We start from the raw sequence: 56,160 nt of genomic DNA, 5'->3' as shown, positions 1-56,160 counted from the left end.
CCAGCAGATCCTCGACTGGCCGGGTGACACCTTCGCCAACATGATCCTGGACGACGGCGGCGACGCCACCCTCCTGGTCCACCTCGGCGTGGAGATGGAGAAGACCGGCACCGCGCCCGACCCCGCCACCGCCACCTCGGGCGAGCAGCGGATCATCTTCGAGGCCCTGCAGGAGTCGCTCAAGCACAGCGACGACCGCTGGACCCGGATCGCCGGCGAGATCAAGGGCGTCACGGAGGAGACCACCACGGGTGTGCTCCGCCTGTACGACATGATGAAGGAGGGCTCGCTCCTCTTCCCCGCGATCAACGTCAACGACTCGGTCACCAAGTCCAAGTTCGACAACAAGTACGGCTGCCGCCACTCCCTGATCGACGGCATCAACCGCGCCACCGACGTCCTCATCGGCGGCAAGGTGGCCGTGGTCTGCGGCTACGGCGACGTGGGCAAGGGCTGCGCCGAGTCGCTCCGCGGCCAGGGTGCCAGGGTCATCGTGACCGAGATCGACCCGATCTGCGCGCTGCAGGCGGCGATGGACGGCTACCAGGTCGACACCCTCGACAACGTGCTCGACGTCGCCGACATCGTCATCACCGCGACCGGCAACAAGGACGTCGTCACCGTCGACCAGATGCGCCGGATGAAGCACAACGCGATCCTCGGCAACATCGGCCACTTCGACAACGAGATCGACATGGCGGGCCTCGAGGCCGACGGCGTCGCGAGCCGCAAGAACGTCAAGCCCCAGGTCGACGTCTGGACCTTCCCCGAGGGCAACGCGATCATCGTCCTCTCCGAGGGTCGCCTGATGAACCTGGGCAACGCGACCGGCCACCCGTCGTTCGTGATGTCCAACTCGTTCACCAACCAGGTGCTGGCGCAGATCGAGATCTTCACCAAGCCCGAGGAGTACCCGGTCGGCGTCTACGTGCTGCCCAAGCACCTCGACGAGGAGGTGGCGCGCCTGCACCTCGACTCCCTCGGCGTCCGGCTCACCGAGCTCAGCCAGTCGCAGGCCGACTACCTGGGCATCCCGGTCGAGGGCCCCTACAAGTCGGACCAGTACCGCTACTGAGCACCGGTCGACCGCTCGATCCCGCCGAGGGCGTCCCGTCAGGGGCGCCCTCGGCGGCGTCCCGGGGGAGTGCGGCCTCCCCGGCTGGCACAATGGGGCGCATGAGCCACATGGTCGTCGACCCGCCTGCCCGCGGCCGGGTCCTGGTCGTCGACGACGACGCCTCCCTCGCGGAGATGCTCACCATCGTGCTGCGCCAGGAGGGCTTCGACAGCCAGATGGTGACGCGCGGCGACGAGGCGCTGGCCGCCTTTCGCAGCTACCGGCCCGACGTCGTCCTGCTCGACCTGATGCTGCCGGGGCGCGACGGCATCGACGTCTGCAAGGAGATCCGGGGCGAGTCCGGGGTGCCCATCGTCATGCTCACCGCCAAGAGCGACACGATCGACGTCGTCCTCGGACTGGAGTCCGGGGCCGACGACTACGTCATCAAGCCGTTCAAGCCCAAGGAGCTGGTCGCCCGGATCCGCGCCCGGGTGCGTCGCTTCGACGACCCCTCGTCGGAGACCCTGTCGGTCGGCGACCTCACGATCGACGTCGCGGGCCACGCGGTCACCCGCGGCGGCCAGCCGGTCAACCTGACGCCGCTGGAGTTCGACCTCCTGGTCTGCCTCGCCCGCAAGCCGTGGCAGGTCTTCACCCGGGAGGTGCTGCTCGAGCAGGTCTGGGGCTACCGGCACGCCGCCGACACGCGGCTGGTCAACGTCCACGTGCAGCGCCTGCGGTCCAAGGTCGAGCACGACCCGGAGAACCCCGAGATCGTGCTGACGGTCCGCGGAGTGGGCTACAAGGCCGGCAAGTCCTGACGGGCCCGTCGATGCCAGCGGACCGCCCCTTCCGGAGGCTCCCGACGGCCCTGGGGCGGGCGCTCACGGTGTGGCGCCGCTCGATCCAGGCGCGGGTCGTGGCCAGCACCCTCGTGCTCACCACCCTCGTCGTCGGGGTCGTCGGGTGGTTCCTGCTCCAGCAGGTCCGTGACGGGCTCCTGGCGCAGCGCGTGGAGCGGGTGGTCGCGGAGGCCGGCAACGAGACCGCCGAGGCCCGCAACCGGCTCTCGTTCGCCACCGGCACCGACGTGGACGCCTCGGGCCAGCGCCAGGACCTCATCGACCCGATCATCGCCCGGGGCGCGAGCCGCGGGTTCGCCGTGCTGCTCTCGGCGCCGCTCGACTCGGGCAGCAGCCTGGCCGCCGGCGGCGTCCAGTTCACCCAGAACCTCGACAAGGCGAGCGTCCCGCGGGCGTTGGAGCAGCGCTTCTCCGAGCGGAGCGCGGCCGCCTGGACCCACACGACCATCCGCACGACCGGACCCGTCCAGGGCGTGGAGCCCGGGCCCGGCATCGTCGTCGGCTCGCAGGTCACGCTCCCCGCCGACGGCGAGACCTACACGCTCTACTACGTCTTCCCGCTCTCGGAGCAGGCCGAGACGCTCGCGCTGGTGACCCGGGCGCTGCTCACCGCGGCGGCGCTGCTCGTCGTCCTGGTGGCGGGCGTGGCCTGGCTGGTCACCCGGCAGGTCGTCACCCCCGTCCGGATGGCCCGCCAGGTGGCCGAGCGGCTGGCCGCGGGGCAGCTGCAGGAACGGCTCCGGGTCACGGGCGAGGACGACCTCGCCCGTCTGGCCACCTCGTTCAACCAGATGGCCTCCAACCTGCAGCGCCAGATCCGTCAGCTGGAGGAGCTGAGCCGGCTGCAGCGGCGCTTCGTCAGCGACGTCTCCCACGAGCTGCGCACCCCGCTCACCACCGTGCGGATGGCCGGTGACGTGCTGCACGACGGGCGGGACCAGTTCGACCCCACCACCGCCCGCGCCGCCGAGCTGCTCCAGACCGAGCTGGACCGCTTCGAGGTGCTCCTCGCCGACCTCCTGGAGATCAGCCGGTTCGACGCCGGTGCGGCGGTGCTCGACGTCGACGACGTCAACCTCGTCGACGTCGCCCACCGGGTGGCCGAGGCCACCGAGGCCCTCGCGGTCCAGCGCAGCACCCGGGTCGTCGTGGTCGACCCCGAGCACCCGTGCCTCGCCGAGGCCGACGTGCGCCGGGTCGAGCGGATCGTGCGCAACCTCGTCACCAACGCGATCGACCACGCCGAGGGCCGGGAGATCCTGCTGACGGTGGGGGCCGACGACGAGGCCGCGGCGATCACGGTGCGCGACTACGGCGTGGGACTCGGCCCGGGGGAGGCCGCGATGGTCTTCAACCGCTTCTGGCGCTCGGACCCGGCCCGGGCCCGGACCAGCGGCGGCACGGGTCTCGGTCTCTCCATCTCCCTCGAGGACACCCACCTCCACGGTGGCTGGCTGCAGGCCTGGGGCCGGCTCGGCGAGGGGTCGCAGTTCCGGCTCACGCTGCCCCGCCGCCTCGGCTCGTCGCTGCGGCACAGCCCCCTGCCCCTGGTCCCCACCGACGACGAGGTGACCGCGTGACGCGCCGCCCCCAGCCCCGCCCCGGTCCCCGCCCCGTCGCCCGCGCAGCGGGCCCGCTGCCGGTCCTGCTGGCCCTGCTGGCCCTGCTGGCCGGGTGCGTCTCCATGCCCGACTCCGGCCCCGTGGTCGAGGTCGAGAACCCCGACGCCGGGGAGCTCGAGCCCGGGACCTTCTACGACCCGCGCCCGCCCGAGCCCGGCGCGTCCGCCCGCGAGGTGGTCGCCGGGTTCCTCGAGGCGATGAAGGCCACCCCGATCAAGACGACGGTGGCCGCCCAGTACCTGACGGGCCGGGCCCAGGAGCAGTGGACCCCCGAGGCCGGCACCCTCACCTACGCCGACCTGGGCGTCGCCCGCGGCGACCGGACCGTGACCGTCCCGCTGCTCGGCGCCGAGGCCTACGACTCCCGGGGCGCGTGGACCGCCTCGCCCACCGGTGCCGGCGCCCGCCTGGAGCTCCCGATGACGCTCGAGGGCGGGGAGTGGCGCATCGACGCCGCCCCCGACGCGATGGTGGTGCCCGACTCGTGGTTCGAGGACCGGTTCGAGCGCGCCTCGCTGCACTTCCTCGACCCCACCGGCCGGATCCTGGTGCCGGAGCCCGTCCACGCACCCCAGGGCGACCAGTTCGCGACCGCGCTGGTCCGCGGCCTGCTGGCGGGGCCGCCGCCCGGGATGTCCCGGGTCGTGCGGAGCGCGGTCCCGGCGGGCGTGAGCCTCGCCCTGTCGGTGCCCATCGACGCCGCCGGCCTCGCGGAGGTCTCCCTCGAGGCGCCTCCGGGGGTCCGGCCCGAGGACCTGGCCTCGGAGGAGATGGTGGCCCAGCTGGCGTGGACGCTGCGCCAGGAGCCGCGGATCCGCGCCGTCCGGCTGACCCTCAACGGGCGGCCGGTCCCGCTGCCCGACGGGCAGCCCGAGCTCGACCCGGCCGCCGGCACCAGGTTCGACCCCGTGGGCCACGGCTCCAGCTCGGACCTCTTCGCGCTGCGCGGGGGGCTGCTGGTCCGCGGCGACCTGGACGACCTCGAGGCCACCGCCGGACCCTTCGGGACCCAGGACTTCTCCCTGCGCTCCGTGGGCCTCAGCCTCGCCGCGCAGCAGGCGGCCGCCGTCACCACGTCGGGCTCCTCGCTGCTGCTCGCGCCGGTCGAGGAGGTCGGCGCGGTCCCGGAGGAGGTCGTCTCCGGCGCCACCGACCTGCTGCCTCCCGCGTGGGACTTCGCCGACCGGCTCTGGTGGGTGGACCGGACCGCGGCCGGTGCCCGGGTGGAGATCCTGTACGACGGGGAGCGGCGCGAGCTCGACGTGCCGGGCCTCTCGGGGCGGGTCGTGAAGTCGTTCCTGGTCTCCCGGGACGGCACCCGCCTGGTCGCCGTGGTGCGGGGTCGCGACACCGACCGCCTGGTCGTCGGACGGGTGCTGCACGACGAGACCGGTCGGGTGGCCCGGGTCGCCCGGGTCCGCGAGATCGACCTCGGCCTGGAGAGCGGGCGCCGGATCCGCGACCTCGGCTGGCGCTCGCCGTCCTCGGTCACGCTCGTCAGCGGGATCACCGGGGTGCTGGCCCATGTCCGCACGGTGGGGGTCGACGGCGCACCGGGCGACCTCGACACCGGCGGGGCCTCGCGGGTGCGCGGGCGGGCCAGTGCGCTGGTGAGCTCGCCCGAGAGGGGGCTGGGCGTCTACGTGGTGGGGACGGACGGGGTGACCGACCTCGCCGACCCGGTGCGGCAGGTGCCGCCGCTCGACCAGGCGGTGGCCTGGCTGGGGTACGTCGGCTGACGGGTCGCCGCGGCGTCCGCAGGTCTCGCGCCGTCCGCCGTCCGCCGTCCGTCGTACGCCGTCCCGGGGCCGCCCCCGTCGTCCGTTCGCGGTCCACAGGCGACGCCACGCCGCGTGAGGTCCCGCCGTCCTCCCCAGGCGGGCGTCGTGCCGCTGCGGCCGCGTCGTCCGACTGGTGGGGTGGCCGGGTGGGCACCGCCTCGGACCTCCTCGACCACGCCCTGGACCTCGTCGTGGGCAGCTCCTGCGTGGGCTGCGGGCGCCCCGGCCGGCTGCTCTGCCCGTCGTGCCGGCGGACGCTGCCCGGGGTGGCGGTGCCCGTCCGCCCCGACCCCGCTCCTCCCGGGCTGGCGCCCGCCTGGGCGGCGGGGGAGCACGACGGGCTGCTGCGCCGGCTCGTCATCGACCACAAGGAGGAGTCGCGCTTCGGGCTGGGTGTCGCGCTGGGGCGGCTCCTCGCGCTGGCCGTGCTGGCCGCGGCGGCGGACGGCGCCGGAGTGGAGGGCGCCGGGGTGGAGGGGGCCGGGGTGGAGGGCGCCGGGGCGGACGACGTGCTCCTGGTGCCGGTGCCGTCCAGGCCCGGGGTGGCGCGGAGCCGCGGCGACGACCCCACCGGACGGCTGGTCCGGGTGGCCGCCCGCGCGGTGGCCGGTGCAGCGGGTCGTCGTGCGGTGGTGCTGCCGGTGCTGCGCTCCCACCCCGGGGTGCGCGACCAGGCCGGGCTGGACGCCGGGTCCCGGGCCCGCAACCTGGCGGGGACGATGTGGGTGCCCGACGGGGCGCTGCGCCGGGCGTCGCGACGGACCGCGGGCGGTCGGGTGGTGCTCTGCGACGACGTCCTCACGACCGGCGCGACCGCGCGGGAGGCCCAGCGAGCCCTCGAGCAGGTGGGCGTGCGGGTGACGGGGATCGCCGCCGTGGGGGCGGTCCGACGTCGCCGTCCGCGGGTGTGACGGACGGATCGTCCCCCTTCCTGACGCCGTGACCAGGGACGGGATAGCGTCAGGTCATGGAGTCCGTCCGGGTCCGTGGTTGCGTTGCCGGGGAGCTCGACGTGCCCCGGCGGCAAGCCGATGCCAGTCGCAGGCGAAACGGCCCACGTAAGGCGCTCCCGGTCCGTCCGGGACGCCGATCACGGTGCGGCTTAGAAGTAAGTCCTGCCTCGGTGCCGTCGTCAGATGCGACGCCCACCGGGAGAAGGCCAGTAGTGGCGGAGAAGCTGCGACCGTCTCAGCAGGCGATTGTGGGGACGAAGACCAGGTCGGCCGGGCGGACTCCATGCCAGGCACCGGGCAGGGCGCGAGCCGTCGCTGCCCCGGTGGTCAACGAGGTGCAGCAACCCAGGAATCGGAGGTTCTCATGGACGTAGTGGTGACGGGACGGCACGTGGAGGTCTCGGACAGGTTCAGGGAGCACGTGGCCGAGAAGCTGTCGCGGCTCGAGAAGCACGACCAGAGGATCATCCGGGTGGAGGCCGAGGTCTCCGCCGAGCGCAACCCGCGGCTGCAGGACCGGGCCGTCCGCGTCGAGCTCACCGCCCGGACGAAGGGCCCGGTGGTCCGCGCCGAGGCCGCCGCCGAGGACAAGATGGCCGCCCTCGACCTGGCTCTCGACAAGATGGCCGCGCAGATGCGCAAGGCCTCCGACCGCCGCCGCATCCACCGCGGCCGGCACACCCCGGTCTCGGTGGGGGAGGCGCTGGCCCCCAGCGCCGAGGCCCTGGCCGCCGAGGAGCAGGACCGGGAGGAGTCGCTGGAGCGGCAGGTGGGACCCATCACGGTCACGGGCGACGGCCCCTTGGTGGTCCGCGAGAAGAGCCACGATGCCACGCCCATGACGCTCGACCAGGCGCTCTACGAGATGGAGCTGGTCGGGCACGACTTCTACCTCTTCGTCGACAAGGAGAGCGAGAAGCCGGCGGTGGTCTACCGCCGTCGCGGCTACGACTACGGAGTGATCAGCCTCAACGTCGCCGACTGATCGACGACCCTGCCCCGTCCCCACGTGCCGCGATGCCCGTGGGGCGGGGCATCTGACATGATGCGACGTGTGACGCAGTCAACAGAAGCAGCCGAGCCGGTCCGGGTCATCGTGGCCGACGACCAGGAGCTCTTCCGCCGTGGACTGACCATGCTCCTCACCCAGGAGCCCGACATCGAGGTCGTGGCCGAGGCGGGCGACGGGGTGGCCGCGACCGAGCTGGCCGCCTCCATGGCGCCCGACGTGGTGCTGCTCGACGTCCGGATGCCGCGGCGCAGCGGCATCGAGGCGTGCAAGGCGATCAAGGAGGACAACCCGTCGGCGAAGGTCATCATGCTGACCGTCTCCGACGAGGAGGCCGACCTCTACGAGGCGGTCAAGAGCGGCGCCGCCGGCTACCTCCTCAAGGACTCCTCCATCGAGGAGGTCGCCCAGGGGATCCGCGTCGTCGCCGACGGCCAGTCCCTCATCTCCCCGTCGATGGCGGTCAAGCTGATCGACGAGTTCAAGCAGATGTCCAAGCCCGAGCGCAACCAGGTCAACGGGCTGCGGCTCACCGAGCGCGAGCTCGAGGTGCTCCGGCTGGTGGCCAAGGGGCTCAACAACCGCGAGATCGCCAAGCAGCTCTTCATCTCCGAGAACACCGTGAAGAACCACGTCCGCAACATGCTCGAGAAGCTGCAGCTGCACTCGCGGATGGAGGCCGTGATGTACGCGGTGAAGGAGAAGCTGCTCGAGCTGCCCTGATGGCCGCCGACCTCTCGCGCGCCCAGGCGCGCCGGATCGCGCTGGCCGCCCAGGGCTTCGCCGACGCGGCGCACGCGGCGCCCACGATGCGCACGCTCGAGCGGGCCGTGACCCGCACCGGCGTCCTCCAGGTGGACTCCGTCAACGTCCTCGAGCGGGCGCACCGGATGCCGCTCTACTCCCGGATGGGGCCGTACGACGTCGACCTGCTCCGGCGTGCCGCCGAGCGGCGGCCGCGGCGCCTCGTCGAGTACTGGGCCCACGTGCAGGCGCTGATGCCGGTCTCGCTCTGGCCCCTGATGCGTCACCGCATGGAGGACTACCGGGCCGAGGGCAAGTGGGGGATGGACGTCGACCCGCGACTGGTGCCCCGCGTGCTGGAGCTGGTGGCGGAGCGGGGTCCGGTGACGGCCCGTGAGCTCGAGGCCGACCTCGGCGGCAGCCGGACCACGGAGCACTGGGGCTGGAACTGGTCGCAGGCGCGCAAGGTGCTGGACCGGCTCTACCTGGTCGGGGAGGTCGCGATCGCCGGCCGCACCCCGTCGTTCGAGGTCCGGTACGACCTCCCGGAGCGCGTGCTGCCCGCCGACGTGCTCGCCGTCCCGGTCCCGACCCGGGCGCAGGCCTGCACCGAGCTGGTCCGCCGGGCCGCCGCGTCGCACGGCGTGGCCAGCGAGGCGTGCCTGCGCGACTACTACCGGATGACGGTGGCCGACACCCGGTCCGCCGTCGCCACGCTGGTCGAGACCGGGGAGCTGGAGCCGGTGACGGTCGAGGGGTGGGCCCGGCCCGCCTACCGGCTCGCGGGCGCCAGGCTGCCCCGGAGGATCGCCGCCCGGACGCTGCTGAGCCCCTTCGACCCGGTGGTCTGGGAGCGGGCCCGCACGGAGGCGCTCTTCGGCTTCCGCTACCGGATCGAGATCTACACGCCCGCCCACCGACGGGTGCACGGCTACTACGTGCTGCCCTTCCTGCTCGGGGACAGGCTGGTCGCCCGCGTCGACCTCAAGGCCGACCGCCGCGACCGGCGGCTGCTCGTCCTCTCCGCCCACCGGGAGCCGTCGGCGCCGGCGGAGGTCGCCGAGGAGCTCGGCCACGAGCTGGTGCGGCTGGCCGGGTGGCTCGGCCTGGACGACGTGGAGATCCGGGGCGGCGGGGACCTCGTCCCGCGCCTCCCGGGATGACGGGACGGTCCCGTTCCGGTCACGCGTTGCCTGCGTGCCACAGCCCGTTACGATGGCCAGCGAGGTCGGCGCCCGCGTCTGCCCCGCGCCCCGCGCCGGTCGCGCCGACCACGCGTCTCTTCCGTCGAACCCAGGAGTTCCTGCACGTGCCTGCCATCATCGACAAGCTCCTCCGCATCGGCGAAGGCAAGATCGTCCGCCAGCTCCAGGGGGTCGCCAAGGCCGTCAACGCCATCGAGGACGACTTCGTCGCGATGACGGACGACGAGCTGCGCGGCATGACCACCGAGCTCAAGGAGCGGCTCGCCAACGGCGAGCCCCTCGACGACCTCATGCCCGAGGCGTTCGCCACGGTGCGCGAGGCGGCCAAGCGGGTGATGGGCCAGCGGCACTACGACGTCCAGCTCATGGGCGGCGCGGCCCTCCACCTGGGCAACATCGCCGAGATGAAGACCGGTGAGGGCAAGACGCTGGTCGCGACCCTGCCGGCGTACCTCAACGCGCTCACCGGCAAGGGCGTCCACGTGGTCACCGTCAACGACTACCTCGCCCGCTACCAGTCCGAGATGATGGGCCGCATCTTCGGCTTCCTCGGCCTGACGACCGGCGTGATCCTGCCCTCGATGCGCCCGGCGGAGCGGCGCGAGGCCTACCGCTGCGACATCACCTACGCCACCAACAACGAGCTGGGCTTCGACTACCTGCGCGACAACATGGCCGACGCCCTGGAGGACTGCGTCCAGCGCGGCCACCACTTCGCCATCGTCGACGAGGTCGACTCCATCCTCATCGACGAGGCCCGGACCCCGCTGATCATCAGCGGCCCGACCCAGGACGAGGTGCAGTGGTACGCCGAGTTCGCGCGGATCGCGGCCCGGCTCGAGCGCGACGTCGACTACGAGGTCGACGAGAAGAAGCGGACCATCTCCGTCCTCGAGCCGGGCATCACCAAGGTCGAGGACCACCTGGGGATCGACAACCTGTACGACTCGGTCAACACCCCGCTCATCTCGTTCATGAACAACTCCATCAAGGCCAAGGAGCTGTTCCGCAACGACAAGGAGTACGTCGTCATCGACGGCGAGGTCCTGATCGTCGACGAGCACACCGGTCGCATGCTGGCCGGGCGGCGCTACAACGACGGCCTGCACCAGGCGATCGAGGCCAAGGAGGGCGTCACCGTCCGCGAGGAGTACCAGACCCTCGCGACCGTGACCCTGCAGAACTACTTCCGCCTCTACGACAAGCTCTCCGGCATGACCGGCACGGCGATGACCGAGGCCAGCGAGTTCGACAAGATCTACAAGCTCGGCGTGGTCCCGATCGAGACCAACAAGCCGATGTCCCGGATCGACCAGGCCGACCTCGTCTACCGCACCGAGGAGGCGAAGTTCGACGCCGTCGTCGAGGACATCACCGAGCGGCACGCCAAGGGCCAGCCGATCCTGGTGGGCACGGTCTCGGTCGAGAAGTCCGAGAAGCTCTCCCGCGCCCTGCGCGCCAAGGGCGTGCCGCACACGGTGCTCAACGCCAAGGTCCACGCCGACGAGGCCAAGATCGTCGCGCTGGCGGGCCACAAGGGCGCCGTCACGGTGGCCACCAACATGGCCGGCCGCGGCACCGACATCATGCTCGGCGGCTCGGTGGAGTTCCTCGCCGACCAGGAGCTGCGCGCCAAGGGCCTCGAGCCGACGGGGGAGACTGCCGAGGCCTACGAGGCCGAGTGGCCCGCCGCCGTCGAGCGCACGAAGGCGCAGGTCGCCGCCGAGCACGAGGAGGTCAAGGCCCTCGGCGGCCTCTACGTCATCGGCACCGAGCGCCACGAGTCCCGCCGCATCGACAACCAGCTGCGCGGCCGCTCGGGCCGTCAGGGCGACCCCGGCGAGAGCCGCTTCTACCTCTCCCTCGAGGACGAGCTCATGCGGCTCTTCAAGTCCGACTGGGTCGACCGGGTGCTCCAGGTCCTCAAGGTGCCCGACGACGTCCCGATCGAGAACAAGCGGGTCACGGGTGCCATCGCCAGCGCCCAGGGCCAGGTCGAGGCGCAGAACTTCGAGTCCCGCAAGAACGTCCTCAAGTACGACGACGTGATGAACCGCCAGCGCGAGGTCATCTACGCCGAGCGTCGCCGGGTGCTCGAGGGGGCCGACCTCGAGGAGCAGATCCGCACGTTCATCGACGACGTCGTGACGGCGTACGTCAACGCGGCCACGGCGGAGTACGCCGAGGAGTGGGACCTCGCCGCGCTGGGCACGGCGCTCGGCCAGCTCTACCCCATGTCCGTCACCCTGGAGGAGCTCGAGACCAGGGCCGGCGGACGGGCCAACCTCACCCGCGAGATGCTCCTGGAGGAGCTCCGGGCCGACGCCCAGGCCGCCTACGACCGCCGCGAGGACGAGGTGGGCGACGAGGTCATGCGCGAGCTCGAGCGGCGCGTGGTGCTCTCCGTGCTCGACCGCAAGTGGCGCGAGCACCTCTACGAGATGGACTACCTCCGCGAGGGCATCTACCTGCGGGCCTACTCGCAGCGCGACCCCCTGGTGGAGTACCAGCGCGAGGGCTTCGACATGTTCGCGGTCATGATGGATGCCATCAAGGAGGAGTCGGTCGGCTTCCTGTTCAACCTCGAGGTCGAGGTCGAGGAGGACGACGGCTCCGACGTCGACGTGACTCCCGACGCCCCGGAGGGCGAGCCGGTCGAGCCGGCCGTCGCCCCGGCGGGACCGATCGACATGGAGGCGGCCGCGGCGCACGCGCCGAGCGTCCGGGCCAAGGGCCTGGAGAAGCCGTCGCGCCCGCAGCGCCTCACCTACTCCGCCCCCTCGGAGGACGGGGACGTCGAGGTCTCGGCCGACCCCGCGTCCGAGGACCCCTTCGCCGGGGTGGGCCGCAACGCGGACTGCCCCTGCGGGTCCGGCAAGAAGTTCAAGAAGTGCCACGGGGCGCCGGGCGGGCCGACCGGCCTGACCGCGCGCGCCAACGGCTGAGCCGGCCGACGGGTCGTCAGCAGAACTCGAGGGCAGTGCAGACCCACCGCCCCCGGAAGGTCTCGAACCGGGCCGCCACGGCGCGCGAGCGCTCGCCGTGGCGGACCCGGGCCGAGGCCTCGACCACGCCGGCGTCGAGGAAGCTGAGACGCACGGCCGCGACCTGCGACTGGGCCAGCCCGCGACGGCGGCCCTGCCCCGGCACGTGGCCGCCCGCACGGGCGACCAGGTCTGCCCGGCGCGCCAGGTCCTGGTGGACGTCCCGCCTCGTCCACCGGTGCAGCTGGGCCGCGGGACGGTCTCCCGCCACGACCTCGACCGCCGCCTGCACGTAGCCGCTGACCCACCGGTGGATCCCACGACGCGCCGCCGGGTCGACCTCGACCAGGTCGGCGCCGGGCAGCCCCGGTCGGGCGCCGGGCACCGGCGGGTCCAGCAGGGGGACCAGCTCGAGCGCCAGGGTCCCCTGGACCGTCGCGATCGGGGTGCGGGCGGGCAGGCGCGTGAGGGTCGCGCCGGTGGCGCTGGGTCGGCTGCTCATGACGGGTCTCCCTGGCTGGATCGGTGCGGGCTGGACTGGCTGAGGCGGGACTGGCTGGGGCGGGACTGGCCCGGCGTGGGCCCGGCATCGGGCAGCACGAGTCGTTGACCCGGACGGATGAGGTGCGGGTCGTCGCCGACCACCGCGAGGTTGAGCCGGTGGATCTCCCGCCAGCGGACGTCGACGAGGTCCACCGGGGCCCCGGGCGCGAGCGTGGCGGTGGCGATGCCCCAGAGGGTCTCGCCCGGGGCGACGACGTGGGTGCCGGCCCGGCCGCCCGCCCGGTCGGGCGGAGCCAACGCGACAGGCTTCGCCGTGGCGCCGGCGACAGGTCGAGCGGTCGCCTCGGGACGTGCGTCGGCATCCGCGCCGGGGTCCGTGGTGGTCGGTGCGCCCGGGTGTGCGGCGCCGCCGGTCGTGGCGGCGACCGACGGGCGGTCGGGGTAGGGGAGACCCGACAGGTCCTGGCCGTCGGTCGCGTGGGCCTGCCCCGCCAGCGTCGTGGTGAGGGCCACGCCGCACAGCACCAGGACGGCACGGCGGAGGGTGCCGACGCGGTCCGGCGTGGGGAGGCGGCCCCGGAGCGCGGCGAGCACGGTGCCGGTCGCGACCAGCCAGAGCCAGGCCAGCGCGACCACGCCGGCCGCGGCGCCGAGGACGACGACGAGGTCCTCGAAGCGCCCCGGGGCCAACAGCTCGCGGGCTCGCCCCGGAAGGTCGACCAGCGGTCGGGCGCAGAGGCGGCCGCCGCCTCCCACCGCGGCGGTCGCGGCCAGCCAGACCACCAGGCACCTGGCGGCGGCCGGACGGGATCCCGAGTCCGTCATCACGAACCTTTCGTTTGCGTGCGTTTGCCTAACGTAGCGGCTTGAACAGCAGGTTCGCGTGGTCGTCCACAGGGGTGGGACGACAATCTCCGGGCAACTTTCCTGGCGTGGCACGACTCCCACGAGACGAAGAACCCCGTCGACCCGGAGGTCCCGATGAACCCTCGACCCCTTTCCGCCCTGGCCCTGACCACGCTGACCGCGCTGGTCGTCGCCGCGCCCGTGAGCCTGCCGCCAGCGGGTGCCGCGCTGCCCGCCACCTGCCAGGGCGAGCCCGCCACGATCGTCTCCGCCGCACAGGAGGTGGTCGGCACCGAGGGCCGCGACGTCGTCGTGGCCGGCTCGGACGCCCGGGTGCGCACCCTCGGCGGGGACGACCTCGTCTGCATGGTCAAGGCCGCCGGCAGCAACATGTTCACGGTCGACGCCGGGGCCGGTGACGACGTCGTCGACACGACACAGGTACCGGGGAGCCACTACGGCACGATCGACCTGGGCGCCGGCAGCGACCGCTTCGTCGGAGGCTCGTCGCACGACGGGGTGGTCGCCGACGCCCCCGGCTCGGCGGAGGACGACGTCGTCGACACCGGCCGCGGCGACGACCACGTCACCACCGGGACGCACGGTCTTCCCAACGGCGACACGGTGCTCCTCGGTCGGGGAGACGACGGTGTCCGGCTGCAGGGGAGCGTGCTCACCGGAACCCCGGTCGACGGTGGTCCCGGTGACAACCTGCTCTCGTTCGAGGAGGAAGGGGTCGCGCTCGACCTCGACGCCGCCGCCGGGACGGCGCTGCGCGGGGGCAGCCCCTGGGCGCGGTGGGCCGGCTTCGACACCTTCGAGCTCTGGAAGTCGCCGTCGGCCTTCGCCTTCCGCGGGAGCGACCGACCGGAGCGCGTGGTCTTCTACCGTGAGTACGACGGCGCTCCGCGCTCGATCGACCTGGCCGGCGGCGACGACGCCCTGCACCTGTACGAGGCGACGGTCGGGGACGACTACCGAGGCGGGGCGGGCCAGGACTTCGCCTTCGTCGTCTCCCCGACGGACGACCTCGCGATCGACCTCGCCGCCGGCACCGTCCACTTCGACCAGGAGGAAGGGGCCGTCGAGGGAACGATCGGTGGCTTCGAGGGCGTCCAGGCGGTCGCCCAGCGGGCCACGCTGAAGGGGACCGTCGGGGCGGACAACCTCGTGCTGACCGGGTGCGAGCTGCGGGCCAGCGGTCGCCGGGGGGCCGACAGCATCACCCGGATCTCGGACTGGCTCTTCGAGGTGTTCACGTTCAGCGACTGCAAGCGGACGGCGCGGGCCGTCTTCCACGGCGGTCGCGGCCACGACGTCATCCGTGGCAGCCTCGGGGACGACGTGCTCCGCGGCGGTCGGGGCCGCGACGAGGCCGACGGCTGGGCCGGGAGCGACCTGTGCCGGGCCGAGAAGAAGCAGAAGTGCGAGCGCTGACGAGGCCGGCCGGCCCGGCCGGCCGGCGCCCGGCGCCGCACGGAGTAGTCTGCGGCGCTGTGACGGGGGACGAGGAGCTCTTCGAGGTGCTCGAGGACCTGGAGGCGCAGGCCGAGGCCCTCCAGCACCGCGAGCGCGCCGCCGAGGTGGCCGACCGGGCGCGGACGGAGTACGCCGCGGTCACCCTCGACGCGCGCCTGATGGCCACGGTCGGCGGGGTGGTCGAGGTCGACGTGCTCGCCGTCGGCCACCTGCGCGGCGAGGTCGCGCGGGTCGGACCCGGCTGGTGCGAGCTGGGATCGCTCCAGGGCACCTGGTGGCTGCGGACCGCCGCGATCACCTCGGTGCGGGGCGTCTCCGACCGGGCCCTGCCCGAGGTCGCGTGGTCACCGGTCGACCGGCTGGGCCTCGCCTCGGTCCTGCGCCGGCTCTCCGACGAGTCCGAGACCGTCGTCGTCGTGACGGCCGACGGTTCGCGGCACGAGGGGACGGTGCGGCGGGTGGGCGCCGACTTCCTCGAGCTGGACGGAGCCGGGAGCCGGCTGGTCGCGCTCGCCCATCTGGTGGGCGTGCGGCCGGTCGTGGCGGGAGAGGTGGGAACCGCCCGGTGGTGACCTCGAGCCCCCTTCTGCCGTCCCGTCCCCGCCGGCCCGGTCCGGGCTCGGGTCAGGTGGCCTCGTCGTCGTAGGGCGGCCGCTCGCCGGCGGCCAGGACGCCTCGTCCGGCCGGCCCGGTCGGCTCGTCCTCCATCGCCTCGAGGATGTGCTTGCGGACGATCGCGCGCGGGTCGAGGTCGCGCAGCTCGAGGTCGGCGAACTCCGGACCCAGCTCCTGGCGCAGGTCGTCACGCGCGGAGTCGGCCAGCGCCCGGCCCTTGCGGACGAGCGCCCCGGCCTGGCGGGCGAGCTCGGGGAGCCGGTCGGGGCCGAGGACCAGGACCGCGACGAACGCGATCACCGCCATCTCTGGCAGGCCGACTCCGAACACGGGGAGAACCTACACGGCTCAGAACTTGCTGGTGGGCGTGAGCCCCAGCTGCATCCCGGCGAGCCCGCGCCCGCGACCGCCCAGCTTCTCGGCCACCTGGCGCAGCACCACGGCGGCCGGCGACGTCGGGTCGGCCTCCACGATCGGCTTGCCCACGTCGCCGCCCTCGCGCAGGGAGAGGTCGAGCGGGATCGAGCCGAGCAGCGGGACGTCGTACCCGAACCGCTCGCCGAGGGTGCGGGCCACCCGCTCGCCGCCGCCCGAGCCGAAGACCTCCAGGCGGTGCTCCTTGCCCTCCTCCGCGCAGTGCGGGCAGGCGAGGTAGGCCATGTTCTCGACGACCCCGACGACGCGCTGGTGCATCATCGACGCCATCGTGCCGGCGCGCTCGGCGACCTCGGCCGCCGCCTCCTGCGGGGTGGTGACGACGACCACCTCGGCGTTGGGCAGGTGCTGGCCGAGCGAGATGGCGACGTCGCCGGTGCCGGGCGGCAGGTCGAGCAGGAGCGCGTCGAGGTCGCCCCAGTAGACGTCGGCGAGCATCTGCACGAGCGCCCGGTCGAGCATCGGGCCGCGCCAGGCGACGACCTGGTCGCGGCGCGGCTTCAGCATGCCGATCGAGATGACCGAGACGCCGGAGGCGGTGGGCACGGGCATGATCAGGTCGTCGACCTGGGTCGGGCGGGTGTCGGCGACGCCCAGCATCGCCGGCACCGAGTGGCCGTAGATGTCGGCGTCGACGACGCCCACCTTGAGCCCCTGCTGCGCCAGCGAGAGGGCGAGGTTGACCGTGACCGAGGACTTGCCCACGCCGCCCTTGCCGCTGGCGATCGCGTAGACCTTGGTGAGCGAACCGGGCTGGGCGAAGGGGATCTCGCGCTGCGCCTGGCCGCCGCGCAGCGTGTCGCCCAGGGCGCTGCGCTGCTCCGGGCTCATCACGCCCAGGGTGAGGTCCACGCCGGTCACGCCGGGGACCGCCGAGACGGCCGCGGTCACGTCCCGGTTGATGGTGTCCTTGAGGGGGCAGCCGGCGACGGTGAGCAGCACCGTCACGGCCACGGAGCCGTCGGCGCCGAGCTCGACGCTGTCCACCATCCCGAGGTCGGTGATGGGCCGCTTGATCTCCGGGTCCTGGACGGTCGCCAGCGCGGCGTTGACCTGCTCGAGGCTGATGGTGCTCATGGAGGTCAAGCCTAGTTCGTCGCTGGTGGGACCCCGTCGTCGGCCGTCCGCCCCTCGTCGCCGCGCTGCCGCTCGTCGCGCTCCCGGTCGTCCCGCTCCCGGTCGTCCCGCTCGTCGCGTTCCTGCAGCTCGCCGAGCAGCTGGCGCAGCTCGGAGCGCATGAAGTCACGGGTGGCGACCTCGCCCACCGACATCCGCAGCCAGGCGATCTCCCTGGACAGGAACTCCATGTCGGCCTGCGACTGGGCGTTGACCCGGCGGTCCTGCTCCGCGAGCACCTTGTCGCGGTTCTCCTGGCGGTTCTGCGCCAGCAGGATGAGGGGGGCCGCGTAGGAGGCCTGCAGGCTGAGCATCAGCGTCAGGAAGATGAAGGGGTAGTCGTCCCAGCGCAGCTCGGGCGGCGCGAGCCAGTTCCAGCCGATCCAGACCACGACGAAGGCGGTCATGTAGAGCAGGAACCGGGCCGTGCCCATGAACCGGGCGAACTGCTCGGCGAAGACGCCGAACGAGTCGGAGTCGTAGCCGCGGCGCGGTCGCAGCCCCCGCCGTCCCTCGAGGGGAGTGTCCAGCCGGTACTGGGGGCCCCGGGTGTCGCTCATCGCCGCACCGCCCTGTCGCGCCAGTTCTCCGGGAGCAGGTGGTCGAGCAGGTCGTCGACCGTGACGACGCCGAGGAGGCGCCCCTCGTCGTCGACGACGGGCGCCGCGACCAGGTTGTAGAGCGCCAGGTGGGCGGCGACGTCCTCGATCCGGGCCCCCGGGCGCAGCGGGTCGAGGGAGTCGTCGATCGCCGCGGCGACCAGGGTCGAGGGCGGTTCCCGCAGCAGCCGCTGGATGTGGGCCGCGCCGAGCAGGCGTCCGGTCGGGGTCTCCAGCGGCGGCCGGCAGACGAAGACCAGGGCGGCCAGCGAGGGCGTGAGGTCGGGGTTGCGCACGTGGGCCAGCGCGTCGGCGATCGTCGCGCTCGGCGGGAGGATGACGGGCTCCGGGGTCATCATGCCGCCGGCGGTCTGCTCGGCGTAGGAGAGCATCCGCTTGACGTCCTCGGCCTCGTCGGGCTCCATCAGCGCCAGCAGGGTGGCGGCGGTCTCCGGGGGGAGGTCGGCGATGAGGTCGGCCGCGTCGTCGGCCGACATCTCCTCGAGGACGTCGGCGGCCCGCTGGGAGCTCAGCCGCTCGACGATCTGCACCTGGTCCTCGTCGGGCATCTCCTCGAGGACGTCGGCGAGCCGCTCGTCGTCCATGGCCGCGACCACGGCGCTGCGCCGCTCCTCGGGCAGGTCGTGGATGACGTGGGCCGCGTCGGCGGGCCGCATCTCCGAGATCGCCGCGATCAGCTGGGTCGCGGGCTGGGTGTCCTGGCGCCGGGTGAGCCCCTCGACGTCCCGCCAGTCGACGATGTAGGTCTGGCCGCGGCGACGGAAGCTGCGCGACGGCTCACGCACGGCCACGCGGCTCACCAGCCAGTCCCGGGTGCGCGCCTGCTCCATCGCGACGTCGTAGACCACGCCCTCGACCCCGGTCGGCACGACCCGCACGGTCTTGTCGAGCATCTCCGCCATCACCAGCGTCTCGGTGGCCCGCTGCTCGAAGCGGCGCATGTTGAGCAGGCCCGTCGTGTGCACCCGCCCCGGGTCGATGTGGGTGACCCGGGTCATCGGGACGAAGATCCGCCGGCGGCCGAAGACCTCCGCGACGAGGCCCAGCACCCGCGGGGGACTGCTCTCGGTCCGCACCGCGACCACGACGTCGCGCACCTTGCCGACCTGGTCCCCCTGGGGGTCGAAGATCGGCAGCCCGACGAGTCGGGCCACGTAGACGCGGGTCTGGGCGGTGCTCACGGGCGTCACGGTACCGGCGCCGGACCGCCGTGGCGCTGAAGCGCGGGGGAGGGTCGGCCACGGGCTAGGCTGGCGGCATGCGACTCGGGGACCCCAGCACCTGCCCACCCACCCGCCGCCTCCGCGCGGCGGCAGGCGTCGCCGCGCTCGCGCTGGCGCTCCTGGCGGGCTGCGGCGAGGACGAGGGCGGGACCGCCACGGCGACCCCCTCGCCGTCCGCGAGCGACCCGGGCAGCGCGTCCGCGTCCCCGTCCGCCTCCCCGTCGGCCGACCCGGACGCCCCCGCCTGCGCCGAGGTGTGGGTCCGCGGCGCGACGATCCCGCGCGGCTACGACGGGTGCACCGGCGAGGAGGGCTTCGTCGCCAAGGACGCCCTGGACTGCTCCTCCGGGCAGACGCTGCTGCGCCACGACGACCGCTTCTTCGGCGTCGCGGGCGGGAAGGTCCGGGTCGCGAAGTCGCCGCTGGACGAGGACGCCCGGTACCGTTCGTCGGTCGCGAAGTGCCGGGGCTGATCCCCCGGTGGGCCGGACGACCGGCCCGTGACACCCCGCACCACGCCCCTCCCGAGAGGAACCTGATGCTGCACCGGCGGATGACCGCGGCCCTCACCCTGGCCGTGGCACTGAGCCTGACCCCGGCCGCTCCCGGCTCCGCGCTCCCGGGGACCGTCCAGTCGTCCCCGGTGGTCGCCGCGTCCGCGCAGACGGCCGCGTCGGTCCAGGCCGGAGCCCTGGCCCTGCCCGCGCGCAAGCTGCGCAAGAAGGACAAGAAGAAGTGGCGCCGCACGTTCAAGCCGAGCAGCGGGGTCACCTTCAACACCGCCATCGGCAAGGGGCGCGACCAGCACGCGATCAACCGCAAGATCATCAAGATGATGGACGCCTCGCGCAGCGGCACGCGGATCCGCGTGATGAGCTGGAACGTCATGTCGCGCCCGGTGGTGCGGGCGCTCCTCAGGGCACAGCGCCGCGGCGCCGTGCTCCGCGTCCTCATGGCCGACGAGAACGCGGCCGCCATCGAGAACGAGGTCTGGAACGAGCTGCTGGCCGGGATGGCCGCCGTCAACGCCCAGAAGCCCGCGCACCGGCAGAGCTGGGCGAAGACCTGCATCGCCTCGTGCCGGGGCGAGAGCGGCCAGGCGCACAGCAAGTTCTTCCTGTTCAGCAAGATCGGCCGGGCCAAGCACGTCCTCATCCAGGGGTCCGCCAACATCACCCACGCCGCCGCCGTGAACCAGTGGAACGACATCTACACCACGGTGAACCGCCGAGCGCCCTACATGTTCGCGAAGCAGATCTTCGACGAGATGGCCAACGACGTCCCGGTCCCCGAGCCTTACCAGGAGTGGAAGGGCGGCAACAGCCACCTGATCTTCCACCCGCTCATCGGCACGGCCGCCAAGGACCCGGTGCTCCGGCTGCTGCGGATGACCAAGTGCCGCGGGGCCAAGAACACCGCCAACGGCCGCACCCAGATCCGGATCGCCCCCGACGTGATCCGCAACGCGCGCGGCCTGCGCATCGCCAACAAGCTCCGCAACCTCTGGGAGCAGGGCTGCGACATCCGGATCGGCTACACGATCAAGGGCGTCGACGTGGGTCAGGTCCTGCGCGCCAAGAACGGCCGCGGCCCGGTGCCCATGAAGCACCTCGTGATCGACCGCAACGGCGACGGCGAGTTCGACAAGTACTTCCACCTCAAGGCGATGTCGATCATCGGCAACGTCAAGAAGAAGAAGGCCAACGCCGTCGTCCTCAACGGCTCCGCCAACTGGTCCGGCATGGGTGCCAGCTCCGACGAGAACGTCGGCATCTACTGGGACAAGAAGCTCGCCAAGCAGTACGCCGAGCACATCGACTACTGGTTCGAGAACTTCCCGACGAGCGCCAGGCGGCGGGACGCCCTGGCAGGCGACGGCGCGGACGCCGTGATCGGCACGGGCCCGATCCACACCCCCGACATGCTCCTCGACGAGGACGACGAGCTGGTCCCCGGCGTCGACCCCTACGCCAAGATGGACCTGGACTGAGCCTCCCGATGGACGAGCCGCAGCGGGCGGACGACGCCCCGCGCGTCCTCGCCGTCGACGAGACCGGGATCACCCTGACCGCACCCGACGACCGGGCCGTGGACGTGCTCTTCGGCGAGCAGCGCGTCTGGTCGTTCTGGGTGCGCCGGGACACCGAGGCCGCCGGGTCCCGGGGCCGGCGACGGTCGGTGGGGTGGCCGGTGCCGCTCCAGAAGTTCCTCGACGGCCGTACCCTGCTCACGGTGCGCGACTCCGCCACCGCCGAGGTGCTCTGGAGCCAGGAGGTGGCGTTCGGCACCTCCGAGGAGCCCGTCCGGGTCGTCAACCGCAAGGGCTTCGCCGTCGGCCTCGACAAGTCGGGCCGGCTGGTCCCCACCTTCGACAGCCGCAGCGGCGAGGACATCGGAGCCCTGGTGGACGCCACCGAGGAGGTCCTCGGGGTCCTGCGCACGGCCGGTGCCGAGCCGTTCCTCGCCTACGGCACGCTGCTGGGGGCGGTCCGGGAAGGGCGCGTGCTGGGTCACGACTCCGACGCGGACGTCGCCTACGTGAGCCGGTGCACCGACCCGGTGGACGTCTGCCGCGAGTCGTTCCGCCTGCAGCGCGAGGTGGTGGCCCTCGGCTACGCCACCCAGCGCTACAGCGGGGCGGCGTTCAAGATCGAGGTGCCCGAGGGCGACGTCGTCCGGGGTCTCGACGTCTTCGGCGGCTTCTTCTCCGGCGGCCGCCTCTACCTCATGGGCGAGGTGGGGGTGGAGTTCGAGGAGGAGTGGATCCACCCGCTCGGCACCGCGACGCTGGAAGGGCGGCCCCTGCCCGTCCCGGCGCGCCCCGAGAAGCTCCTCGAGGCCATGTACGGCCCCTCCTGGCAGGTTCCCGACCCTGCCTTCCAGTTCACCACCCCGGAGCGGACCTCGAGGGCGCTCAACGACTGGTTCCGCGGCCTGCGGGTCAACGAGAAGCAGTGGCAGCGCCGCTACCTGCGCCGGTTCGACGAGACGCTCTCGCCCCGTGCCTCCAAGCTGGCCCGGCTCGGCGTGCAGGAGGCCCGCGCGCGTGGCGCGCAGGTCCTCGACGTCGGGGCCGGGGCCGGCCGCGACGCCCTGCACGTCGCCCACGAGGGGGTCGACGTCGTCGCCTACGACTACGTGCCCGAGCTGCTCGAGCAGGCCCAGGAGCTGGCGGCGACCTACCCGGGCTCGTTCGAGGGCAGGTACCTCAACCTCGCGGAGCTGCGCTCGGTGCTCTCCGAGGGCGCCGCGCTCGCCCGCGACCCGCGACCGCGGGTGGTGCTGGCGCGCAACCTGCTCGACGCGGTGGACGCCTTCGCGCGGGAGTCCTTCGCCCGCTTCTGCTCGATGTCGCTGCGCTCGGGCGGTCTGGTCCTCGCCGAGTTCCACGCCGGCGACTCCAGCGCCGAGCGCGAGTGGCGGATCGGCGCCGTCGACCCCGTGGCCGTGGAGGCGCAGTGGCGGCGGTGGGGCGCGACCAGCGTCACCCTCGAGGAGGACGTGCGCGGCGGGGAGGACGGCCGGGTCGACCGGCTCGTGGCAGAGTGGGGGCCGTGAACGTGATGGACGCGGTGCGCGGCACCAGGATCGCCGAGCTGGAGCGCCGGGTGGCCGACCTCGAGGCCGACCTCGCCGAGGCGCGCCAGCACCACGTGCGGCTGGCCGAGCTGACCGACCTGGTGCAGGAGCTGCTCATCCCGATGGCCGACCGCGACGAGGAGCGGGTCCGCCAGGCGATCGCCCGGTTCACCGAGAGCCTGTAGTGGTCGACCGGGTCCTCCTCCACATCGGGCTGCCCAAGACTGCGACGTCCTACCTGCAGACCATCGTCTGGAGCAACCGCGAGGCGCTGCGCGAGGCAGGCGTCGTGGTGCCGGGTCGGGAGCGGCGGGACCACCTCTGGGCCTCGCGCGTCGTCCGGGAGGACCCGCACCTGCACCGTCATCCCGAGCACCACGCCACCGCGTGGCGCCGCCTGGTCGACGAGCTGGCCGAGGCACCGGGCACGGGCCTGGTCAGCCACGAGTTCTTCGCCGCGGCGTCCGGCAGGCAGGCCCGGGAGGCCGTCGCGGCCCTCGCGCCGGCCGAGGTGCACGTCGTCCTGACGGCCCGCGAGCCGCTGGGCCTCTTCACCGCGAGCTGGCAGGAGAGCCTCAAGAACGGCGGCACGAGGCCGATGGCCGACTACGGCCGCTCGGAGTCGCGGAGCCCCGAGGCGATCTGGGACTGGCGCACCCTCGACCTCTCCCTGGTCCTCGGTCGCTGGGCCAAGGCCGTGCCGCCGGAGCGGATCCACGTGCTGCCCCTGGACCCGTCCGCGGCCCGCGAGGAGATCTGGCACCGGTTCGCGGCCCTGCTCGGGGTCGACCCGCGGGCCTTCGACCTCTCGCGCTCCTTCCCGAACGCCTCGATGGGCGTGGTGGAAGCGGAGACGCTGCGCCGGGTCAACCTGTCGCTGCAGGGCTCCGACCACCCGTTCGAGCGGGCCTTCGACAAGGGCGTGTACCTGCGCACCTTCCTCGCCGACGAGCGCCTGGTCCCGCGAGCGGGGGAGAAGTTCTGGCCCGAGCCCGACCAGGTCGAGGACTGCCGGGCCAGGGGGCGCCGCGCCGTCGACCTGCTCGACCGCGGCGGCTTCGTCGTGCACGGCGACGCCCGACACCTGCTGGTCCCCGACGAGCTGGAGCCCCGGCGCGTGCCGGCCTCGGTGACCGACAGCGAGGTCGCCCGCGTCGCCGTCGACCTGGTCGGCACGCTCCTCGACGACGTGCGCACGTTGCGCAGCGAGCCGCAGGGGTCGGGTCCGGCCTCCGAGGCCGGTTCCGCGAGGGGGGTGCGGGCCGGTGCCCGGCACCTGTGGCGACGCTCCCGGCTCAGCCGTCGTCGCGCCGGCGGCTGACGGCGCGCGCCCAGCGCGACGGGCGACCCTCCGACGCGGGGGCACCGGATCGGGTCCTGCGCTTCTGGGCGTCGAGGCCGCGCTTGGGCTCGGCCGCGACCCGGGCGAGGCCTGCCTCCAGCGCGGCCCGCTGCGCCTCGTCGAGGGGGGCGGGCCGGTGCCCGCCGCGGGCCGGGTCGACCTCGACGAGCAGCCCGAGCTCGTCGAGCGTCGTCACGTCGTCGCGCGTCGTGGCGTCGTAGATGCGGCGCAGGTGCCGCTCGGCGACCTCGGGCGGCAGGTCCCGGCCGACCAGGGCCCGCAGGGCCTCCGCCACCGGGGCACGGTCGGGGCGGAACCGGGCCGGGCCGGCGCCCAGCATGGCGGTCCACTTCCGCACGAACTCGGCTCCGGAGACCGCGTCGTAGTGGAGGACCCGGAGCGCGGGGTCCTCGGCCCGGGGGGCGAGCCCGCCCTCGGCGTCCACCGCCTCGTGCAGGGTCAGGCGGAGCCCGGAGGCGGGGCGCACGCCCGACTTGCCGAGCACGTGGCCGTGGAAGTAGGCCCCGTTGGTGGGCGCGCCGATCACGCCCAGCACGTGCAGCAGGTTGAGGTCGGCGTCGTCCAGCAGCCGCTTGAAGCGGACGGGTCGTCGCGGCGGGTCGGGCTCGCTGACGGCCTCGAGGGGGGTCAACCACGCGGCGGCGGTCGTGGCGGGCAGCGCGTCGAGCACCCTCCGGTCGCCGGCGAAGACCTCGTCGCCGTCGAGGTGGAAGACCCACGAGGCCCACGGCTGGTCGGCCAGCGCCCGCACCACGGCGTTCGCGTTGATCCGCTGACGGACGTTCAGGCCGGCGGGCCGCTCGCCACGCCACCAGTCCCGCCCGGCCGGGACGGCGGTGACCTGCGGCACCGAGTCCAGCCACGCGCGGACCTCGTCCTGGCCCTCCGCCCGGGGGGAGTCCAGGAAGACCACCATGTGGTCGACCCCCAGGGCCAGGTTGGAGCGGACGAAGTGCTCCACGTTGGCGGGCCTGTCGAGGACGGTGGAGGCCGTGAGCAGCATGGCTGGAGGGTAGCCAAGGGGACGTCGTCGCCGACTCGGTGGCGGGCGCGCGGCTGTGTAAACTCCCGCGCATGCCCGATCCGAGCCACAGGGGTCGAGGGGGCAGGAGCCCGGTCAGCCGGGCGGTGGTGGCCGGCCTCGCTGCCGTGTGCCTCCTGGCCGTCGTCGTCCTCGCCGCCGTCCTCGTCGAGGACCGCGGGAGCTCGACGACCGCCGACCCCGGTCTCGTCGGCGCCAGGACCGGGGAGGGGGCGGCCGACGAGGCCCCGTCGTACCGCTCCGTCCGGGCGGACGGGACCCTGCGCCCGCGGGCGGCGAAGCGGGTCGCCCGCGCCCGCGAGACCTACCGGCGGACCGCGGACATGCTGCGGTTCGAGACCGGGCCGCGCCCCTGGCGCAAGGAGTGGACGCCGGCCCAGCTGGCCGAGCGCAAGGCCGCCCGCCAGGCGAGGTGGGAGCGGATCCGGGCGCGCAAGCTCGCGGAGAAGATGCAGGGCGAGCCCTTCACCATGGTGGTGGGCTCCTTCAACGTGCTGGGCAGCCAGCACACCGCCCCCGGCGGGGAACGGCGCCGGTTCCCGCCCGCCTCGGTCCGCAACGGCCAGGCGGTGGGCTACATCCGCGGCCACGGCGTCGACGTCCTGGGCACCCAGGAGCTCCAGGACGACCAGCTGCGGGCGCTGCAGGCGATGACGGGGATGGCGGCCTACCCGGGCTTCGCGTGGGGTGCGGCGGAGACCGACAACTCCATCCTGTGGGACCCGGCGAAGTTCGAGATGCTCTCGGGCGAGAGCTACACCATCACCTTCGTGGGGCGACCCCGGCCGCAGCCGATCGTCAAGCTCCGGCACAAGCTCACGGGCCAGCAGTTCTACGTCGTCAACACGCACCCGTCCCCGGGGCAGGGCCGTGCGCTGGCCGAGCGGCGCAGCGCCCAGGCCACGACCGTCGGGGTGGTCAACCGGCTCAAGGCCGAGGGGATCCCCGTGCTCCTCACCGGCGACATGAACGACCGCCAGGAGTTCTACTGCCAGGTCGTGGGTCCCGCGGGCATGACGACCCCGCAGGGCGGCTCCTACGGCAACGGCTGCCAGCCCCCGGGCGGCCACCTCGCGGTGGACTGGGTCGCGGGCACCGGGATGACCTGGAGCAACTACCGCATGGACACCTCGCCGGTGGCCCGCCGCGTCAGCGACCACTTCTTCATCAGCGCGACCGCCCACGTGGAGTGAGCGTGCGACGCACGTCACTGCCGGTCCCCGGCCGCCGCGAATTCCACCGGTGGAATTCGCGGGAAGGGGTTCCCTGTGGCTGTTGTGACTGATGTGATGTCTGTGGTTCGGGGGCCCGACGCTCCCGCCAGCCGTCTTCCGAGCACCGAGGAGCACCCGTGATCCCCGCCCCGCCCGCCAGTCCGCCCCGCCGCCGAGCCCGCGGCCTCTCGGCCGCCGTCGGGGTGGTCGCGCTCACCGCGGGGGTCCTCGGGGCGTCCGCCGGCCTGGTCGCGACCGGTGCGGGTGCGGCGACCGGCTCACCGCTGGCCGCCGCCTCGCTGCCCACCAGCACGGCGCCGACCTCGCCGGTCCCGTCGCCCACCGACACGGTCTCGCCCACGCCGTCCGTCGACCCGACGCCCACCGGGACCCCGGTCCCGACGGAGTCCCCGTCGCCGACGGTCCCGCCCGTCCCGACCCCCGAGCCGACGCTGCCTCCGTCGGTCACCGGCAGCGACGTGACGATCGTCCAGGCCAACCTGCAGTCGCCCCAGTCGGTCGTCGGCTTCCAGGGCGACGTCGTCACGGTCCGCGCCCAGGCGCCCGACGTGATCACCTACAACGAGGTCGCCTTCCGCCAGGACGTCAACCTGGCCCCGCCGCCGGGCTACGCGATGTTCCGCACTCCGGGCCAGTACACCGGCGCCACCCCGGTCGCCTGGCGCACCGACCGGTGGACGGCGCTGCAGGCCGGCACCCACACGCTGTCCGACCACCGCGGCATCCCGCGCGGCAAGCAGACCGAGCTCGGCCGGCGCGCCGCCAACTGGGTCACCCTCCAGTCGCCGGAGGGGCGGGTCATCTCGGTCGTCTCGGCCCACCTGGCGCCGCTCACCAAGGGGATGCCCGACGTGCGCCGTCCCGGGGTCCAGGCGCTCTCCGTGCTCGTCGACCAGCTCGACGACCACGGCCCGGTGCTGGTCGGCGGCGACTTCAACATGCACCACCTCGGCAGCGACTACGCCGGCGACCTGTTCACGCAGGCGGGGCTGGTGCCGACGTACGACCTGCTCGGCACGCGGTTCCCGACCTACGACGGTAAGGGCGCGATCATCGACTACGTCTTCCTCAAGGGCACCGACCAGCTGAGGGCCGACGTCCACTACCCGGTGGAGCTCAACTCCGACCACAAGGCGGTCGTCGCCGGCTTCTCCTGGACCGTCGACGCGGCGAGCCTCGTCACCACGGTGCAGAACGACCTGACCGGCTACGCCTCCCAGCGCCGGGCCGTGCTGCGCGCCCTCCAGCAACCCCTGGCGGACGCCGAGCGCGGCGACAAGGTGCAGCTGGCGACCACCCGGCTGGCCCTCCCGGCCTTCTACCGGGAGCTGGTCAAGGCGGGGGAGCGCGGCGTGAAGGTCCAGCTCACCACCCGGTCCGGCAAGCTGACCGCCCACGAGCGGAAGATCAAGAAGGCCCTCGCCGGGAAGAAGGGCTCCTGGGTCCGCCGCTGCGGCAAGGCGTGCAGCAAGAAGTGGGCGCGCGAGGCCCGGCCCACGACGCTCATGCTGGTCCGCGACGGCAACAAGCCGGCGCTGCGCCTCGACGTGAACCGCCAGGTGCGCAAGTCGATCATCACCCGCGAGACCCGGCTCACCGAGAGCCGCGGCCCGCTCAACCTCAAGCAGGCCGGCGAGATCTTCCGCACCCTGCGCTGACCCGACCGGGGGACGCGGCGCCCCGGCCACGACGGGCACGGCCCCCGCCCGGGGGCGTGCCCGTCGTGCGTGCACCCTGCGGGCGCGCTCGCGGGGGTCGGTTAGCATCTGCGCGACGCACCCCCGACGAACGGAGTCACCCGCATGCCTCGCCTCTGCCAGACCGAGGACCTCACCGAGGACCAGTCCGAGATCCTGAAGGCAGTGCGGACGTTCGTGGAGGAGAAGATCCTCCCGGTCGCCACCGAGCTCGAGCACGCGGACGAGTACCCCACCGAGATCGTCGAGGGCCTCAAGGAGCTCGGCATCTTCGGCCTGATGATCCCTGAGGAGTACGACGGCCTCGGCGAGTCGCTGCTGACCTACGCCCTGTGCGTGGAGGAGATCGCGCGCGGCTGGATGAGCGTCTCCGGCGTCATCAACACCCACTTCATCGTCGCCTACATGCTGATGAAGCACGGCACCGAGGAGCAGAAGCGCAAGTACCTGCCCCGGATGGCGACCGGCGAGGTCCGCGGCGCCTTCTCGATGTCCGAGCCCGCGCTCGGCTCCGACGTCTCGGCCATCACGACGAAGGCCACGAAGACGGACGAGGGCTACGAGATCACCGGCCAGAAGATGTGGCTGACCAACGGCGGCTCCTCCACCCTGGTGGCCGTGCTGGTCAAGACCGACGAGGGTGCCGACTCGGTCTACAAGAACATGACGACCTTCCTGGTGGAGAAGGAGCCCGGTTTCGGCGAGACCGCGCAGGGCGTCACCGTCCCCGGCAAGATCGACAAGATGGGCTACAAGGGGATCGACACCACGGAGATGATCTTCGAGGGTCACAGGATCTCCGCCGACCAGATCCTCGGCGGCGAGCCGGGCCAGGGCTTCTACCAGATGATGGACGGCGTCGAGGTCGGCCGCGTCAACGTCGCCGCCCGTGCCTGCGGCATCGCCAACCGGGCCTTCGAGCTCGGTGCGGCCTACGCCCAGCAGCGCGAGACCTTCGGCAAGCCGATCGCCGAGCACCAGGCGATCCTCTTCCGCCTCGCCGAGATGGCGACCAAGGTCGAGACGGCCCACACGATGATGGTCAAGGCCGCGCGCAAGAAGGACTCCGGCCAGCGCAACGACGTCGAGGCCGGGATGGCCAAGATGCTCGCCAGCGAGTACTGCAACGAGGTCGTCGAGGCGTCGTTCCGGATCCACGGCGGCTACGGCTACTCCAAGGAGTACGAGATCGAGCGCCTGTACCGCGAGGCCGCCTTCATGCTGATCGGCGAGGGCACCTCCGACATCCAGAAGATGATCATCGGCCGGAGCATGCTCAAGGAGTACAAGCTCCGCTGAGCCTAGGATCACCACCATGCCGGGCCGTCTCGTCCTCCACGTCGGAGCCATGAAGTCCGGCACGACGTTCATCCAGTCGCGCCTCTTCGCCAACAAGGCGATGCTGCGCGAGCGGGGTGTCCTCGTGCCGGGCCGTGAGTGGCTCAGCCAGGTCTACGCCGCCAAGCACCTCCTCGAGGGGGAGGGGCGGATGTGGGACAAGCACGCCGCGAAGGTGTCGGCGCACCCCGGCACCTCGGTGATCTCGATGGAGTACCTCGGCCCGGCCCGACCGGCCGCCGCGGCCCGGGTGCGGGAGACGGTCGCGGGTGAGATCGAGGTGGTGATCACGGCCCGCGACCTCAACCGCTCCATCGCCGCCATGTGGCAGGAGACCTTGCAGAACGGCCGCACCTGGGGGTGGCAGGAGTACCTCGACGGGATCGTGGCCTTCCGTCCCGGGCACCGGGCCCCCGACGCCCCGGTGCCCGAGACGGGTCGCACGTTCTGGCGCCAGCAGAACCTGGTCCGGATGGCGCGCACCTGGGGGGAGGCCGTGGGCCCCGAGAACGTCACGGTGCTCACCGTGCCGCACCCCGGGGCACCCCGGAACCTCCTGTGGGAGCGGTTCGCCTCCGTGCTCGGCACCGACCCCGACGGCTTCGCGCCGGCACCCACCCAGAACGAGTCGCTGGGGGCGGCGTCGGCCCAGGTGATGCGGCGGGTCAACGCGCTGCTCGACGAGCACGGCCTGCCGTTCCCCACCGGGACCCCGTTCCGCAAGGGCCTGCTCTCCAAGACGATCCTGGCGGGCCGCAAGTCCGACGAGCCCTCGATCGGGCTGCCGGTCGCCCCCTGGGTGCGCGAGCACGCGACCGAGATGGTCTCGGGCCTCCAGGAGCTGGGCGTGCGGCTGGTGGGTGACTGGGCCGAGCTGGAGCCGGTCGAGGTGCCGGGGATCGACCCCGGGACGGTCGCGGAGGCCGAGGTCACCGAGGCGGCGCTCGTCGGCCTCGCGGGCCTGCTCGCCGACGTGATCCGGCGCGACGAGGAGGAGCGCGCCGCCGCTCGCGCGGCCGAGGCCGCCGCCTCCGCCTGAGCCCCGCCCCTCGGGTGGGGCGACGAAACCCGGCTGACAGTGCGTGTGCACCGTGTCACAGTGGGGTGTCCGATCGACACCGCACCACGGAACGGAGCCGACATGACGAACGACGACCTCAAGGCCAGGATGCGCGAGGCGCTGGACAAGAAGAACAGCCAGAAGCGCGGCGTCCACCAGGACGGACCCGTCCACGAGAAGGCCCACGGCCCCGAGGTGGCCGGGGGTGCGGCCCCCAAGATGCACCGCCGGAAGGCGGGCGGCGGCGGCTCCTGACGCCTCCTTCCACGACCGGCCCGCCCGCCCTCTCCCGCACGCTGACCACGGGGGAGGGCGGCGCGTCGTCGGCGCGTGCCCATGCGGCAGGATGTGCCGCATGAGCGACAGCAAGACCAACCCCGGCAACTTCTTCGAGGACTTCACCCTCGGCCAGGTCATCGAGCACGCGACGCCGCGCACCGTGACCGAGGGCGACCGCGCGCTGTACGGAGCGATCTACCCGACCCGGTTCGCGATCCCCTCGTCGGCCGAGTTCGCGGCCTCGGTGGGTCTCGCGGCGCACCCGGTGGAGGAGCTCGTCGCCTTCCACGTGGCCTTCGGCAAGACCGTGCCCGACGTGTCGCTCAACGCGGTGGCCAACCTCGGTTACGCCGAGTGCCGGTTCAAGCGTCCCGTCGTCCCCGGCGACACCCTGAGCACCTCCTCGGAGGTGATCGGCCTCAAGGAGAACTCCAACGGCCGGACCGGGGTGGTCTGGGTCCGCTCGACCGCGACCAACCAGCGCGACGAGATCGCCCTCGAGTGGTGCCGCTGGGTGATGGTGCACAAGCGCGACCCCGAGGCCCCGGCCCCCGAGACGGTCGTGCCCGACCTCGCCGCGTCCGTGGCCCCCGAGGACCTGATCGTCCCCGACGGGCTCGACTTCTCCGACTACGACTTCGCCGCCGCCGGCGAGCCGCACCGGTTCGACGACTACGCGGTGGGGGAGCGGATCGACCACGTCGACGGCGTCACCCTCACCGACGCCGAGCACATGATGGCGACCCGGCTCTGGCAGAACACCGCCAAGGTCCACTTCAACACCGACGCCCGTCCCGACGGCCGGCGCCTGGTCTACGGCGGCCACGTGATCTCGCTGGCCCGCGCCCTCTCCTTCAACGGGCTGGCCAACGCGCAGCTGGTGGCCGCGGTCAACGCCGGGTCGCACGTCTCCCCGGCCTTCGCGGGCGACACCGTCCACGCATGGTCCGAGGTGCTCGACAAGGCCGAGACCTCCGCGCCCGGCGTGGGCGCGCTCCGGCTGCGCCTGGTCGCGACGAAGGGTCGCGACGAGTCGATGACCCTGCGCGGCGACGACGGCAAGTACGCCGAGTGCGTGCTTCTCGACCTCGACGTCTGGGCGTTCGTCCCCCGCTGACACGCGCGCAGGAGAGATAGTCCCCTACGTCCTGACCATCCCGGCCGGCGAGTCGTGGTCAGAATGTGGGGGACTATCTCCTGCTCGCGGGCTCCTACTTGCGGCCGAGCGTCTGCAGGGGCTGGACCAGGCGGTTCGGGACGAGGCGGGTGGCGGCGATGATCACCTTGTACTGCTTGCCCGGGATCGAGAAGACCTTGCCGCGGGCGTGGTCCTTCAGCGCCTGGCGGACGAGGTCGTCGGCCTCGAGCCACATGAAGTCGGGGGCGGAGCCACGGCTCACGTCCATCCGCTCGTGGAACTCGGTCTTCGTGAACCCGGGGCAGAGCGTCGTCACCGTGAGGCCACGGGGGCGGTACTCCGCAGCCGCCCACTCGCCGAACTGGTTCACCCAGGCCTTCGCGGCCGAGTAGGTCCCGCGCGGCAGGAACGCCGCGACGCTCGAGACGTTGATGATCCCGCCGCTGCGCCGCGCGGCCATCGCGCCCAGCGCGGCGTGGCTCAGGCGCATGACGGCGGTGACGAGCACGTCGAGCATCTCGGTCTCGGCGTCGACCGGGTTGTCGAGGAAGCGTCCCTTGAGGCCGAAGCCGGCGTTGTTGACCAGCAGGTCCACCGGGCGGTCGGGGTCGGCGAGGCGCGCCTCCACCCGGCGCAGCTGGTCGCGGTCGGCCAGGTCGGCCTGCAGGACCTCGACCGTGACCCCGTGCCGGGCGGAGAGCTCCGAGGCCTCGTCCTCCAACCGGGCCCGGTCGCGCGCGACCAGCACCAGGTCGTGGCCCGCCTCGGCGAGCTGGTGGGCGAAGGAGCGGCCGATCCCGGCGGTGGCGCCCGTGACGAGCGCGGTCGGAGAAGTCATGGGCGACAGCATTGCGGTGTGGCGCGCTTGCAGCAAGCGGCCCCGCGCAGCATGGTCGTCCCATGACGACGACAGTGGCGCTGGCCAACCAGAAGGGCGGGGTCGCCAAGACCACGTCGGTCGCCTCGATCGGTGCGGCGCTCGTCGAGGAGGGGCAGTCCGTGCTCCTCGTCGACCTGGACCCCCAGGCGTGCCTGACGTTCTCGCTCGGGATCGACCCCGAGGACCTCGAGCTCTCCCTGCACCACGTGCTGGCCAAGGGGTTCTCGCCCTCGGAGGTGCTGATCGAGACCCCGGACGGCCCCGACCTGCTCCCCGCCACGATCGAGCTGGCCCGTGCGGAGGCCGACCTGCTCACCCGGACGGGACGCGAGCACGTCCTCCGCGCCGCCCTCGAGCAGCTCGCTGAGGAGGGGAGGGCCCACGACTGGGTGCTGCTGGACTGCCCGCCGTCCCTGGGGGTCCTCACGGTCGCCGCGCTCACCGCCGCCGACGCCGTCGTCGTGCCGCTGCAGTGCGAGACGCTCTCGCACCGCGGCGTGGGCCAGCTGCTCGACACCGTCCACGACGTACGTCGGTTCACCAACCGCGGGCTGGAGGTGTGGGGCGTGCTGCCGACCATGTACGACGGCCGGACCAACCACGCGCGCACGGTCCTGGAGACGATCAGCGAGACCTACGACCTGGCCGTGATCGAGCCGCCGGTGCCCAAGACGATCAAGTTCGCCGAGGCACCCGCGGCGGGTCGCTCGATCCTCGCGACGGCCCGCACCAGCAAGGGCGCGAAGGCCTACCGCGAGGTGGCGAGGAACCTGCTCAGTCGGCGCTGACGGTGGCCGGCGCCTCGCCCTGACCGCCCTCGCCCGACGGACGACGGCGACGACGGCGGTTGCGCGCCGGGCGGTCGCCCGCCGCGGCGCCGCCGGAGTCGGGGCCGTTGCCGGTGCCGGCTGCGGCCGGGGCCGTCCCGGTCGCCCCGCCCTGGGCAGCGTCAGCCTCGACCGGCTGGCCGTTGCGGGTCCGGGTCCGGCTGCGGTTCCGGCTGCGGGAGCCGCCCTCGCGCGAGCCCCCGTCGCGGGAGCCGCCGTCGCGGGAGCCGCTGCGACCGCCGTCGCGGCGTCCGTCCCGACCGCCCTGGCGCGGCGCCCGCTCCACGGGGGCGGGGTCGACGACGCGGCCCTTGGTGCCGGGGGCGATGCCCTGGTCGTGGAAGAGGTGCTCGGAGGTCGAGTAGGTCTCCAGCGGCTCCTCGAACGGCAGGTCGAGGGTCTTGTTGATCATCTTCCAGCGGTGCACGTCGGCCCAGTCGACGAGCGTGATCGCGGTGCCGGTGGCACCCGCGCGGCCGGTCCGGCCGATGCGGTGGACGTAGGTCTTGTCGTCCTCGGGGCAGGTGTAGTTGACGACGTGCGAGACGCCGCGCACGTCGATGCCGCGTGCGGCCACGTCGGTGCAGACCAGCACCTTGACCTTGTCCTCGCGGAACTTGGCCAGCGCCTTCTCGCGCGCCACCTGCGCCATGTCGCCGTGCAGGGGGCTCGCGGCGAAGCCGCGCTCCTGCAGGTCGTCGGCGACCCGCTGCGCCTGCCGCTTGGTGCGGGTGAAGACGATCATCTTCTCCGCGCCCTCGGCCTGGAGCACCCGCCCGATGATCTCCGGCTTGTCGAGGTCGTGCGCGAGGTAGATGAACTGCGCGGTCGCCGGGACGGTGGCGTTCTCGTAGGAGGACTCCGCCCGGATGTTCATCGGGTGCCGCATGTGGGTGCGGGCGAGCGAGACGATGGCGGCGGGCATGGTGGCCGAGAACAGCATGGTCTGCCGGGTCTCGGGGGTCATCGCCAGGAGCCGCTCGACGTCGGGCAGGAAGCCGAGGTCCAGCATCTCGTCGGCCTCGTCGAGCACCAGGGCGTGGACGTGGGAGAGGTCCAGGGCGCGCCGGTTCGCGAGGTCGATCAGGCGCCCCGGGGTGCCGACGACGACGTCGACGCCCGACTCGAGCGCCTCGAGCTGGGTGTCGTAGCCGACCCCGCCGTAGACGGTGAGGACGCGCAGCCCCATGTCCTGGCTGGCGAGGTGGAGGTCGTTGGAGACCTGCAGGGCCAGCTCGCGGGTGGGGGCCACGATCAGCGCCTGCGGCTTGCCCTGGGGGAGGTCGGAGTACGCCGGGTCGGACGGGGCGACGCTGCGCTGCAGCACCGGGATGCCGAAGGCGAGGGTCTTGCCGGTGCCCGTGCGGGCCTGGCCGATCAGGTCGGTCCCCATCAGGGCGACCGAGAGGGTCATCTCCTGGATGGCGAAGGGAGTGGTGATGCCGGCGCGCTCGAGCGCGTCGCAGATGGCGGGCAGGACGCCCAGTTCACGGAAGGTGGTCACGAGGTCGCTTTCGTCGCAGTTCTTTGCACCAGCGGCGGACTCGACGTTGCGGCCTGCCGCGCACATGCCGGTGGTGGCCCCTCGACCACCCACCCACGCGCACGTCTGCGTGCGCGGATGAGTCCACTGTATCGGTAGGGTTCACGCATGACTGAATCCCAGCCGGACGCCGCCCCGGACCCGGTCCGGGGAGACCGGCCCGGCCTCGACCACGCGGCGTTCGAGGACCCCGACTACCGCGAGGCCGTGGTCGACCTGCTGGGGGCGATCGCCTACGGCGAGCTCTCGGCGTTCGAGCGGCTCGCCGAGGACGCCCGCCTCGCGCCCGACCTCGTCGACAAGGTCGAGATGTCGCGGATGGCGGCCGCGGAGTTCGGCCACCTGGTCGCGCTGCAGGAGCGGCTCGCCGAGCTGGGGGCCGACCCGTTCGCCGCGATGCAGCCCTTCCGGCGCGCGATCGACGACTTCCACGAGCACACCGCGCCGTCCGACTGGTACGAGGGCTTGATCAAGGCGTACGTCGGCGACGGGCTCGCCGCCGACTTCTACCGCGAGATCGCCGTCTACCTGGACGCGGGGACGCGGCAGCTCGTCGACGACTCGCTGGCGGACGCCGGCCACTCGGCGTTCGTGGTCGACCGGGTCCGCGCCGCGATCGCCCAGGACGCGCGGCTCGGGGGCCGGCTCGCGCTGTGGGGCCGCCGGCTGATGGGCGAGGCGCTGACCCAGGGCCAGCGCGTGGCGGGGGAGCGGGACGCGATGACCGCGCTGCTGGCCGGCGGGATCGACCGGCCCGGCCTGGACCTCGCGGCGATCGGCAGGATGTTCACCCGGCTCACCGAGCGGCACGCCGCCCGGATGGCCGAGCTGGGCCTCGACGCCTGACCCGTGCGACGACGCCCTCACGACGGAGCCCCGGCCGCCCTCACGGGCGACCGGGGCTCTGCGCGTCGTACGGCGGGCCGGTGACGGGTCAGCGGAAGCCGACGGTCCCGGTCACGCCGCCGCCGAGCTCGACGTAGGCGATGTGCGCGCCGGGCACGAGCACCCGGCGGCCCTTGGCGTCGCTGAGCGAGACGGGCGAGCCCTCCTCGATCGCGGTGCGCACGAGCTGCTCGACCTCGTCCTGGCCGAGGTCCACGTCGACCACGACCTCGCGGGCAGCGTGCTGGATGCCGATCTTGACCTCCATGGAGGCCTCCTTCTCGAGTCGTCGGGGGGTCGCGCTGCTGCGCGACCTCACTGTTCCTTGGGGTAGCCGCTGATCCCGCGCCACCCGAGGGCGGCGACGAGCGCGGCGGCGTCCTTCTGGCTGATGGCGTCCTCGGGGTCGCCGCCCGCCGTGTCCGCCAGCCAGAACCGGGCGCTCACCTGGCCCATTCCCACGAGCGCCACCGCCAGCAGCATGCAGGCGCGCATGGGCAGCCCGGTGTCCTGCTGGATGACCAGCGCGATGCTCGAGGCGGCGTCCTCGGTGACCCGCTCGACCCGCTCGCGGACGGCCGGGTCGTTGGTGAGGTCGGACTCGAAGACCAGGCGGAAGGCGCCGGTGTCGTTGGCCACGTAGGAGTAGAAGGCGGCGATGGCGTCGGCCACCCGCTGCTTGTTGTCCTGGGTGGAGGCCAGGGCCTCCCGGATCTTCTCCGTGATGGCGTTGCACGAGTCGTCGAGCAGCGCCATGTAGAGCTCGAGCTTGCCCGGGAAGTGCTGGTAGAGCACCGGCTTCGAGACGCCCGCGCGCTCGGCGATGTCGTCCATCGCGGCGGAGTGGTAGCCGTGGGCGACGAAGACCTCGAGGGCGGAGTCCAGCAGCTGGGCACGCCGTTCGCGGCGGGGCATCCGGGCGCCCCGCGGGCGGCCCTCGCCGTCGTACCTGTCAGTGCTCACACCTGGCTCCTCCGTCTCTCGCGGCGCAGCCTATCCCCCCACGCACGTCCCTCGGCTCGGCGGGCGCCGGTGCTCCCGACGTCCCCCCACCCGTCACGGCCCGTGTCTACGCCGGTGGGGCTACTCACCAGTACCCCTCGTCCGGATGGCGGGACCGGCTCGGACCGCCCGGAGGCGACGCTGACGATGGGAACACCGAGACGGCGACCGGTGTTGTGCCGGTCGCCCGTTCCCCCGTGACAAGCAGGAGTTGTGCCGTGTCGTTCCCCGCGCTCGTGGAGCCCGCCGCCGAGCTGACCGTCGACGAGGTGCGGCGCTACAGCCGGCACCTGATCATCCCCGACGTCGGCATGACCGGCCAGAAGCGCCTGAAGAACGCGAAGGTGCTGGTGATCGGCGCCGGCGGCCTCGGCTCCCCGGCCCTGCTCTACCTCGCGGCGGCCGGCGTCGGCACGCTCGGCATCGCCGAGTTCGACGAGGTCGACGAGTCGAACCTCCAGCGCCAGGTGATCCACGGGCAGTCCGACGTCGGGCGGCCCAAGGCCCAGTCGGCCCGGGACTCCGTCAAGGAGGTCAACCCGCTGGTCGAGGTCGTGCTGCACGAGGGCCGCCTCGACAACGACAACGTGATGGAGGTCTTCCGCGGCTACGACCTGATCGTGGACGGCACCGACAACTTCGCCACCCGCTACATGGTCAACGACGCGGCGTACTTCCTCGGCATCCCCTACGTGTGGGGCTCGATCTACCGGTTCGACGGCCAGGCGTCGGTCTTCGCGCCCTCGCTCGCCGACGACGCGCCGTGCTACCGATGCCTCTACCCCGAGCCGCCGCCGCCGGGCATGGTCCCCTCCTGCGCCGAGGGCGGCGTCCTGGGGGTGCTCTGTGCCTCCATCGGGTCGATCCAGGTCAACGAGGCGATCAAGCTGCTCACGGGCATCGGCGACCCGTTGGTCGGCCGGCTGATGATCTACGACGCCCTCGAGATGGAGTACCGCAAGCTCAAGGTCCGCAAGGACCCGGGCTGCGCGCTCTGCGGCGAGAGCCCCACCGTGACCTCGCTGATCGACTACGACGCCTTCTGCGGCGCGGTCTCCGACGAGGCCGCCGACGCCGCCGCCGGCTCCACCATCTCGGTGGGCACGCTCGAAACCATGCTCAAGGAGCGCGAGGAGGGCACGCGGGACTTCGTCCTCGTCGACGTGCGCGAGCCCAACGAGTACGAGATCAACCGGATCCCCGGGTCGGTGCTCATCCCCAAGGGCGAGTTCCTCAACGGCAAGGCGCTCGAGGAGCTGCCGTCGGACAAGCAGGTCGTGCTGCACTGCAAGTCCGGCGTCCGCTCCGCGGAGGCGCTCGCGGTGGTGAAGGGTGCGGGCTTCTCCGACGCCGTCCACGTGGGCGGCGGCGTGGTGGCCTGGGTCAACCAGGTCGACCCCAGCCAGCCGTCGTACTGACCGGACGCCCCGGGCCGACCGTCGTGCCGGGACGGCCCGGGGTGGGGGAGGATGGACCCATGCTGCTCGACGTCCTCCACCGCCTGGTGCCGCCCGTCGCCCGGGCGGTGTGGCGGCCCGAGGTGGTGGGCCTCGAGCACGTGCCCGCCACCGGGCCGGTCATCCTGGCCAGCAACCACCTGAGCTTCGCCGACTCGATGGTCATCCCCGTGGTCGTGCCCCGCAAGGTGGTCTTCCTCGCCAAGGCGGAGTACTTCGAGGGCAGCGGCCTGCGCGGGGCGCTGGGACGCGCCTGGTTCGAGGGCCTCGGCATGCTGCCGGTGGACCGGGACGACTCGCGGGCGGCCCTGGACAGCCTCGACCTCGCGCTCTCCGTCCTGGAGCGGGGAGAGGCGTTCGGCATCTACCCCGAGGGGACCCGGAGCCGGGACGGGCGGCTCTACCGCGGCCGCACCGGGGTGGCCCACCTGGCGCTGACCGCGGGAGCCCCGGTGGTCCCCGTCGGGCTGCGCGGCACCGAGCGGCTGCAGCCGGTGGGGTCGCGGCTGCCGCGCCTGGCGAAGGTCTCGGTGCGCTTCGGGGAGCCGCTGCGCTTCGAGCACCGGGAGGGGGTGCCGCCGGGGCGGGCCCGCCGCGAGGCCACCGACCGGATCATGGCGGCGATCGCCGGGCTGAGCGGGCAGGAGCCGGCCGGGGTCTACAACGACCGCGCCGGCGCGCCCGGCTGAGCGTGCCCGCCCCGATCCTGTCGGCGGTGGCTGCTTGGCTGGTGCCATGAGCTCGTCCCCGTCCCGCACCACCTTCACCCTCGGCCGTCCCGAGGAGGGTGCGGCGCTGCCCCGGCTCGACGAGCACCAGCGTCGCGTGGTCGACCACCCCGGCGGGCCGCTCCTGGTGCTGGCCGGGCCGGGCACGGGCAAGACCACGACGCTGGTGGAGGCGATCGCCGACCGGATCGAGGCGCGCGGCGCCGACCCGTCGTCCGTCCTGGCGCTGACCTTCTCGCGCAAGGCCGCCGAGCAGCTGCGCGACCGCGTCACCGCCCGCGTGGGGCGGACCACCTCGGCCGCGATGTGCTCGACCTTCCACTCCTTCGCCCTGTCGCTGGTCCGGGCCCACAGCCCCCACGAGCTGTACGACGCCCCGCTGCGCCTGCTGTCGGCCCCGGAGTCCGACGTGGTCCTCCGTGAGCTGCTGGTCGACAACCCCGAGTCGGTGGCCTGGCCGCCGGGGCTGCGGCACGCGCTCGGCACCCGCGGCTTCACCCGCGAGGTCCACGCGGTGCTCTCCCGGGCGCGCGAGAAGGGGCTCGACGGTCCCGCCCTCCGGGCCCTGGGGCTCGAGCACGGCGCGCCCGAGCTCGTCGCGGCCGGCCTCTTCCTCGACCAGTACCTCACGATCCTCGACAACCTCGGCGCCACCGACCACGCCGACCTCGTCCGACGGGCCGTGCTGGAGGCCGAGGCCCACCGCGACGAGCTCCGCGCCCGCTTCTCCCACGTCTTCGTCGACGAGTACCAGGACACCGACCCCGGCCAGGTGGCGCTGCTGCGCGCGCTGGCCGGGGACGGGCGCGACCTCACGGTGGTGGGCGACCCCCACCAGTCGATCTACGGGTTCCGGGGCGCCGAGGTCCGCGGGATCCTCGACTTCCCCGCGCAGTTCCCGACCCGCGAGGGCGCCCGCGCGCCGGTCGTCGTGCTGCGCACGACCCGCCGGTTCGGCCCCCGGCTGCTGACCGCCGCGGGTCGGGTGGCCGCCCGGCTGCCGCTCGCGGGGAGCATCGACGCCCGGGCCCGGGAGGAGTTCCTGCACCCGGAGGCCGTCGCCGGGCCGCACGGTCCGGGCAAGGTCGACGTCCTGACCTTCGACAGCGAGCGCGCCGAGGCCGAGCACCTGGCCGACCTCCTGCGCAGGGCGCACCTCGAGGACGGCGTGCCGTGGGACGACATGGCCGTGCTGGTGCGCTCGGGCAGGGCCTCGATCCCGCCGCTGCGCCGCTCGCTCGGCGCGGCCGGCGTCCCTGTCGAGGTGGCGGCCGACGAGGTGCCGCTGGTCCGCGACCCCGCGGTCCGGCCCCTGCTCGACGCGATGCGGGCCGTGCTCAACCTGGGCAACGACGACCCCGACTCGCCCGGCCACCTCGACCCCGGCCGGGTCGAGTCCCTCCTCCTCTCCCCGCTCGGCGCCCTCGACGCGGGCGACCTGCGCGTCCTGGTGCGGCTCCTGCGCGCCCGCGACAAGGAGACCCAGGGGCAGCCGCGCACCTCCCGGGAGCTGCTGCGGCTCGCGGTCGTGCGTCCCGAGCTGCTCGACGGGCTGGAGGGGCCGGAGGTCCAGCGGGTCCGGGCCCTCGCCGGGCTGCTGCACGCGGGGGCGGAGATGGTCGACTCCCGCGCCAGCGCCGAGGAGGTGCTGTGGCACCTGTGGTCGGGGACCGGGTGGCCCGAGCGGCTGCGTCGCGGGGTCGACGCCGGCGGCGCGGCGGCCCGGCGCGCCCACCGGGACCTCGACTCCGTCGTCGCCCTCTTCGAGCTGGCGGCCAAGGCCGAGGAGCAGCGCGACCACACGGGGATCGCGGACTTCCTCGCCGGCCTGGTCGCCCAGGAGATCCCGGCCGACACCCTCGCCGACCGCGGGGTCCGCGGGTCCGCGGTCCGGCTGCTCACGGCGCACCGCTCCAAGGGGCTGGAGTGGGAGGTCGTGGTCGTCGCCCACGTCCAGCAGGACGGCTGGCCCGACCTGCGCCGGCGCTCGTCGCTGCTTGGCGCCGACCGGATCGGCGCAGCCGCCCCGGGGGTGGGCGACCTCGTCCCGCCGCAGAGCGCGCGGGAGCTGCTGATGGAGGAGCGCCGGCTCTTCTACGTCGCCTGCACCCGGGCTCGTCGACGCCTGGTCGTCACCGCGGTCCGCTCCTCCGACGAGGACGGCGAGCAGCCCTCCCGCTTCCTCGACGAGCTCGGCCCCGAGCCCCGCCACCAGGAGGGGCGCCCGGCGCGACCGCTCTCCCTGGGCGGCCTCGTCGCCGAGCTGCGCCGGGTCGCGGCGGACCCCGACCAGTCCGCGCCGCTGCGCGACGCCGCGGCCCGGCGGCTCGCCCGGCTCGCCGCCGAGAGTGCCGGCGAGCGTCCGCTGGTGCCGGCGGCCGACCCGTCCACCTGGTGGGGGACGCGCGCGGCCTCCCGGTCGGTGCGCCCGGTCCGGGATCCCGACCAGCCGGTCCCGATCTCGGCCAGCATGCTCGAGAGCATGCAGGTCTGCCCGGCCCGGTGGTTCCTGGAGCGCGAGGCCGGGGGGAGCTCGGTGGCCCACCAGTCGGCCAACCTCGGCCAGATCGTCCACGCCCTGGCCGAGCGGGTGGCGCGCGACGAGCTCCCGCCCGACGTCGACGTCCTCATGGCCGAGGTCGACGCCGTCTGGGACAGGCTGGCCTTCCGCACCCCGTGGTCGAGACGGCGCGAGCACGACCGGGTCCGGGCCGCCCTGGCCCGGTTCGTCGACTGGCACTCGTCCGGCGGGCGCAAGCTGCTCGGCACCGAGGTCCCGTTCCGCACGGTGGTCGAGGTGGGGGAGGAGCGCGTCACCCTCACCGGCTACGCCGACCGGGTCGAGGTCGACCACGACGGCGGTGTCGTCGTGGTCGACCTCAAGACCGGACGGGCGGCGCCGACCGGTCCCGCGGTGGAGCGCAACCTCCAGCTGGCCCTCTACCAGTACGCCGTGGATGCCGGCGGCGTGGCGGAGCTCGCCGGGCCGGAGGCACGCTCGGCCGGTGCCGAGCTCGTCCAGCTCGGTCTGGTCGACGGGGGCGAGCGGGCGAAGGTCCAGCAGCAGGGGGTGCACACCGAGGAGTCGCCCCACCGGGAGGCCCTGCGCGAGCACCTCGCGACGGCGGCCCGCCAGGTCCGCGAGGAGTCCTTCCCGGCGACGCCGGGGGAGCACTGCCGCGACTGCGCCTTCGTCCCGGTCTGCCCCGTCCGCGGAGCCGGATCGGTGGTGGCCCAGTGACCCCGACGACCCCGAGGCCCGTGGTCGAGCTCGCGACGCCGGAGGACCTGCAGGCCCTGATGGGCGGGCACGCGCCCAGCGCGGAGCAGTGGGCCGCCATCACCGCCCCGCTGCAGCCGGTCGTCGTGGTGGCCGGGGCCGGCAGCGGCAAGACCACGCTGATGGCCCAGCGCGTGGTCTACCTGGTCGCCACCGGCCGGGTCCGTCCCGAGGAGGTCCTGGGCCTCACCTTCACCACGAAGGCCGCCTCCGAGCTGCGCCAGCGGGTGCGCGCGGCGCTGTCGTCGGCCGGTCTGCTCGACGAGGTCCCCGGCCCCGACCAGGAGGAGGTCCTGGAGCCGACCATCGCGACCTACCACGCCTACGCCGCCTCCCTCCTCGACGACCACGGGCTGCGGATCGGGCACGAGCCCGACACCCGGATCGTCAACGACGCGGCCCGCTACCAGCTCGGCGCTCGCGTCGTCGAGCGCTTCACGGGCAGCGTCGAGCACCTCACCGACCACCCGCCCACGGCGATCCAGAACCTCCTGGCCCTCGACGGCGCGATGAGCGAGCACCTGGTCGGACCCGACGACGTCCGGGCCTGGGACGACCGGGCGCGTGGGGGCTTCCGGGAGGCGGTCGAGGAGGAGGCGGCGGGCAAGGGCCGCAAGACCTACCTGGAGGCGCCGGGCAAGGCGGTGAATGCCATCGACCGCAGGGCCGAGCTGCTCGCCCTGGTGGAGGGCTACCGCCGGCTCAAGCGCGAGCTCGGACTGATGGACTTCGGGGACCAGATCGCCCTGGCGGCGCGGCTGGTGCGCGAGCACCCCGAGGTGGGCGCGGCCGAGCGCGGCAGGTTCAGGGTGGTGCTCCTCGACGAGTACCAGGACACCTCGGTGGCACAGGCCACCATGCTCTCGCGGCTCTTCTCCGGCCCCGCCCCCGAGACCGGCCTCGGGCACCCCGTGATGGCCGTGGGCGACCCCAACCAGGCCATCTACGGCTGGCGCGGCGCGTCCGTCTCCAACATCCTCAACTTCGACGAGACGTTCCCGTCCGACGACGGGGCGCCGCTGCGGCTCCAGCTCACGATCAACCGACGCTCCGACCGGACGATCCTCGACGTCGCCAACCGACTGGCCGAGCCGCTGCTGGAGCGGTACGGCGACAAGGTCGCCCGCCTCCGGGCCGCCGACGCCGCGGGGGAGGGCAGGGTGGAGACCCACGTCTTCGAGCACCTCGCCGACGAGCTGGCCTGGCTGGCGGGCTCGGTCCGCGCCGTCCACGAGGCCGGGACCCCGTGGTCGGGGATCGGCGTCCTGAGCCGCGACAACTCCACCGCGGAGCAGGTCTACGACGCCCTGACCGGAGCCGGGATCCCGGTCGAGATCGTCGGCCTCGCCGGCCTCGTGCGGCTGCCCGAGGTCGCGGAGGTGATCGCGACGCTCACGCTCATGCACGACGTCACCGCCAACGCCTCCCTGCTCACGCTGCTCACCGGGGCCCGGTGGGCGATCGGCCCGCGCGACCTCCGGCTGCTCGCGGAGCGGGCCGGGGAGATCGCCGGGGCCAGGGGCCGCACGGAGGTCGCCTCCGTCGCCGACCAGCTGCTCGGCATCGCCGACGGGGTGGACCCCTCCGAGCTGCCGGCGCTGAGCGACGCGCTGGAGTCCCCGGGGGAGGCCGCCTACTCGCCGGAGGCGGTGGAGCGGTTCGCCCTCCTGGCCAACGAGCTCCGCCGGCTCCGTGCCCACGTCGGGGACCCGCTGCTCGACGTCGTGCGACGGATCATCGACGTGACGGGCGTCGACGTGGAGCTGGCCTCCGCGGTCTCGGAGTCGGCGAAGGCGCGGCGCGACAACGTCGACCTCTTCGTCAAGGCGGTGGCCGACTTCCAGTCGGTCGACGGCGACGTCACTCTGCCCGCGCTGCTGGCCTACCTCACGGCCGAGGACGAGCAGGGCAACGGCCTCGACGTGGCGACCCCGACCGCCGCCGACTCGGTCAAGCTCCTCACGGTGCACCGCTCCAAGGGGCTGGAGTGGTCCTCGGTCTTCTGCGTGGGGATGTGCGAGACCCGGTTCCCCTCCAACCGGTCGCGGACGCTGTGGACGTCCTCGCCGGCGGTGATCCCGGGAGGGCTGCGGGGCGACGCCGACGACCAGCCGCAGCTCGAGGGCTGGGACAAGGCCGCCCTGGACGACTACCGGGCGCGGACCAAGGCCCACGACGCCGAGGAGGAGCTGCGGCTGGGCTACGTGGCGCTCACCCGGGCGGCCCACCACCTGGCGGTGACCTCGCACTGCTGGGCGCAGCGCTCGACGCCGTTCGGTCCCTCCGACTACCAGCGGTGCGTGCGCGACCACCTCGTGGAGGCCGGCTCCCCGGTCGAGCGGTGGCTCGACCGGCCGGAGCGCGGGACGGTCAACCCGTACGACCTCGCCGACTCAGCCCGTCCCTGGCCGACCACGGGCCTGGGCCGGGAGGCGGAGCGGCGGCTCGCGGCGGCCGAGCTGGTGCGCTCGGTCGACCGGGACGCTCCCGACGAGGGGCTCGACATGATCGAGACCGCGCGGGTCGCCGAGTGGGACGCCGACCTCGAGCAGCTGCTGGCCGAGGCCAGGTCGGAGCGGGCCACGGTCCTCGAGGTCCCCATGCCCCGGAGCCTCTCGGCCACGGCCGTGGCCCGGTTGCGCGACGACCCCGACGGCTTCGCCCGTGAGCTGGCCAGGCCGATGCCGCGTCCCCCGGCCCCCCAGGCCCGGTTCGGGACCGCGTTCCACGCGTGGGTCGAGACGCGCTTCGGGCAGCAGCAGCTGCTGGACTTCGACGACCTGCCCGGTCGGGCCGACGCGGGGATCGACGACCGCGACGACCTCCGCGAGGTCGTGGCCCGGTTCGAGGCCGGTCCGTTCGCGGAGCGGGCGCCGCACGCGGTCGAGGCCCCCTTCGCGCTGGTGCTCCGGGGCCAGGTGGTCCGGGGCCGGATCGACGCCGTCTACCGCGAGCCCGACGGCGGGTTCCTGGTCGTGGACTGGAAGACCAGCAGGTCGGAGTCCGCCGACCCGCTCCAGCTGGCGCTCTACCGCCTGGCCTGGGCCGAGGTCAGCGGGGTGCCGCTGGAGTCGGTACGGGCTGCGTTCCACTACGTCCGTACCGGGCGCACGGTCGAGCCGGAGGACCTGCCCGACCGGGCCGGGCTGGAGCGCCTCGTCAGGCCGACGCCGTCGTGAGTCCGTCGTGAGCCTCCCGCCCGCGCACTATCCTCGCCGGATGACCCACCGCGAGCTCCCGCACGTCGCCCTCTCCTCGCGCGCCCACAACCGCGAAGGCCTCCACCGCACCGACGAGGCGTGGCTGGACGAGCAGTGGCGCTCCCCGGAGACCCGTGTGCTGGTCCTGCGCGGCGCCCGGGTCCGGACCACGGCCGACGGACTGGAGTGGGTGCCGCCCGACGCGGCACCCGAGGGCCTCCGGGTGCTGCTGGGCCGTCGCGACGGGGTGACCCGCTTCGCCGTGCTCGCCGAGCCCCGTCCGGACGAGGACGGCTGGGTGGGCGCCCGGGAGCTGGTCGCGGGGCTCGCGGGCTCCGGGGCGGGCGACGCCGCCGTCGACCAGGTGCCGTGGCTCTTCCACGCCGTGGGGTTGGCGGAGTGGCACCGGGCGACCCGGTTCTGCCCCCGGTGCGGCGGGTCGCTGGAGGCCCGGTCCGCCGGGCACGAGCTGCGGTGCGCCGGCTGCGGACGCTCCCAGTTCCCGAGGACCGATCCCGCCGTGATCATGAGCGTCACGCACGGGGAGCCCGGCTCGTCGCAGGAGCGTCTCCTCCTGGGCCGGCAGACGACCTGGCCCGCGGGGCGCTGGTCGACCCTCGCGGGCTTCTGCGAGCCGGGGGAGACCCTCGAGGACGCGGTCCGGCGCGAGGTGCTCGAGGAGGTCGGGGTGCAGGTCGGGGAGGTCGCCTACTTCGGCAGCCAGCCGTGGCCGCTGCCCGCCAGCCTCATGCTCGGCTTCCACGCGGTCGCCGAGACCACCGCGATCGACGTCGACGGCGCCGAGATCGCGGAGGCGCGGTGGTTCACCCGCGACGAGCTCGCGGCCGGGATGGCCAGCGGCGAGGTCCGGGTCCCCGGCGCGGTCTCCATCTCCTCGTCGCTGATCGAGTCCTGGTTCGGGAGGCCCCTGCCCGCGGGGTGGTGAGCCCCGGCTCGGCGGCTCGCGGCCCCGGGCGCTCAGCCCAGCTCGGCGAGCTTCGCCTTCACCTGCGCGAGCGACGGGTTGGTCTGGGCGCTGCCGTCGGCGTAGACGAGGGTGGGGACGGTCTGGTTGCCGTTGTTGGCCTCCTCGACGATCTTGGCGGCCTCGGGGACCTGCTCGATGTCGACGACGTCGTAGGCGATGCCTTCGCGGTCCAGCTGGCTCCTGAGCCGGTGGCAGTAGCCGCACCAGGGCGTGCTGTACATCGTGAAGCTGGCCATCGAGAGGCTCCTTGCGGTGTCGGGGGACGGACGGGCCCCGGAAGGACCCTGACCGGCTCAACCTATCCACGGCCGCCCCGATTCCCCGGGAGGGCTGTCGTCGGGGCCGTCTAGGCTCCTCCTCGTCGTTCCCGCCCTGCCTGGCCACCGTCCCGAGGAGATGTCGCGCGTGCCCACCCCCGAGGACCTGCTGTCCGCCCTGGACCCAGAGCAGCGCCGGGTCGCGGAGGCGCTGCGGGGCCCGGTCCGGGTGCTCGCCGGGGCCGGCACGGGCAAGACGAGGGCGATCACCCACCGGATCGCCCACGGGGTGGCGACCGGGACGTACGCGCCGACCGAGGTGCTCGCGGTCACCTTCACCACGCGCGCGGCGGGGGAGATGCGCGGCCGGCTGCGGACCCTGGGCGCCGCCGGGGTGCAGGCCCGGACCTTCCACTCCGCGGCGCTGCGCCAGCTGCGGTGGTTCTGGCCCCGGGTCCACGGGCGGGAGCTCCCGACGCTGGTCGAGTCCAAGCTCGGACTCCTCGCGACCGCGGCCAGGCGCCAGCGGCTGAGCCCGCCCCAGGCGCTGCTGCGCGACCTCGCCTCCGAGATCGAGTGGGCGAAGGTCAGCAACGTCTCGGCCGACGACTACCCGCGGACGGCGCCCCGTCGCGGCCGCCAGGTGGGCGACCTCGCCCCGGAGACAGTGGCCCACGTCTACGACGCCTACGAGGAGGTCAAGCGGGGCCAGGGCCGGATGGACATGGAGGACGTCCTGCTCCTCACCGCCGGGATGCTCGCCGACGACGAGCGGGTGGCGGCCCAGGTCCGCCGCCAGTACAAGTGGTTCGTCGTCGACGAGTTCCAGGACGTCTCGCCCCTGCAGTACGCCCTGCTCGAGCTGTGGCTCGGCGGGCGCGACGAGATCTGCGTCGTGGGCGACCCCGCGCAGACCATCTACTCCTTCGCCGGGGCCAACGCCGACTACCTGCGCGACTTCGGGTCGCGGTTCCCGGGCGCGACCTCCGTCGAGCTGGTCCGCAACTACCGCTCCACCCCCCAGGTCGTCGCCGCGGCCAACGCCCTGCTCGCGGGGACGTCGAGCAAGGGGGTCGACCTCGTCGCGCAGCGACCCGCGGGCCCCGACGTGGCGTGCTCCTCCCACCCCGACGAGGTCGCCGAGGCCGCCGCCGTCGCGGAGCGGGTGTCCCGCGTGCTGGCCGCCGGCACGCCCGCCAGCGAAGTCGCCGTCCTCATGAGGATCAACGCCCAGTCCGAGGCGTTCGAGGACGCCCTGGCCGCGCGCGGGGTGCCGTACGTCGTGCGCGGTGCCGCCCGCTTCTTCGACCGGCCGGAGGTGCGGCAGGCGGTCACCCTGATCCGCGGCACCGCGCGTTCCGGTGGGGGCGAGGCCGGCGACATGGTCGACGTGGTGCGGGCGACCCTGGCAGGCATGGGCTGGTCGCCCGAGGCGCCCACGACGCGCGGCCAGACCCGGGACCGCTGGGAGTCGCTGCAGGCGCTGGTCGACCAGGCCGTGGAGTTCGCCGCCCAGCAGGGCCCCGACCTCGGTGCCTTCGTCGACGACCTGGACCGCCGGGCGAGCGAGCAGCACGCTCCCGTCGCCGAGGGCGTCACGATCGCGACCCTGCACACCGCCAAGGGGCTGGAGTGGGACGCGGTCTTCCTCGTCGGGCTCGTGGAGGGCACGCTGCCGATCGTCTACGCGCAGTCCCCGGCCGAGGTGGAGGAGGAGCGACGCCTGCTCTACGTGGGCCTGACCCGGGCCCGGCGCGAGCTCCACCTGAGCTGGGCACAGGCGCGGAACCCGGGCGGGCGGGCCAGCCGGACCCGCTCGCGGTTCCTCGACGGCGTCGTCGGGGGGGAGCAGGCCGCCGAGGCGGGGGGCGGCCGCCCCGCCGGGCGCAGCGGCCGGGCCCGCAACGCGCTGCACTGCCGCGAGTGCGGTCGTCCGCTCTCCACGGCCACGGAGAAGAAGGTGGGCCGGTGCGCCGACTGCCCGGCCTCCTACGACGAGGAGCTCTTCGAGGCCCTGCGCGAGTGGCGCCGGGAGCGGGCGGCCCAGGACGAGGTGCCGGCGTACGTCGTCTTCACCGACGCCACGCTCCAGCTGATCGCCGAGAAGCGCCCCACCACCGACGCCGAGCTGCTGTCGATCGCCGGCGTGGGGGCCAAGAAGATCGAGGCGTACGGCACGGAGCTGCGGCAGCTGCTCGCCTGAGGGCGCTGCGGAAGAAAAACTTGGGTAAGACCCGGAAAATCGATTGCCCATGACACGCGGGGCCCGCTAGTTTACTCCTCGTACCAACGAGCAGCGCGCCCACGACCCCGCCAAGGTCGGCGCCCGACACACCTGAGGAGGTGGACCGCATGATCACGAACACCATCACGAAGACGGCCTCGACGCCGTCCTTCGGCATGCCCGTCCACACCTCCGCCGGCGCCCACGCGGCCGCCTGCGGTGCCGGTGTCGTCATTCGTGACCGTCACCTCGGCGTGTGGGTGAAGGACGTCGTCGTCGCCGACGCCGTCCGGCGTGCCCTCCCGGGGACCACTGCCTGGAGACCTCCGACCTCCTGAGTCATCTCAGAGCCGGCGCCTCCAGGCCGCGGATCCCACCACCGGGATCCGCGGCCTTTGTGTTCCCCGCGGACCCACCCCGTCCACCAGCGACCAGGTCAGCAGAAGGAGGTGACAGCACATGACCGTCAGCGTTCTCGACCACCCGGCCGGCAGGCCCCCGGCCTCGGCACCGTGTCGGACCGCCGACCCGGAGCTCTGGTTCGCGGAGTCACCCGGCGAGGTGGAGACCGCCAAGAGCCTCTGCCAGACCTGCCCGGTCCGGGCGACCTGCCTCGACGGTGCCCTCGAGCGCCGCGAGCCGTGGGGCGTCTGGGGCGGGGAGCTCTTCCTCCAGGGCGTGGTCATCCCCCGCAAGAGGCCGCGTGGCCGGCCCCGGAAGAACCAGCAGGACGACGGCGTCGCCGCCTGAGCGGAACGTCACCGACACACAGGAAGCATCCACACCTTCATGAGCAGCAAGACGATCAAGAACGGGACCAGCGACATGAATCTGATGCACGAAGAACTGGCACGCGCGCAAATGGCCGCGCGCCTGGGAGAGGCGCACGAGATGCGGCGCGGACACCGGGTCGCGGTGGCGCGTCGGATGAGCCGCAAGGCGGAGCGGGCGGCCCGTCAGGCCCGCCTGGCCCTGGCCCGCGCGCTCTGAGCAGCAGCAGCACGCCCGACCGAGCCGGTCCCGAGCACCTCGGGGCCGGCTCGGCGGCGTTCCCGGGTCCCGCGGCCACGTGGCGACGAGCGCGCCGCCGCCGCCCCCGGGGGTCATCCGGGCAGGAGCAGGTCCTCCCAGGTGCAGCCGCAGCGCGGGTGCCGACGCCACTCGCGGTGCTCCTCGACGAGCTCCTCGTCGAGCCAGGTGGTGGCCGAGCACGTGCGCGGCAGCCGCCCCTCCGCCCAGGCGGCGACCTCGGCCACGACGCCCAGCAGCAGGTGGGCCAGCAGCAGGTCGGAGAGCTCCACCGGCCCGGGCCGCGTCGGCGGCGGCAGGGTCGCCTCCGGCACGACCGCCCGGGCCGGGTCGGCGGCGTCGAGGTGCGCGTCGAGGCAGCGCAGGCAGGCGGTCGACCCGGGGAGCACGAAGGGGCCCAGCCGGACCCGGGAGTCGACGGCGGCGGCCAGGAGCAGGGGATCCCCGCCCCAGGTGAGCTCGTCGACCAGCTGCCGGGAGGGTTCCCCGACGGTCAGGAGGACCGTCAGGTCGGGCGGGTGGTCCAGCGGCTCGTCGGCGGTGGCGACGTGCGTCAGCCCGTGCTCGGCCAGGAGCCGCACGAGTTCCGAGCACCACCCCGGGGGCCCCAGCAGCCGGGTGCGGGCCTCGTCCCGGGCGCGCGCCCGGTGCGCCTGCTCCGGCTCGACGACCACCAGCCCGGAGGAGACCAGGCGGGAGACCAGGGGCTGCAGGACGGGGTCGTCGGGCTCCGCGGCTCCGTGGGCCAGCTCGTCGAGCCACCGCTCGGCGGCGGGGGACCGGGGCACCAGGACCCGACGGTCGGGGTCGACCCCGACCTGGATCTGGCGGGAGCTGCGGGCCAGGACCGGGACGCCGCGGCGCAGGCGGAGGGTGCGGGGCCCGGGGGACTGGCTCATGGCACGAGAGTGGCAGGTCCGGAACGGGGCCGGCTCCCGTCGTCCACAGGGTCGGGACGCACGAACGGCGCCGCCCGAGGGCGACGCCGTTCGGCTTGCTGCTTCACCGCAGGGGGGCGTGGATCACGCCTTGCCGAGGATGCGGTTGAGGTTGGTGCCACAGTGCGGGCAGACGGCCTTCGCCATCCGGGTGCCCTTGTCGTTGACCTTGACCTCGCCCTCCGCCTCGCGCTTCTCCTTGCACTTCACGCAGTAGAACTCGCCGCTCCAGGTCTCCGCCATGACGGCCTCCTTGCCTATGAGATTCTTGGGTCGTCGCGACGGGGATTCAGGGGAAGCCCGCCGGAGTCCGGGGACGGAAGGGCCCCCGGACCGTGGAAACCCTACGCCACGCGCACGCTCAGGCGTGAGCGGCACACCGAGGGGCGCGAGAAGGCGTGCGGCTGCGTAACCTGCCCCCATGTCCCAGCGCGACGACGCCCACGCCCCCGCCAGCCCCCACCAGCGTCCGCACCTGCGGGTCGACCGGCCCTCCGACGGGGTCGTCCTGCTCACCCTCGACAACCCCGCGCAGCGCAACGCCATGTCCGACGAGATGACGGCGTCGTGGGTGGAGGTGATCGACGAGCTGGCCGCCGACCGGTCCGTGCGTGCCGTGGTGGTCACGGGCGAGGGCAGCGCCTTCAGCTCCGGTGGCAACCTCGACTGGCTCGCCTCCGAGCCCGACGCCGGGGTCGACCGCCTCCGCGAGCGGATGCTGCCGTTCTACCGCGCCTGGCTGGGCGTGCGTCGGCTGGAGGTGCCCACGATCGCGGCGCTCAACGGGCCCGCCATCGGCGCCGGGCTGTGCCTGGCGCTGGCCTGCGACGTCCGGTACGCGGCGGCGGGGGCGCGGATGGGTGTCCCGTTCACCCGCCTCGGGCTGCACCCCGGGATGGCCGGCACGTTCCTGCTGCCCGAGGTGGTGGGGCTCGCCGCGGCGCGTGACCTCTTCCTCACCGGGCGCCTCGTCCAGGACGAGGAGGCGCTCAGGCTCGGCCTCGTCAGCCGCGTGCTGGAGCCCGACGCCTTCCTCGACGAGGTCCTGGCGACCGCGGCGCAGGTCGCGGCCGCGGCTCCGGTCGCGACCCGGTTGACCAAGCTCGCGCTCCTCGACGGCGGCCACGCCGACCGCGAGAGCGCCCTGCAGTGGGAGGCGCTGGCCCAACCGGTCACCATGGCGACCGTGGACCTCCAGGAGGGGATCCTGGCGGCGAAGGAGAAGCGCAGCCCGCGGTTCGAGGGGCGCTGACCGGGGCCGGACAGAGGAGGCCCCCGGCCCTCCCGCGGAACACTTGCCTTCCCCTTGCGAGCGTCCGAGGTGGGGCCGGGGGCCTCATCTGCGTCACACGCTAGGAGGCGCGGGGGCACGGGTCAACCGGTACGGCCACACTGCCCCCTCCCCGTGGGGACGAGCCTGTGGAGGAACCTGTGGAAATCGGTGGATGACGGTGGAGAACCGGCTGCCCGGCTGGGACGATCCTGTGCAGGACACGCCCGGTTCGTGCGGTGCCCGAGGCCGCTGACCAGCCACGACGACGACGCGTGGCCTGTGGAGGGAGAACGGTGGACGAGCAGGTGGACGAGTACGACGCGGGACCCGTCGCGGCGCTGCGGCGCATCGCGTTCCTGCTGGAGCGGGCGCGCGAGGACACCTACAAGGTCAAGGCCTACCGGGCGGCGGCCGCGACCCTGCTCCCCCTCGGGGAGGACGAGGTCGGCCGGCACGTCCGCGACGGCACGCTGACCACGCTGCCGGGCATCGGGGCCAGCACGGCCCGGGTGGTCGAGCAGGCGTGGCGGGGCGAGCGGCCGGCCAGGCTGGCGGCGCTCGAACGGGACGCGGGGCCGCTGGTACCCGGGGGGCGCGCCCTGCGGTCCGCGCTCCGCGGCGACCTGCACTCCCACTCCGACTGGTCGGACGGCGGCTCCCCGATCGAGGAGATGGCGTTCACCGCCATCGAGGTCGGCCACGAGTACCTCGTCCTCACCGACCACTCGCCGCGGCTCAAGGTCGCCCACGGGCTCTCCGCGGAGCGCCTGGCCCGCCAGCTCGACGTGGTCGACGCCGTCAACGCCCACCTGGCGGACACGGGCTTCACCCTGCTCAAGGGGATCGAGGTGGACATCCTGGACGACGGGTCCCTCGACCAGTCCGACGAGCTGCTGGGGCGGCTCGACGTGCGCGTGGCCAGCGTCCACTCCAAGCTGCGGATGGACGCCGACGCCATGACGCGCCGGATGCTCGCCGCGGTGGCGAACCCGTGGACCGACGTGCTGGGCCACTGCACCGGCCGGCTGGTGACCGGCGGCCGCGGGACCAGGCCGCAGTCGCAGTTCGACGCCCGCGCGGTCTTCGAGGCCTGCGCGGAGCACGGGGTGGCCGTCGAGATCAACAGCCGACCCGAGCGTCGCGACCCGCCGACGGCCCTGCTCGAGCTGGCCCGCGACCTCGGCTGCCTCTTCTCGATCGACAGCGACGCCCACGCCCCTGGCCAGCTGGACTTCCTCGACCACGGGTGCGCGCGGGCCGAGCAGGCGGGCATCGACCCCGACCGGATCGTCAACACGTGGCCGCGGGAGCGGCTCCTGGCCTGGGCCAAGCAGTAGCGTGCGGCCATGACGAGCGGGGGCGAGGTCGAGGTACGGCGCAGCAAGCGGCGCCGCCGTACCGTCTCGGCCTACCGCGACGGCGACAAGGTCGTCGTGCTGATCCCGGCCTCGATGTCGAAGCGGGACGAGGCGCGCTGGGTCACCGACATGGTCGCGCGGATCGAGCGCTCCGAGGCCCGCAAGCGCCCCTCCGACGAGCAGCTGATGGTCCGCGCCACCCAGCTCAACGACGAGTACTTCGGCGGGCTGGCGCAGCCCGGGTCGGTGCGCTGGGTGGCCAACCAGCGCACCCGCTGGGGTTCCTGCAGCCCCGGGGACAGGTCGATCCGTCTCTCCTCCCGGCTCCAGGGGATGCCGACCTGGGTGATCGACTACGTGCTGGTCCACGAGCTCGCCCACCTGCTCGAGCCCGGCCACGACGACAGCTTCTGGGCCTGGGTGAACCGCTACCCCCGCACGGAGCGGGCCCGGGGCTACCTGCTCGGCTGGTCGGCGGCCGCCGAGGTGGACCCGCCCGACAGCGAGGGGCTCGTCGACTGAGCCGCCCACCGCTCGCGCGAGCGGCGGACCAGGTCGCGCATCTCGTCCTCGACCCCGTCGGGGAGCGCGTCGACCGGCCACCACCGGACGTCGAGGGACTCCTCGCTGGTCGCGTGGGCGGCGCCCTCGGGGGCGAGCGCCGTGAAGCGCACGTCGAGGTGCCGCACCTCGCCCCGGGGGTCGCAGAAGGGGACCGCGTGCTCGTCGAGGTGGACCGGTCGGGGGTCGAGGGCCAGCTCGGGCAGCCCGGACTCCTCGAGGCCCTCGCGGAGCGCGGCCCCGCGCAGCGTGCGGTCGCCGGCCTCGCAGTGCCCGCCGAAGTGGAACCAGCGGCGGGCCTTGCGGTGCAGCGTGAGCAGCACGCGGTCGAGGTCGGGGGATAGCACCAGCACCCCGGCCGTCACGTGGGCGGGGAAGCAGTCGCGGGAGAGCCCGTCGGGGTGGGCCGCGAGGTGGTCGAGGAAGCGGCGGCGCAGCTCGTCCTGGCCGGGTTGCCCGGGCGTCCAGGACCCCAGGGTGGCGACCGCGTCGGCGTGCAGGCTCACTCCTTCGGGCGGTCGGGGCCGCCGTCGCCCTCGAGCAGGTCGCGGAGGCCGGCGTCGAACTCCTCCTCGGAGATCCGGCCCACGTCCTCGGCGCCCTCGCGGAAGCCGAGCGGGTCGTCGAGGTCGGCCGCCGTGGGCAGGAGGTCGGGGTGCATCCACACCCCGTCGCGGGCCTCGGGGCCCTGCCGGGTGCGCAGCGAGCCCCACAGGGTCGAGGCGTCGCGGAGCCGCCGCGGTCGCAGCTCGAGGCCGACGAGCGAGGCGAACGTCTGCTCGGCGGGACCGCCGGTGGCACGCCGGCGGCGGACGGCCTCCTGCAGCTGGGCGGCGGCCGGCATCCGCTCGGCGGTGGCCTGGCCGACCACCTCGTCGACCCAGCCCTCCACGAGGGCGAGGGTGATCTCGAGCCGCTCGAGAGCGGCCTGCTGCCGGGGGGAGCTGGAGAGGTCGAAGAGCCCACCGTCGAAGGCGTGCTGCAGCGAGGCGGGGTCGTTGAGGTCGATGCCGCGCATCTGCTCCTCGATCCCGGAGGTGTCGATCTCGATCCCCCGGGCGAAGTCGGTGATCGCGCCGACCAGGTGCTCGGCGAGCCACGGGACGTGCTGGAAGAGGCGGTGGTGGGCCGCCTCGCGCAGCGCCAGGTAGAGCAGCACGTCGTCCTGCCCCAGCCCCAGCCCGTCGGCGAAGGCCGCCACGTTGGCCGGCAGCAGGGCGGCCCGGCCGGGCGCCGCCAGCGGGATGCCCACGTCGGTGGCGCCCCACACCTCGCTGCTGAGGGCGCCCACGCCCTGGCCGACCTGGGTCGCGACCATGGCACCGGTGGCCTTGCCGAGCATCCCGAGCAGCGGCCCGGCCACGGCGCGGGCCTGCTCGGGGAGCGCCTGGCCGAGCGCCTCGACGGCCGAGCCGGCGATCGGCTCGACGAGCTTCTTCCACACCGGCGTGGTCTCCACGATCCACTCCGCCCGGCTCCAGGCGGTCGCGGTGGTGACCCCCGAGGGGAAGTCGGTGGCACCGTCGAGCCAGTGGTCGGCCAGCCGCACGGCGTCGGCGACCGCGTCCTTCTGGGCCGGCGTGGGCGCCGGGTCGGGCGACTGCGCGGCCGTCTTCCGTGCAGTGTCGATGGCGTAGTCCCAGTTGATGGGGCCGTCGTGGGGCTGCAGCAGCCCCTGGAGCTGGCTCATCAGCGCGGCCAGGTCGGGCATCCCGCCCTGACCGCCGGTCGCGCCGAGGCCCCCGAGGCCCCCGAGCCCGCCCAGCCCGCCGAGCGCACCGAGGTTGCCGAGGTTGCCGAGGTTGCCGCCCAGGGCGCCGAAGAGCTGCTCGAACGGGGTGCCCTTGAAGGGGTTCTCGTCGCCTTCGCCGGGCCGGCCGGGGGTGTCGTCCATGGCTCCGAGGCTACTCGCCGTCCCCAGTCGCCGTTCCAGTCGCCGC

At 73.6% G+C, this 56,160-nt stretch carries 52 protein-coding genes (1 of these 52 running past the window's edge); 36 read left to right on the top strand and 16 right to left on the bottom strand.

Annotated elements, in window-relative coordinates; genetic code table 11:
- The 9 genes from ahcY to secA form a co-directional block, all read left to right on the top strand.
- Positions 1–1,075, top strand: partial view of an adenosylhomocysteinase gene (gene ahcY / locus DNK53_RS12665; RefSeq protein WP_110182700.1) — the 3' portion only. The gene continues 356 nt to the left of window position 1, outside the view; 1,075 of the gene's 1,431 nt are visible here — the last part of the coding sequence; its start codon lies beyond the left edge, outside the window; it ends in the stop codon at positions 1,073–1,075.
- A gap of 92 nt (positions 1,076–1,167) precedes the next feature.
- Positions 1,168–1,881, top strand: a complete 714-nt coding sequence (mtrA, locus tag DNK53_RS12660) for an MtrAB system response regulator MtrA (RefSeq protein WP_476739103.1) — start codon at positions 1,168–1,170, stop codon at positions 1,879–1,881.
- Positions 1,882–1,892: 11 nt separating this feature from the next.
- Positions 1,893–3,503, top strand: a complete 1,611-nt coding sequence (gene mtrB, locus DNK53_RS12655; RefSeq protein ID WP_110182698.1) for an MtrAB system histidine kinase MtrB — start codon at positions 1,893–1,895, stop codon at positions 3,501–3,503.
- Positions 3,500–5,284: an LpqB family beta-propeller domain-containing protein gene (locus DNK53_RS12650; RefSeq protein WP_110182697.1), complete on the top strand. Its 1,785-nt coding sequence runs from the start codon at positions 3,500–3,502 to the stop codon at positions 5,282–5,284. Before mtrB ends, DNK53_RS12650 begins: the two co-directional genes overlap by 4 nt.
- A gap of 188 nt (positions 5,285–5,472) precedes the next feature.
- Entirely contained in the window at positions 5,473–6,237 is a 765-nt protein-coding gene (locus tag DNK53_RS12645) for a ComF family protein (protein WP_110182696.1), read from the top strand.
- 406 nt (positions 6,238–6,643) lie between these two features.
- Complete coding sequence (gene hpf / locus DNK53_RS12640; protein WP_110182695.1) at positions 6,644–7,264, top strand: ribosome hibernation-promoting factor, HPF/YfiA family; 621 nt, start codon at positions 6,644–6,646, stop codon at positions 7,262–7,264.
- A gap of 69 nt (positions 7,265–7,333) precedes the next feature.
- Entirely contained in the window at positions 7,334–8,011 is a 678-nt protein-coding gene (locus DNK53_RS12635; protein WP_239456515.1) for a response regulator, read from the top strand.
- On the top strand, positions 8,011–9,195 hold the full coding sequence (locus DNK53_RS12630) for a winged helix-turn-helix domain-containing protein (RefSeq protein ID WP_110182693.1): 1,185 nt from the start codon (positions 8,011–8,013) through the stop codon (positions 9,193–9,195). The genes DNK53_RS12635 and DNK53_RS12630 overlap by 1 nt, the downstream gene beginning before the upstream one ends.
- A gap of 146 nt (positions 9,196–9,341) precedes the next feature.
- Entirely contained in the window at positions 9,342–12,182 is a 2,841-nt protein-coding gene (gene secA, locus DNK53_RS12625; protein WP_110182692.1) for a preprotein translocase subunit SecA, read from the top strand.
- Positions 12,183–12,198: 16 nt separating this feature from the next.
- Here secA and DNK53_RS12620 read toward each other — a convergent pair whose 3' ends face one another.
- Both DNK53_RS12620 and DNK53_RS12615 read right to left on the bottom strand, forming a co-directional pair.
- Entirely contained in the window at positions 12,199–12,723 is a 525-nt protein-coding gene (locus DNK53_RS12620) for an Rv3235 family protein (RefSeq protein WP_110182691.1), read from the bottom strand.
- Positions 12,720–13,550: a LysM peptidoglycan-binding domain-containing protein gene (locus DNK53_RS12615; RefSeq protein WP_110182690.1), complete on the bottom strand. Its 831-nt coding sequence runs from the start codon at positions 13,548–13,550 to the stop codon at positions 12,720–12,722. The genes DNK53_RS12620 and DNK53_RS12615 overlap by 4 nt, the downstream gene beginning before the upstream one ends.
- A 156-nt stretch (positions 13,551–13,706) precedes the next feature.
- Here DNK53_RS12615 and DNK53_RS12610 point away from each other — a divergent pair, with 156 nt between their 5' ends.
- Together DNK53_RS12610 and DNK53_RS12605 are read left to right on the top strand one after the other, a co-directional pair.
- Positions 13,707–15,008 (top strand): hypothetical protein, encoded by a 1,302-nt coding sequence (locus tag DNK53_RS12610; protein ID WP_110182689.1) that lies wholly within the window; start codon positions 13,707–13,709, stop codon positions 15,006–15,008.
- Between the two features lie 59 nt (positions 15,009–15,067).
- Positions 15,068–15,622, top strand: coding sequence for a hypothetical protein (locus DNK53_RS12605; protein WP_110182688.1), 555 nt, complete (start codon positions 15,068–15,070; stop codon positions 15,620–15,622).
- 52 nt (positions 15,623–15,674) lie between these two features.
- Here DNK53_RS12605 and DNK53_RS12600 read toward each other — a convergent pair whose 3' ends face one another.
- From DNK53_RS12600 to DNK53_RS12585, 4 genes are read right to left on the bottom strand one after another with little or no spacing between them, the layout of a single operon-like run.
- Positions 15,675–15,995, bottom strand: coding sequence for a sec-independent translocase (locus DNK53_RS12600; protein ID WP_110182687.1), 321 nt, complete (start codon positions 15,993–15,995; stop codon positions 15,675–15,677).
- 18 nt (positions 15,996–16,013) lie between these two features.
- Complete coding sequence (locus tag DNK53_RS12595; RefSeq protein WP_110183139.1) at positions 16,014–17,177, bottom strand: Mrp/NBP35 family ATP-binding protein; 1,164 nt, start codon at positions 17,175–17,177, stop codon at positions 16,014–16,016.
- 11 nt (positions 17,178–17,188) lie between these two features.
- Positions 17,189–17,776: a DUF1003 domain-containing protein gene (locus DNK53_RS12590; protein WP_110182686.1), complete on the bottom strand. Its 588-nt coding sequence runs from the start codon at positions 17,774–17,776 to the stop codon at positions 17,189–17,191.
- Positions 17,773–19,017, bottom strand: a complete 1,245-nt coding sequence (locus tag DNK53_RS12585) for a magnesium transporter MgtE N-terminal domain-containing protein (RefSeq protein WP_110182685.1) — start codon at positions 19,015–19,017, stop codon at positions 17,773–17,775. Before DNK53_RS12585 ends, DNK53_RS12590 begins: the two co-directional genes overlap by 4 nt.
- A gap of 77 nt (positions 19,018–19,094) precedes the next feature.
- On the opposite strand from DNK53_RS12585, the gene DNK53_RS12580 reads away from it, so the two are divergent.
- The 5 genes from DNK53_RS12580 to DNK53_RS12560 all read left to right on the top strand — a co-directional run bounded on the left by DNK53_RS12580 (position 19,095) and on the right by DNK53_RS12560 (position 23,959).
- Positions 19,095–19,532: a hypothetical protein gene (locus DNK53_RS12580; RefSeq protein WP_110182684.1), complete on the top strand. Its 438-nt coding sequence runs from the start codon at positions 19,095–19,097 to the stop codon at positions 19,530–19,532.
- Positions 19,533–19,597: 65 nt separating this feature from the next.
- Positions 19,598–21,049 carry a phospholipase D-like domain-containing protein gene (locus DNK53_RS12575; protein ID WP_162599922.1) on the top strand — a complete coding sequence of 484 codons (1,452 nt, stop codon included), beginning with the start codon at positions 19,598–19,600 and terminating at the stop codon, positions 21,047–21,049.
- Positions 21,050–21,057: 8 nt separating this feature from the next.
- On the top strand, positions 21,058–22,617 hold the full coding sequence (locus tag DNK53_RS12570) for a class I SAM-dependent methyltransferase (RefSeq protein WP_110182682.1): 1,560 nt from the start codon (positions 21,058–21,060) through the stop codon (positions 22,615–22,617).
- 5 nt (positions 22,618–22,622) lie between these two features.
- The gene (locus tag DNK53_RS12565; RefSeq protein ID WP_239456559.1) at positions 22,623–22,823 is read left to right on the top strand and encodes a DUF6752 domain-containing protein; all 201 of its coding nucleotides are present in this window, start codon (positions 22,623–22,625) and stop codon (positions 22,821–22,823) included.
- Positions 22,823–23,959, top strand: a complete 1,137-nt coding sequence (locus tag DNK53_RS12560; protein ID WP_110182681.1) for a hypothetical protein — start codon at positions 22,823–22,825, stop codon at positions 23,957–23,959. Before DNK53_RS12565 ends, DNK53_RS12560 begins: the two co-directional genes overlap by 1 nt.
- On the opposite strand, the gene DNK53_RS12555 is transcribed toward DNK53_RS12560, so the two are convergent.
- Positions 23,934–25,004: a glycosyltransferase family 2 protein gene (locus DNK53_RS12555; protein WP_110182680.1), complete on the bottom strand. Its 1,071-nt coding sequence runs from the start codon at positions 25,002–25,004 to the stop codon at positions 23,934–23,936. The genes DNK53_RS12560 and DNK53_RS12555 overlap by 26 nt on opposite strands.
- Before the next feature lie 71 nt (positions 25,005–25,075).
- Between DNK53_RS12555 and DNK53_RS12550 the strand changes: the two genes are divergently transcribed.
- From DNK53_RS12550 to DNK53_RS12530, 6 genes are all read left to right on the top strand, one after another.
- Positions 25,076–26,236, top strand: coding sequence for an endonuclease/exonuclease/phosphatase family protein (locus DNK53_RS12550; protein WP_162599921.1), 1,161 nt, complete (start codon positions 25,076–25,078; stop codon positions 26,234–26,236).
- A gap of 158 nt (positions 26,237–26,394) precedes the next feature.
- Positions 26,395–27,936 (top strand): endonuclease/exonuclease/phosphatase family protein, encoded by a 1,542-nt coding sequence (locus tag DNK53_RS12545; protein ID WP_110182678.1) that lies wholly within the window; start codon positions 26,395–26,397, stop codon positions 27,934–27,936.
- 144 nt (positions 27,937–28,080) lie between these two features.
- Entirely contained in the window at positions 28,081–29,274 is a 1,194-nt protein-coding gene (locus tag DNK53_RS12540) for an acyl-CoA dehydrogenase family protein (RefSeq protein WP_110182677.1), read from the top strand.
- Positions 29,275–29,290: 16 nt separating this feature from the next.
- Positions 29,291–30,352: a hypothetical protein gene (locus DNK53_RS12535; RefSeq protein WP_110182676.1), complete on the top strand. Its 1,062-nt coding sequence runs from the start codon at positions 29,291–29,293 to the stop codon at positions 30,350–30,352.
- A 102-nt stretch (positions 30,353–30,454) separates the two neighbouring features.
- Positions 30,455–30,628: a DUF5302 family protein gene (locus tag DNK53_RS17560; RefSeq protein ID WP_162599920.1), complete on the top strand. Its 174-nt coding sequence runs from the start codon at positions 30,455–30,457 to the stop codon at positions 30,626–30,628.
- A 100-nt stretch (positions 30,629–30,728) separates the two neighbouring features.
- Positions 30,729–31,769 (top strand): MaoC family dehydratase, encoded by a 1,041-nt coding sequence (locus tag DNK53_RS12530; RefSeq protein WP_110182675.1) that lies wholly within the window; start codon positions 30,729–30,731, stop codon positions 31,767–31,769.
- A gap of 94 nt (positions 31,770–31,863) precedes the next feature.
- Here DNK53_RS12530 and DNK53_RS12525 read toward each other — a convergent pair whose 3' ends face one another.
- Positions 31,864–32,628: an SDR family NAD(P)-dependent oxidoreductase gene (locus DNK53_RS12525; RefSeq protein WP_110182674.1), complete on the bottom strand. Its 765-nt coding sequence runs from the start codon at positions 32,626–32,628 to the stop codon at positions 31,864–31,866.
- 62 nt (positions 32,629–32,690) lie between these two features.
- Between DNK53_RS12525 and DNK53_RS12520 the strand changes: the two genes are divergently transcribed.
- Positions 32,691–33,458, top strand: a complete 768-nt coding sequence (locus tag DNK53_RS12520) for a ParA family protein (protein ID WP_110182673.1) — start codon at positions 32,691–32,693, stop codon at positions 33,456–33,458.
- Here DNK53_RS12520 and DNK53_RS12515 read toward each other — a convergent pair.
- Positions 33,445–35,001 carry a DEAD/DEAH box helicase gene (locus DNK53_RS12515; protein WP_239456514.1) on the bottom strand — a complete coding sequence of 519 codons (1,557 nt, stop codon included), beginning with the start codon at positions 34,999–35,001 and terminating at the stop codon, positions 33,445–33,447. The two genes, DNK53_RS12520 and DNK53_RS12515, sit on opposite strands and share 14 nt — an antisense overlap.
- Before the next feature lie 147 nt (positions 35,002–35,148).
- Between DNK53_RS12515 and DNK53_RS12510 the strand changes: the two genes are divergently transcribed.
- A complete protein-coding gene (locus tag DNK53_RS12510) occupies positions 35,149–35,886 on the top strand; it encodes a ferritin-like fold-containing protein (RefSeq protein ID WP_110182671.1) in 738 nt (245 codons plus the stop codon).
- Between the two features lie 88 nt (positions 35,887–35,974).
- Here the strand turns inward: DNK53_RS12510 and DNK53_RS12505 are convergent, their stop codons facing one another.
- Together DNK53_RS12505 and DNK53_RS12500 are read right to left on the bottom strand one after the other, a co-directional pair.
- The gene (locus DNK53_RS12505) at positions 35,975–36,193 is read right to left on the bottom strand and encodes a DUF3107 domain-containing protein (RefSeq protein WP_110182670.1); all 219 of its coding nucleotides are present in this window, start codon (positions 36,191–36,193) and stop codon (positions 35,975–35,977) included.
- A gap of 47 nt (positions 36,194–36,240) precedes the next feature.
- The gene (locus tag DNK53_RS12500) at positions 36,241–36,888 is read right to left on the bottom strand and encodes a TetR/AcrR family transcriptional regulator (RefSeq protein WP_239456513.1); all 648 of its coding nucleotides are present in this window, start codon (positions 36,886–36,888) and stop codon (positions 36,241–36,243) included.
- A gap of 257 nt (positions 36,889–37,145) precedes the next feature.
- Here DNK53_RS12500 and moeZ point away from each other — a divergent pair, with 257 nt between their 5' ends.
- The 5 genes from moeZ to nudC are packed head-to-tail and all read left to right on the top strand — an operon-like array spanning position 37,146 to position 46,538.
- Positions 37,146–38,345, top strand: coding sequence for an adenylyltransferase/sulfurtransferase MoeZ (moeZ, locus tag DNK53_RS12495; protein WP_110182669.1), 1,200 nt, complete (start codon positions 37,146–37,148; stop codon positions 38,343–38,345).
- 59 nt (positions 38,346–38,404) lie between these two features.
- On the top strand, positions 38,405–39,073 hold the full coding sequence (locus DNK53_RS12490) for a lysophospholipid acyltransferase family protein (RefSeq protein WP_110182668.1): 669 nt from the start codon (positions 38,405–38,407) through the stop codon (positions 39,071–39,073).
- A gap of 46 nt (positions 39,074–39,119) precedes the next feature.
- On the top strand, positions 39,120–42,353 hold the full coding sequence (locus DNK53_RS12485) for an ATP-dependent helicase (protein ID WP_110182667.1): 3,234 nt from the start codon (positions 39,120–39,122) through the stop codon (positions 42,351–42,353).
- The gene (locus tag DNK53_RS12480) at positions 42,350–45,571 is read left to right on the top strand and encodes an ATP-dependent helicase (RefSeq protein ID WP_239456512.1); all 3,222 of its coding nucleotides are present in this window, start codon (positions 42,350–42,352) and stop codon (positions 45,569–45,571) included. The genes DNK53_RS12485 and DNK53_RS12480 overlap by 4 nt, the downstream gene beginning before the upstream one ends.
- 40 nt (positions 45,572–45,611) lie before the next feature.
- Positions 45,612–46,538: an NAD(+) diphosphatase gene (gene nudC / locus DNK53_RS12475; RefSeq protein ID WP_110182666.1), complete on the top strand. Its 927-nt coding sequence runs from the start codon at positions 45,612–45,614 to the stop codon at positions 46,536–46,538.
- A gap of 32 nt (positions 46,539–46,570) precedes the next feature.
- On the opposite strand, the gene DNK53_RS12470 is transcribed toward nudC, so the two are convergent.
- The gene (locus tag DNK53_RS12470) at positions 46,571–46,816 is read right to left on the bottom strand and encodes a mycoredoxin (RefSeq protein WP_110182665.1); all 246 of its coding nucleotides are present in this window, start codon (positions 46,814–46,816) and stop codon (positions 46,571–46,573) included.
- A gap of 160 nt (positions 46,817–46,976) precedes the next feature.
- Here DNK53_RS12470 and DNK53_RS12465 point away from each other — a divergent pair, with 160 nt between their 5' ends.
- From DNK53_RS12465 to DNK53_RS12450, 4 genes are all read left to right on the top strand, one after another.
- Entirely contained in the window at positions 46,977–49,040 is a 2,064-nt protein-coding gene (locus tag DNK53_RS12465) for an ATP-dependent DNA helicase UvrD2 (RefSeq protein ID WP_204163910.1), read from the top strand.
- A 149-nt stretch (positions 49,041–49,189) separates the two neighbouring features.
- On the top strand, positions 49,190–49,399 hold the full coding sequence (locus DNK53_RS12460) for a hypothetical protein (protein ID WP_162599919.1): 210 nt from the start codon (positions 49,190–49,192) through the stop codon (positions 49,397–49,399).
- Between the two features lie 121 nt (positions 49,400–49,520).
- Positions 49,521–49,811 (top strand): WhiB family transcriptional regulator, encoded by a 291-nt coding sequence (locus DNK53_RS12455; RefSeq protein WP_110182663.1) that lies wholly within the window; start codon positions 49,521–49,523, stop codon positions 49,809–49,811.
- 39 nt (positions 49,812–49,850) lie between these two features.
- On the top strand, positions 49,851–50,051 hold the full coding sequence (locus DNK53_RS12450; RefSeq protein WP_110182662.1) for a hypothetical protein: 201 nt from the start codon (positions 49,851–49,853) through the stop codon (positions 50,049–50,051).
- A 113-nt stretch (positions 50,052–50,164) separates the two neighbouring features.
- Here the strand turns inward: DNK53_RS12450 and DNK53_RS18395 are convergent, their stop codons facing one another.
- Positions 50,165–50,989 carry a hypothetical protein gene (locus tag DNK53_RS18395; protein WP_110182661.1) on the bottom strand — a complete coding sequence of 275 codons (825 nt, stop codon included), beginning with the start codon at positions 50,987–50,989 and terminating at the stop codon, positions 50,165–50,167.
- Between the two features lie 123 nt (positions 50,990–51,112).
- Positions 51,113–51,271 (bottom strand): DUF5679 domain-containing protein, encoded by a 159-nt coding sequence (locus DNK53_RS17830; protein ID WP_204163909.1) that lies wholly within the window; start codon positions 51,269–51,271, stop codon positions 51,113–51,115.
- A 178-nt stretch (positions 51,272–51,449) separates the two neighbouring features.
- Here DNK53_RS17830 and DNK53_RS12440 point away from each other — a divergent pair, with 178 nt between their 5' ends.
- The 3 genes from DNK53_RS12440 (at position 51,450) to DNK53_RS12430 (ending at position 54,181) form a co-directional block, all read left to right on the top strand.
- Positions 51,450–52,280 (top strand): enoyl-CoA hydratase/isomerase family protein, encoded by an 831-nt coding sequence (locus DNK53_RS12440; protein WP_110182660.1) that lies wholly within the window; start codon positions 51,450–51,452, stop codon positions 52,278–52,280.
- Positions 52,281–52,594: 314 nt separating this feature from the next.
- Positions 52,595–53,638: a PHP domain-containing protein gene (locus DNK53_RS12435; RefSeq protein WP_239456511.1), complete on the top strand. Its 1,044-nt coding sequence runs from the start codon at positions 52,595–52,597 to the stop codon at positions 53,636–53,638.
- Between the two features lie 9 nt (positions 53,639–53,647).
- Entirely contained in the window at positions 53,648–54,181 is a 534-nt protein-coding gene (locus tag DNK53_RS12430; RefSeq protein WP_110182659.1) for a M48 metallopeptidase family protein, read from the top strand.
- Here the strand turns inward: DNK53_RS12430 and DNK53_RS12425 are convergent.
- Together DNK53_RS12425 and DNK53_RS12420 are read right to left on the bottom strand one after the other, a co-directional pair.
- The gene (locus DNK53_RS12425; RefSeq protein ID WP_110182658.1) at positions 54,115–54,726 is read right to left on the bottom strand and encodes an NUDIX hydrolase; all 612 of its coding nucleotides are present in this window, start codon (positions 54,724–54,726) and stop codon (positions 54,115–54,117) included. The genes DNK53_RS12430 and DNK53_RS12425 overlap by 67 nt on opposite strands.
- Positions 54,723–56,114 (bottom strand): zinc-dependent metalloprotease, encoded by a 1,392-nt coding sequence (locus tag DNK53_RS12420; protein WP_110182657.1) that lies wholly within the window; start codon positions 56,112–56,114, stop codon positions 54,723–54,725. Before DNK53_RS12420 ends, DNK53_RS12425 begins: the two co-directional genes overlap by 4 nt.
- Positions 56,115–56,160 lie beyond the last annotated feature (46 nt).

Source organism: Nocardioides solisilvae (assembly GCF_003194625.1).
Classification (GTDB): Bacteria; Actinomycetota; Actinomycetes; order Propionibacteriales; family Nocardioidaceae; genus Nocardioides; species Nocardioides solisilvae.
The sequence above is the reverse complement of the archived record's forward strand: the minus strand, read 5'-3'. Positions and strand labels throughout refer to the sequence as shown.

Excerpts from the sequence above, each read along its gene's own strand:
- mtrA (WP_476739103.1), top strand. The coding sequence starts at position 1,168 with ATGGGGCGCATGAGCCACATGGTCGTCGACCCGCCTGCCCGCGGCCGG.
- mtrB (WP_110182698.1), top strand. The coding sequence starts at position 1,893 with ATGCCAGCGGACCGCCCCTTCCGGAGGCTCCCGACGGCCCTGGGGCGG.
- hpf (WP_110182695.1), top strand. The coding sequence starts at position 6,644 with ATGGACGTAGTGGTGACGGGACGGCACGTGGAGGTCTCGGACAGGTTC.
- DNK53_RS12630 (WP_110182693.1), top strand. The coding sequence starts at position 8,011 with ATGGCCGCCGACCTCTCGCGCGCCCAGGCGCGCCGGATCGCGCTGGCC.
- DNK53_RS12620 (WP_110182691.1), bottom strand. The coding sequence starts at position 12,723 with ATGAGCAGCCGACCCAGCGCCACCGGCGCGACCCTCACGCGCCTGCCC.
- DNK53_RS12615 (WP_110182690.1), bottom strand. The coding sequence starts at position 13,550 with ATGACGGACTCGGGATCCCGTCCGGCCGCCGCCAGGTGCCTGGTGGTC.
- DNK53_RS12610 (WP_110182689.1), top strand. The coding sequence starts at position 13,707 with ATGAACCCTCGACCCCTTTCCGCCCTGGCCCTGACCACGCTGACCGCG.
- DNK53_RS12595 (WP_110183139.1), bottom strand. The coding sequence starts at position 17,177 with ATGAGCACCATCAGCCTCGAGCAGGTCAACGCCGCGCTGGCGACCGTC.
- DNK53_RS12590 (WP_110182686.1), bottom strand. The coding sequence starts at position 17,776 with ATGAGCGACACCCGGGGCCCCCAGTACCGGCTGGACACTCCCCTCGAG.
- DNK53_RS12580 (WP_110182684.1), top strand. The coding sequence starts at position 19,095 with ATGCGACTCGGGGACCCCAGCACCTGCCCACCCACCCGCCGCCTCCGC.
- DNK53_RS12575 (WP_162599922.1), top strand. The coding sequence starts at position 19,598 with ATGCTGCACCGGCGGATGACCGCGGCCCTCACCCTGGCCGTGGCACTG.
- DNK53_RS12570 (WP_110182682.1), top strand. The coding sequence starts at position 21,058 with ATGGACGAGCCGCAGCGGGCGGACGACGCCCCGCGCGTCCTCGCCGTC.
- DNK53_RS12565 (WP_239456559.1), top strand. The coding sequence starts at position 22,623 with ATGGACGCGGTGCGCGGCACCAGGATCGCCGAGCTGGAGCGCCGGGTG.
- DNK53_RS12555 (WP_110182680.1), bottom strand. The coding sequence starts at position 25,004 with ATGCTGCTCACGGCCTCCACCGTCCTCGACAGGCCCGCCAACGTGGAG.
- DNK53_RS12550 (WP_162599921.1), top strand. The coding sequence starts at position 25,076 with ATGCCCGATCCGAGCCACAGGGGTCGAGGGGGCAGGAGCCCGGTCAGC.
- DNK53_RS12540 (WP_110182677.1), top strand. The coding sequence starts at position 28,081 with ATGCCTCGCCTCTGCCAGACCGAGGACCTCACCGAGGACCAGTCCGAG.
- DNK53_RS12535 (WP_110182676.1), top strand. The coding sequence starts at position 29,291 with ATGCCGGGCCGTCTCGTCCTCCACGTCGGAGCCATGAAGTCCGGCACG.
- DNK53_RS17560 (WP_162599920.1), top strand. The coding sequence starts at position 30,455 with ATGACGAACGACGACCTCAAGGCCAGGATGCGCGAGGCGCTGGACAAG.
- DNK53_RS12530 (WP_110182675.1), top strand. The coding sequence starts at position 30,729 with ATGAGCGACAGCAAGACCAACCCCGGCAACTTCTTCGAGGACTTCACC.
- DNK53_RS12525 (WP_110182674.1), bottom strand. The coding sequence starts at position 32,628 with ATGACTTCTCCGACCGCGCTCGTCACGGGCGCCACCGCCGGGATCGGC.
- DNK53_RS12520 (WP_110182673.1), top strand. The coding sequence starts at position 32,691 with ATGACGACGACAGTGGCGCTGGCCAACCAGAAGGGCGGGGTCGCCAAG.
- DNK53_RS12510 (WP_110182671.1), top strand. The coding sequence starts at position 35,149 with ATGACTGAATCCCAGCCGGACGCCGCCCCGGACCCGGTCCGGGGAGAC.
- DNK53_RS12505 (WP_110182670.1), bottom strand. The coding sequence starts at position 36,193 with ATGGAGGTCAAGATCGGCATCCAGCACGCTGCCCGCGAGGTCGTGGTC.
- DNK53_RS12490 (WP_110182668.1), top strand. The coding sequence starts at position 38,405 with ATGCTGCTCGACGTCCTCCACCGCCTGGTGCCGCCCGTCGCCCGGGCG.
- DNK53_RS12485 (WP_110182667.1), top strand. The coding sequence starts at position 39,120 with ATGAGCTCGTCCCCGTCCCGCACCACCTTCACCCTCGGCCGTCCCGAG.
- nudC (WP_110182666.1), top strand. The coding sequence starts at position 45,612 with ATGACCCACCGCGAGCTCCCGCACGTCGCCCTCTCCTCGCGCGCCCAC.
- DNK53_RS12470 (WP_110182665.1), bottom strand. The coding sequence starts at position 46,816 with ATGGCCAGCTTCACGATGTACAGCACGCCCTGGTGCGGCTACTGCCAC.
- DNK53_RS12465 (WP_204163910.1), top strand. The coding sequence starts at position 46,977 with ATGTCGCGCGTGCCCACCCCCGAGGACCTGCTGTCCGCCCTGGACCCA.
- DNK53_RS12460 (WP_162599919.1), top strand. The coding sequence starts at position 49,190 with ATGATCACGAACACCATCACGAAGACGGCCTCGACGCCGTCCTTCGGC.
- DNK53_RS12455 (WP_110182663.1), top strand. The coding sequence starts at position 49,521 with ATGACCGTCAGCGTTCTCGACCACCCGGCCGGCAGGCCCCCGGCCTCG.
- DNK53_RS12450 (WP_110182662.1), top strand. The coding sequence starts at position 49,851 with ATGAGCAGCAAGACGATCAAGAACGGGACCAGCGACATGAATCTGATG.
- DNK53_RS18395 (WP_110182661.1), bottom strand. The coding sequence starts at position 50,989 with ATGAGCCAGTCCCCCGGGCCCCGCACCCTCCGCCTGCGCCGCGGCGTC.
- DNK53_RS17830 (WP_204163909.1), bottom strand. The coding sequence starts at position 51,271 with ATGGCGGAGACCTGGAGCGGCGAGTTCTACTGCGTGAAGTGCAAGGAG.
- DNK53_RS12440 (WP_110182660.1), top strand. The coding sequence starts at position 51,450 with ATGTCCCAGCGCGACGACGCCCACGCCCCCGCCAGCCCCCACCAGCGT.
- DNK53_RS12430 (WP_110182659.1), top strand. The coding sequence starts at position 53,648 with ATGACGAGCGGGGGCGAGGTCGAGGTACGGCGCAGCAAGCGGCGCCGC.
- DNK53_RS12420 (WP_110182657.1), bottom strand. The coding sequence starts at position 56,114 with ATGGACGACACCCCCGGCCGGCCCGGCGAAGGCGACGAGAACCCCTTC.